This window comes from Streptomyces sp. Sge12 (assembly GCF_002080455.1).
In the GTDB taxonomy this organism is placed as follows: domain Bacteria; phylum Actinomycetota; class Actinomycetes; order Streptomycetales; family Streptomycetaceae; genus Streptomyces.
In genome coordinates this window covers 5,780,970-5,835,606 of the sequence record NZ_CP020555.1, presented here as the reverse complement: position 1 = coordinate 5,835,606, position 54,637 = coordinate 5,780,970, and the positions used below count along the sequence as shown (strand labels likewise).

At 73.0% G+C, this 54,637-nt stretch carries 56 protein-coding genes (2 of these 56 only partly in view); 24 read left to right on the top strand and 32 right to left on the bottom strand.

Annotation, left to right across the window (positions count from 1 at the left end):
• Window positions 1-75 carry the 3' portion of a winged helix-turn-helix domain-containing protein gene (locus B6R96_RS26185; protein ID WP_237291528.1) on the top strand. The gene continues 276 nt to the left of window position 1, outside the view, so the window shows 75 of its 351 coding nt (coding positions 277-351); its start codon lies off the left edge, out of view; the stop codon is at window positions 73-75.
• A 4-nt stretch (window positions 76-79) separates the two neighbouring features.
• Here B6R96_RS26185 and B6R96_RS26180 read toward each other — a convergent pair whose 3' ends face one another.
• The 3 genes from B6R96_RS26180 to B6R96_RS26170 all read right to left on the bottom strand — a co-directional run bounded on the left by B6R96_RS26180 (window position 80) and on the right by B6R96_RS26170 (window position 3,057).
• Entirely contained in the window at window positions 80-1,240 is a 1,161-nt protein-coding gene (locus B6R96_RS26180; protein ID WP_081523805.1) for a sensor histidine kinase, read from the bottom strand.
• 256 nt (window positions 1,241-1,496) lie between these two features.
• Window positions 1,497-2,153 carry a response regulator gene (locus B6R96_RS26175; RefSeq protein ID WP_081523804.1) on the bottom strand — a complete coding sequence of 219 codons (657 nt, stop codon included), beginning with the start codon at window positions 2,151-2,153 and terminating at the stop codon, window positions 1,497-1,499.
• Window positions 2,154-2,304: 151 nt separating this feature from the next.
• Window positions 2,305-3,057 (bottom strand): serine protease, encoded by a 753-nt coding sequence (locus B6R96_RS26170; RefSeq protein ID WP_030385485.1) that lies wholly within the window; start codon window positions 3,055-3,057, stop codon window positions 2,305-2,307.
• Between the two features lie 176 nt (window positions 3,058-3,233).
• Here B6R96_RS26170 and B6R96_RS26165 point away from each other — a divergent pair, with 176 nt between their 5' ends.
• Both B6R96_RS26165 and B6R96_RS26160 read left to right on the top strand, forming a co-directional pair.
• Window positions 3,234-4,178 carry a hypothetical protein gene (locus B6R96_RS26165; protein ID WP_081523803.1) on the top strand — a complete coding sequence of 315 codons (945 nt, stop codon included), beginning with the start codon at window positions 3,234-3,236 and terminating at the stop codon, window positions 4,176-4,178.
• Window positions 4,179-4,291: 113 nt separating this feature from the next.
• Window positions 4,292-4,972, top strand: a complete 681-nt coding sequence (locus B6R96_RS26160) for an HAD family acid phosphatase (RefSeq protein ID WP_081523802.1) — start codon at window positions 4,292-4,294, stop codon at window positions 4,970-4,972.
• A gap of 220 nt (window positions 4,973-5,192) precedes the next feature.
• Here B6R96_RS26160 and B6R96_RS26155 read toward each other — a convergent pair whose 3' ends face one another.
• From B6R96_RS26155 to B6R96_RS26145, 3 genes are read right to left on the bottom strand one after another with little or no spacing between them, the layout of a single operon-like run.
• Entirely contained in the window at window positions 5,193-5,636 is a 444-nt protein-coding gene (locus B6R96_RS26155; RefSeq protein ID WP_030385488.1) for a VOC family protein, read from the bottom strand.
• Window positions 5,637-5,694: 58 nt separating this feature from the next.
• Window positions 5,695-6,606 (bottom strand): SDR family oxidoreductase, encoded by a 912-nt coding sequence (locus tag B6R96_RS26150; protein ID WP_081523801.1) that lies wholly within the window; start codon window positions 6,604-6,606, stop codon window positions 5,695-5,697.
• Between the two features lies 1 nt (window position 6,607).
• Window positions 6,608-7,372 (bottom strand): SDR family oxidoreductase, encoded by a 765-nt coding sequence (locus tag B6R96_RS26145; RefSeq protein WP_081523800.1) that lies wholly within the window; start codon window positions 7,370-7,372, stop codon window positions 6,608-6,610.
• Between the two features lie 56 nt (window positions 7,373-7,428).
• On the opposite strand from B6R96_RS26145, the gene B6R96_RS26140 reads away from it, so the two are divergent.
• The 5 genes from B6R96_RS26140 to B6R96_RS26120 are packed head-to-tail and all read left to right on the top strand — an operon-like array spanning window position 7,429 to window position 11,825.
• Window positions 7,429-8,178 carry an enoyl-CoA hydratase family protein gene (locus B6R96_RS26140; RefSeq protein WP_053705204.1) on the top strand — a complete coding sequence of 250 codons (750 nt, stop codon included), beginning with the start codon at window positions 7,429-7,431 and terminating at the stop codon, window positions 8,176-8,178.
• Window positions 8,175-9,026, top strand: coding sequence for a CoA transferase subunit A (locus B6R96_RS26135; RefSeq protein WP_081523799.1), 852 nt, complete (start codon window positions 8,175-8,177; stop codon window positions 9,024-9,026). Before B6R96_RS26140 ends, B6R96_RS26135 begins: the two co-directional genes overlap by 4 nt.
• On the top strand, window positions 9,023-9,766 hold the full coding sequence (locus B6R96_RS26130) for a CoA-transferase subunit beta (RefSeq protein ID WP_107475586.1): 744 nt from the start codon (window positions 9,023-9,025) through the stop codon (window positions 9,764-9,766). Before B6R96_RS26135 ends, B6R96_RS26130 begins: the two co-directional genes overlap by 4 nt.
• Window positions 9,767-9,782: 16 nt before the next feature.
• Complete coding sequence (locus B6R96_RS26125; RefSeq protein WP_081525263.1) at window positions 9,783-10,865, top strand: NAD(P)H-dependent flavin oxidoreductase; 1,083 nt, start codon at window positions 9,783-9,785, stop codon at window positions 10,863-10,865.
• Window positions 10,866-10,895: 30 nt separating this feature from the next.
• Window positions 10,896-11,825: a tyrosine-protein phosphatase gene (locus B6R96_RS26120; RefSeq protein WP_053705201.1), complete on the top strand. Its 930-nt coding sequence runs from the start codon at window positions 10,896-10,898 to the stop codon at window positions 11,823-11,825.
• Between the two features lie 78 nt (window positions 11,826-11,903).
• Here B6R96_RS26120 and B6R96_RS26115 read toward each other — a convergent pair whose 3' ends face one another.
• A complete protein-coding gene (locus B6R96_RS26115; RefSeq protein WP_081523798.1) occupies window positions 11,904-13,580 on the bottom strand; it encodes a DEAD/DEAH box helicase in 1,677 nt (558 codons plus the stop codon).
• 101 nt (window positions 13,581-13,681) lie between these two features.
• Complete coding sequence (locus tag B6R96_RS26110; protein ID WP_007502648.1) at window positions 13,682-13,885, bottom strand: cold-shock protein; 204 nt, start codon at window positions 13,883-13,885, stop codon at window positions 13,682-13,684.
• 427 nt (window positions 13,886-14,312) lie between these two features.
• Here B6R96_RS26110 and B6R96_RS26105 point away from each other — a divergent pair, with 427 nt between their 5' ends.
• Window positions 14,313-14,954 carry an SIMPL domain-containing protein gene (locus B6R96_RS26105; protein WP_030385497.1) on the top strand — a complete coding sequence of 214 codons (642 nt, stop codon included), beginning with the start codon at window positions 14,313-14,315 and terminating at the stop codon, window positions 14,952-14,954.
• A gap of 37 nt (window positions 14,955-14,991) precedes the next feature.
• Here the strand turns inward: B6R96_RS26105 and B6R96_RS26100 are convergent, their stop codons facing one another.
• The 3 genes from B6R96_RS26100 to B6R96_RS26090 are packed head-to-tail and all read right to left on the bottom strand — an operon-like array spanning window position 14,992 to window position 17,627.
• Window positions 14,992-16,149, bottom strand: a complete 1,158-nt coding sequence (locus B6R96_RS26100) for an acetyl-CoA C-acetyltransferase (protein WP_081523797.1) — start codon at window positions 16,147-16,149, stop codon at window positions 14,992-14,994.
• 39 nt (window positions 16,150-16,188) lie between these two features.
• Window positions 16,189-16,818, bottom strand: a complete 630-nt coding sequence (locus tag B6R96_RS26095; RefSeq protein WP_081523796.1) for a TetR/AcrR family transcriptional regulator — start codon at window positions 16,816-16,818, stop codon at window positions 16,189-16,191.
• A gap of 26 nt (window positions 16,819-16,844) precedes the next feature.
• The gene (locus B6R96_RS26090) at window positions 16,845-17,627 is read right to left on the bottom strand and encodes an SDR family oxidoreductase (RefSeq protein ID WP_053171098.1); all 783 of its coding nucleotides are present in this window, start codon (window positions 17,625-17,627) and stop codon (window positions 16,845-16,847) included.
• Window positions 17,628-17,760: 133 nt separating this feature from the next.
• On the opposite strand from B6R96_RS26090, the gene B6R96_RS26085 reads away from it, so the two are divergent.
• Window positions 17,761-18,906 (top strand): acyl-CoA dehydrogenase family protein, encoded by a 1,146-nt coding sequence (locus tag B6R96_RS26085; protein ID WP_081525262.1) that lies wholly within the window; start codon window positions 17,761-17,763, stop codon window positions 18,904-18,906.
• Window positions 18,906-19,949: an acyl-CoA dehydrogenase family protein gene (locus B6R96_RS26080; protein WP_081523795.1), complete on the top strand. Its 1,044-nt coding sequence runs from the start codon at window positions 18,906-18,908 to the stop codon at window positions 19,947-19,949. Before B6R96_RS26085 ends, B6R96_RS26080 begins: the two co-directional genes overlap by 1 nt.
• Here B6R96_RS26080 and B6R96_RS26075 read toward each other — a convergent pair.
• Window positions 19,930-20,655 carry a class I SAM-dependent methyltransferase gene (locus B6R96_RS26075; RefSeq protein WP_030385503.1) on the bottom strand — a complete coding sequence of 242 codons (726 nt, stop codon included), beginning with the start codon at window positions 20,653-20,655 and terminating at the stop codon, window positions 19,930-19,932. The genes B6R96_RS26080 and B6R96_RS26075 overlap by 20 nt on opposite strands.
• 65 nt (window positions 20,656-20,720) lie before the next feature.
• On the opposite strand from B6R96_RS26075, the gene B6R96_RS26070 reads away from it, so the two are divergent.
• Window positions 20,721-21,161 carry a hypothetical protein gene (locus B6R96_RS26070; RefSeq protein WP_053171087.1) on the top strand — a complete coding sequence of 147 codons (441 nt, stop codon included), beginning with the start codon at window positions 20,721-20,723 and terminating at the stop codon, window positions 21,159-21,161.
• Window positions 21,162-21,193: 32 nt separating this feature from the next.
• On the opposite strand, the gene B6R96_RS26065 is transcribed toward B6R96_RS26070, so the two are convergent.
• Window positions 21,194-21,742 carry a hypothetical protein gene (locus B6R96_RS26065; RefSeq protein ID WP_159396367.1) on the bottom strand — a complete coding sequence of 183 codons (549 nt, stop codon included), beginning with the start codon at window positions 21,740-21,742 and terminating at the stop codon, window positions 21,194-21,196.
• 92 nt (window positions 21,743-21,834) lie between these two features.
• On the opposite strand from B6R96_RS26065, the gene B6R96_RS26060 reads away from it, so the two are divergent.
• Entirely contained in the window at window positions 21,835-22,335 is a 501-nt protein-coding gene (locus B6R96_RS26060; protein ID WP_081523793.1) for a GNAT family N-acetyltransferase, read from the top strand.
• 164 nt (window positions 22,336-22,499) lie between these two features.
• Here the strand turns inward: B6R96_RS26060 and B6R96_RS26055 are convergent, their stop codons facing one another.
• From B6R96_RS26055 to B6R96_RS26045, 3 genes are read right to left on the bottom strand one after another with little or no spacing between them, the layout of a single operon-like run.
• Complete coding sequence (locus B6R96_RS26055; RefSeq protein WP_081523792.1) at window positions 22,500-23,531, bottom strand: alpha/beta hydrolase; 1,032 nt, start codon at window positions 23,529-23,531, stop codon at window positions 22,500-22,502.
• Window positions 23,528-24,259 carry an SDR family NAD(P)-dependent oxidoreductase gene (locus tag B6R96_RS26050; RefSeq protein WP_053171078.1) on the bottom strand — a complete coding sequence of 244 codons (732 nt, stop codon included), beginning with the start codon at window positions 24,257-24,259 and terminating at the stop codon, window positions 23,528-23,530. The genes B6R96_RS26055 and B6R96_RS26050 overlap by 4 nt, the downstream gene beginning before the upstream one ends.
• A 3-nt stretch (window positions 24,260-24,262) precedes the next feature.
• Window positions 24,263-25,384, bottom strand: coding sequence for an LLM class flavin-dependent oxidoreductase (locus B6R96_RS26045; RefSeq protein ID WP_081523791.1), 1,122 nt, complete (start codon window positions 25,382-25,384; stop codon window positions 24,263-24,265).
• A gap of 119 nt (window positions 25,385-25,503) precedes the next feature.
• Here B6R96_RS26045 and B6R96_RS26040 point away from each other — a divergent pair, with 119 nt between their 5' ends.
• The 3 genes from B6R96_RS26040 to B6R96_RS26030 all read left to right on the top strand — a co-directional run bounded on the left by B6R96_RS26040 (window position 25,504) and on the right by B6R96_RS26030 (window position 27,463).
• Window positions 25,504-26,109, top strand: a complete 606-nt coding sequence (locus B6R96_RS26040) for a PadR family transcriptional regulator (RefSeq protein WP_081523790.1) — start codon at window positions 25,504-25,506, stop codon at window positions 26,107-26,109.
• A 63-nt stretch (window positions 26,110-26,172) separates the two neighbouring features.
• A complete protein-coding gene (locus B6R96_RS26035; protein WP_079404676.1) occupies window positions 26,173-26,901 on the top strand; it encodes a VWA domain-containing protein in 729 nt (242 codons plus the stop codon).
• 37 nt (window positions 26,902-26,938) lie between these two features.
• Window positions 26,939-27,463, top strand: coding sequence for a pyridoxamine 5'-phosphate oxidase family protein (locus tag B6R96_RS26030; protein ID WP_081523789.1), 525 nt, complete (start codon window positions 26,939-26,941; stop codon window positions 27,461-27,463).
• A gap of 14 nt (window positions 27,464-27,477) precedes the next feature.
• Here B6R96_RS26030 and B6R96_RS26025 read toward each other — a convergent pair whose 3' ends face one another.
• The 5 genes from B6R96_RS26025 to B6R96_RS26005 all read right to left on the bottom strand — a co-directional run bounded on the left by B6R96_RS26025 (window position 27,478) and on the right by B6R96_RS26005 (window position 31,999).
• Window positions 27,478-28,041 (bottom strand): dihydrofolate reductase family protein, encoded by a 564-nt coding sequence (locus B6R96_RS26025; protein ID WP_053171062.1) that lies wholly within the window; start codon window positions 28,039-28,041, stop codon window positions 27,478-27,480.
• A gap of 81 nt (window positions 28,042-28,122) precedes the next feature.
• Window positions 28,123-29,424 (bottom strand): DUF1906 domain-containing protein, encoded by a 1,302-nt coding sequence (locus tag B6R96_RS26020; RefSeq protein WP_081523788.1) that lies wholly within the window; start codon window positions 29,422-29,424, stop codon window positions 28,123-28,125.
• Window positions 29,425-29,646: 222 nt separating this feature from the next.
• Entirely contained in the window at window positions 29,647-30,681 is a 1,035-nt protein-coding gene (locus B6R96_RS26015) for an ABC transporter permease (RefSeq protein WP_030385515.1), read from the bottom strand.
• Window positions 30,678-31,574 carry an ABC transporter ATP-binding protein gene (locus B6R96_RS26010; RefSeq protein ID WP_053704649.1) on the bottom strand — a complete coding sequence of 299 codons (897 nt, stop codon included), beginning with the start codon at window positions 31,572-31,574 and terminating at the stop codon, window positions 30,678-30,680. Before B6R96_RS26010 ends, B6R96_RS26015 begins: the two co-directional genes overlap by 4 nt.
• Complete coding sequence (locus B6R96_RS26005) at window positions 31,571-31,999, bottom strand: GntR family transcriptional regulator (RefSeq protein WP_107475585.1); 429 nt, start codon at window positions 31,997-31,999, stop codon at window positions 31,571-31,573. The genes B6R96_RS26010 and B6R96_RS26005 overlap by 4 nt, the downstream gene beginning before the upstream one ends.
• A gap of 205 nt (window positions 32,000-32,204) precedes the next feature.
• Here B6R96_RS26005 and B6R96_RS26000 point away from each other — a divergent pair, with 205 nt between their 5' ends.
• Window positions 32,205-32,621, top strand: a complete 417-nt coding sequence (locus B6R96_RS26000) for a hypothetical protein (RefSeq protein WP_159396366.1) — start codon at window positions 32,205-32,207, stop codon at window positions 32,619-32,621.
• Window positions 32,622-32,693: 72 nt separating this feature from the next.
• On the opposite strand, the gene B6R96_RS25995 is transcribed toward B6R96_RS26000, so the two are convergent.
• From B6R96_RS25995 to B6R96_RS25975, 5 genes are all read right to left on the bottom strand, one after another.
• Window positions 32,694-32,894 (bottom strand): DUF397 domain-containing protein, encoded by a 201-nt coding sequence (locus B6R96_RS25995; RefSeq protein ID WP_030724586.1) that lies wholly within the window; start codon window positions 32,892-32,894, stop codon window positions 32,694-32,696.
• The gene (locus B6R96_RS25990) at window positions 32,879-33,721 is read right to left on the bottom strand and encodes a helix-turn-helix domain-containing protein (RefSeq protein WP_237291527.1); all 843 of its coding nucleotides are present in this window, start codon (window positions 33,719-33,721) and stop codon (window positions 32,879-32,881) included. The genes B6R96_RS25995 and B6R96_RS25990 overlap by 16 nt, the downstream gene beginning before the upstream one ends.
• A gap of 209 nt (window positions 33,722-33,930) precedes the next feature.
• The gene (locus tag B6R96_RS25985) at window positions 33,931-35,391 is read right to left on the bottom strand and encodes a glutamate synthase subunit beta (protein WP_030385521.1); all 1,461 of its coding nucleotides are present in this window, start codon (window positions 35,389-35,391) and stop codon (window positions 33,931-33,933) included.
• Window positions 35,384-39,925 (bottom strand): glutamate synthase large subunit, encoded by a 4,542-nt coding sequence (gene gltB, locus B6R96_RS25980; protein WP_203351750.1) that lies wholly within the window; start codon window positions 39,923-39,925, stop codon window positions 35,384-35,386. Before gltB ends, B6R96_RS25985 begins: the two co-directional genes overlap by 8 nt.
• 374 nt (window positions 39,926-40,299) lie before the next feature.
• The gene (locus B6R96_RS25975) at window positions 40,300-41,031 is read right to left on the bottom strand and encodes a VIT1/CCC1 transporter family protein (RefSeq protein ID WP_081523785.1); all 732 of its coding nucleotides are present in this window, start codon (window positions 41,029-41,031) and stop codon (window positions 40,300-40,302) included.
• A gap of 259 nt (window positions 41,032-41,290) precedes the next feature.
• Between B6R96_RS25975 and B6R96_RS25970 the strand changes: the two genes are divergently transcribed.
• The 7 genes from B6R96_RS25970 (at window position 41,291) to B6R96_RS25940 (ending at window position 49,758) form a co-directional block, all read left to right on the top strand.
• Window positions 41,291-42,277 (top strand): ADP-ribosylglycohydrolase family protein, encoded by a 987-nt coding sequence (locus B6R96_RS25970; RefSeq protein ID WP_189963424.1) that lies wholly within the window; start codon window positions 41,291-41,293, stop codon window positions 42,275-42,277.
• A 467-nt stretch (window positions 42,278-42,744) separates the two neighbouring features.
• Window positions 42,745-44,004 (top strand): ADP-ribosylglycohydrolase family protein, encoded by a 1,260-nt coding sequence (locus tag B6R96_RS25965; RefSeq protein WP_081523784.1) that lies wholly within the window; start codon window positions 42,745-42,747, stop codon window positions 44,002-44,004.
• 7 nt (window positions 44,005-44,011) lie between these two features.
• The gene (locus tag B6R96_RS25960; RefSeq protein ID WP_081523783.1) at window positions 44,012-45,157 is read left to right on the top strand and encodes an ADP-ribosylglycohydrolase family protein; all 1,146 of its coding nucleotides are present in this window, start codon (window positions 44,012-44,014) and stop codon (window positions 45,155-45,157) included.
• Window positions 45,154-46,848, top strand: coding sequence for an ADP-ribosylglycohydrolase family protein (locus tag B6R96_RS25955; protein WP_443069964.1), 1,695 nt, complete (start codon window positions 45,154-45,156; stop codon window positions 46,846-46,848). The genes B6R96_RS25960 and B6R96_RS25955 overlap by 4 nt, the downstream gene beginning before the upstream one ends.
• The gene (gene rbsK, locus B6R96_RS25950; protein WP_081523782.1) at window positions 46,845-47,756 is read left to right on the top strand and encodes a ribokinase; all 912 of its coding nucleotides are present in this window, start codon (window positions 46,845-46,847) and stop codon (window positions 47,754-47,756) included. Before B6R96_RS25955 ends, rbsK begins: the two co-directional genes overlap by 4 nt.
• Window positions 47,753-48,946 carry a CaiB/BaiF CoA transferase family protein gene (locus B6R96_RS25945; RefSeq protein ID WP_081523781.1) on the top strand — a complete coding sequence of 398 codons (1,194 nt, stop codon included), beginning with the start codon at window positions 47,753-47,755 and terminating at the stop codon, window positions 48,944-48,946. The genes rbsK and B6R96_RS25945 overlap by 4 nt, the downstream gene beginning before the upstream one ends.
• Window positions 48,943-49,758: an HpcH/HpaI aldolase/citrate lyase family protein gene (locus tag B6R96_RS25940; protein WP_030385530.1), complete on the top strand. Its 816-nt coding sequence runs from the start codon at window positions 48,943-48,945 to the stop codon at window positions 49,756-49,758. Before B6R96_RS25945 ends, B6R96_RS25940 begins: the two co-directional genes overlap by 4 nt.
• A 72-nt stretch (window positions 49,759-49,830) precedes the next feature.
• On the opposite strand, the gene lgt is transcribed toward B6R96_RS25940, so the two are convergent.
• The 6 genes from lgt to trpC all read right to left on the bottom strand — a co-directional run.
• The gene (gene lgt, locus B6R96_RS25935) at window positions 49,831-50,853 is read right to left on the bottom strand and encodes a prolipoprotein diacylglyceryl transferase (RefSeq protein ID WP_081523780.1); all 1,023 of its coding nucleotides are present in this window, start codon (window positions 50,851-50,853) and stop codon (window positions 49,831-49,833) included.
• Window positions 50,854-50,941: 88 nt separating this feature from the next.
• On the bottom strand, window positions 50,942-51,892 hold the full coding sequence (locus B6R96_RS25930; RefSeq protein WP_081523779.1) for a DsbA family protein: 951 nt from the start codon (window positions 51,890-51,892) through the stop codon (window positions 50,942-50,944).
• A gap of 95 nt (window positions 51,893-51,987) precedes the next feature.
• The gene (trpA, locus tag B6R96_RS25925) at window positions 51,988-52,815 is read right to left on the bottom strand and encodes a tryptophan synthase subunit alpha (protein ID WP_030385533.1); all 828 of its coding nucleotides are present in this window, start codon (window positions 52,813-52,815) and stop codon (window positions 51,988-51,990) included.
• The gene (gene trpB, locus B6R96_RS25920) at window positions 52,812-54,083 is read right to left on the bottom strand and encodes a tryptophan synthase subunit beta (RefSeq protein WP_030385534.1); all 1,272 of its coding nucleotides are present in this window, start codon (window positions 54,081-54,083) and stop codon (window positions 52,812-52,814) included. Before trpB ends, trpA begins: the two co-directional genes overlap by 4 nt.
• A 203-nt stretch (window positions 54,084-54,286) precedes the next feature.
• The gene (trpM, locus tag B6R96_RS39020; RefSeq protein WP_384510193.1) at window positions 54,287-54,442 is read right to left on the bottom strand and encodes a tryptophan biosynthesis modulator TrpM; all 156 of its coding nucleotides are present in this window, start codon (window positions 54,440-54,442) and stop codon (window positions 54,287-54,289) included.
• A 78-nt stretch (window positions 54,443-54,520) separates the two neighbouring features.
• On the bottom strand, window positions 54,521-54,637 hold the 3' portion of the coding sequence (trpC, locus tag B6R96_RS25910) for an indole-3-glycerol phosphate synthase TrpC (protein ID WP_030385535.1). It continues 693 nt past the right edge of the window; 117 of the gene's 810 nt are visible here — the last part of the coding sequence; the start codon falls outside the window, past its right edge; the stop codon is at window positions 54,521-54,523.

Sequence of the window (54,637 nt, the reverse complement as noted above, 5' to 3'; positions counted from 1 at the left end):
CTGACCGCCGAGGGGCGCACGGTCTACCAGCGGCACCTGGCCGCCCTGCGGGCCATCGCGCTGGGCGGCCCGTAGGGGTTCAGAGCGGGAGGGTGGCGGTGACGAGCCAGCCGCCCCCGGGGGTGGGCCCGGCGGTGAGGAAACCGCCGAGGGCCTCGGCACGCTCGGCCATGCCGGCGAGGCCGTAGCCGCCGCCGCGGGCGTTCTCGGAGAGTGTGGCGGGGTCGCCGCCGTCGTCGGCGATACGGACCTCCAGGCCCGCGGGGACGGTGTGCAGGGTGACCCGGACGGCGGTGGCGGTGGCGGCGTGCTTGCCGATGTTGGTGAGGGCTTCGAGGACGATGCGGTGCGCGGTGGCTGCGACATGGGCGGGGAGCCGGTCCTCCAGCCCCGTCTCGATGCTGAGGGCGACGGGCGGCCCGGTCGCGGAGAAGCGTTCGGTGAGCCCGCGGATGTCGGCGAGGCCGGCGACGGGGTGGGTGGCGGCCGCGCTGCCCTGGTCCCCGCCCTCGCCCTCGCGGAGGATCTTGACGAGGCGGCGCATGGAGCCGAGGGCCTCGTCCCCGGCGTTCTCGATCCGCCCGAAGATCTCGGCGGCGTGTTCGGCGGAGACCTTGGTGAAGCGGGCGGCCCGGGCCTCGACGACGATCCCGGTGACGTGGTGGGCGACGAGGTCGTGGAGCTCGCGGGCCAGGTCCAGGCGTTCGGCGGTGCGTACGGCGCGCAGGTCCCGTACGCGCTCGGCGGCCTGTTGCCTCAGTACGAGCGAGTACGCGGCGACGACGACGGCGAGCACGGAGAAGAGCAGGGTGAACCGGCCCGGCGCGGCGTCCCGGGCGGGTACGGCCATGCAGCCGACGGCGAGGATCGGGCCGAGGACGGCGGCGGTGCGGGCGGGGGCGCGGAGCAGGACCTGCGAGAGCAGGACGAGGAGGGCGAGGGCCTCGCCGCCGCCCCAGACGACGCGGGGGTGATGGCTGAAGATCAGGAGGAGGGTGGTGGTCCAGGTGACGACGGCGGCGAACCGGGCGCGGGTGAGCAGGGGGATGCTGTGCCAGGGCGCGGCGCTGAGGCAGACGAGGATGCCGGACACCCAGACGGCGGCGTGGGGGACGCTGGGCTGGCGGGCCAGGACCACGCCCTCGAAGGTGACGAGGGCGAGCAGGACGAGGGAGAGGGAGAGGCGCAGCCGGGTGGCGAGGCGGGGGTGGCTGCGGGACCAGCCGGACAGGGGGCTCATCGGGTGGCCCCGGTGACCTCTTGCCGGGTGCCGGTGCCGGTGGGGGTGGGGGTGCGGGCCGGGGTGCGCGGGCGCGGGGCGGCTGCGCCGGGGCCTCCCGGGGCTCCGCCCCGGACCCCGCGCCTCAAACGCCGGCGAGGCTGGATCTGGCCGGGGCGAGGCTGGATCTGCCGGTGCCCAGCGTCGCCGTAGGGCTGAATCGGCCCGGGCTCCGCGTCGGGGCGGGGCTGGATTGGCATGGAGGGGGCGGGTGGGGTCACGTCGATGTGGCGGCCAGGCCGCTTTCCCAGGCCCAGGCGGCGATTTCGACGCGGTTGCGGGCGTCGAGTTTGGCCTGGACGTTGGCCAGGTGGGTCTTGACGGTGGACAGGGAGACGAAGAGTTCCCCGGCGATCTCCGCATTGGTCAGGCCGCGCGCGAGGCAGCGTACGACGTCGCGTTCCCGCTCGGTCAGGGGCTCCGTCGGGCTGCGGGCCCCGGCGGCCGGGGTGCGGGGGGCCATTTCGCGCAGCAGCCGCACCGTGATCGCCGGCGAGACGAGGGAGTCGCCGACGGCTGCCGCCCGTACCGCTTCAACCAGCATGGCCGGGCTGGCGTCTTTCAGGAGGAAGCCGGACGCTCCGCCGTGGAGCGCCGCGTGGACGTACTCGTCGAGGTCGAAGGTGGTGACGATGACGATGTGCGGTGCGTCGGGGGTGCCGGACAGCCGGCGGGTGACTTCGAGGCCGTCGAGCCTCGGCATGCGGATGTCGAGGAGCAGGACGTCGGGACGGTGTGCGGCGACGGCGGCGAGGGCTTCTTCGCCGTCGACGACGTCGGCGACGACCTCGATGTCCGGCTGGCTCTCGAGGATCATGCGGAAGCCGGTCCTGACCATGTCCTGGTCGTCCGCGATGACCACTCGGATCGCCATGAGCCACCTGTCCCACTGTTGCCCGACCCGCACACCGGTTCCCTCCCATGGGACCGGGGTGCGGGTCGGGCCGCAACCGCACGCTCGCCCTTGCGGCCGGTCACGGACCGGCCGCAAGGGCGAGCGGGACGAGCGGGTCGGGCCGGTGGGGCTACAGGGTTGCCGCGGCGCTCTTGATCGCGGCGGCGAAGGTCGAGACCTCGGTGTAGACGCCGGGGTAGTTGGGCCGGGCGCAGCCCTCGCCCCAGCTGACTATGCCGACCTGGATCCAGGCGTTGTTGTTGTCGCGGCGGAACATGGGGCCGCCGGAGTCGCCCTGGCAGGTGTCGACGCCGCCCTGGGGCAGGCCGGCGCAGATTTCCTCGCTGGGGACGAGGGAGCTGCCGTAGGCGGCCTTGCAGGTGGCGTCGGAGACGAACGGGACGGTGGCCTTCATCAGGTAGCGCTGCTGGCCGCCGCCCTCGCGGGTGGCGCCCCAGCCGGCGACGGTGAAGGTGCCGTTGTCGTAGGCCTTGGTGTCGGCGATCTTGAGGGTGGGCAGGTTGATGGGCTTGGCCAGCTTGATCAGGGCCCAGTCCTTGCCGGTGCCGTTGTAGCCGGGGGCCTGGAGGACCTTGGTGGACTTGACCTTGATGGCGCTGGAGCTGTTGAGGTCGACGACTCCGGCGGTGGCGGTGATGGAGGTGTTGTTGCCGGAGCCGTTCACACAGTGGGCGGCGGTGAGGACGATCTGCTGGGTGTAGAGGGCGCCGCCGCAGCCCATGGAGAGGCGCACCATGAAGGGGAACTCGCCCTGCGCGGCGCGGGTGCCGCCTACGACGGGTGCGGGGCCGGCGCTGGCGGTGCCGGGCTGGAGGCTGACGGCGGCGAGGGCGACGGCGCCGACGGCGAGGGTGCGCTTCATGAACTGCACAAGGGTGGTCACAGTCAACACACTGCCTTTCGTGGGGGGTTGGGCTGTGCGTGCGCGTCATCGGGTGAATGACGGGTCCATGACACAACAGGCGCGTGGTGGACATCAAGAAGGCAATTTCGGCCAACTCCCGCCCGAACGCCAGGGATTGCTGTAAGGAGGGCCCGATGACGGAGAACGGCGGGCCGGGAGGCCCCATCGAGCACGGATTTCCGCACCTGGCGACCGTGCGCGCCTCGATCACCGCGCTCTTCCGCCGCCTCTCGGCCGACGGGATCCGCGCCCACGCCACGAGCATCACCCCCGCCGACGCCGCCTTCGACGCCACCGACGACCTGTACCTGGGCGCGCAGCGGGTGGCCGCGGCGACGGTGGGCGCGCTGCGGTTGCCCGACGCGCGGATGGTGGTCTCCTTCCGGGCGATGGAGGAGGCGGCGACCGTGGAACTGGCCGCGGGCCCGGAGTACTTCGTCGAGGTCAACGACCGCTTCCGCACCCACCGCCGGGACCTGGCGGCCGCGCTGTCGCACGAGGTGGCCCACGTCCTGCTGCACCGCCTGGACCTGCGCTTTCCGGGCGCCGCCGAGAACGAGCTGCTCACCGACACCGCTGCCGCGTACCTGGGGGCCGGCTGGCTGCTCCTGGACGCCTACCGCGAGGACGCGCTCACCCACCAGCGGTTCGGCTACCTCACACCGGAGGAGTTCGGCTACGTCCTGGCCAAGCGCGCCGCCCTGTTCGGCGAGGACCCCTCCCCCTGGTTCACCAGCCCCCGGGCGTACGAGGCCTACGTGCGCGGGCGGGCGCTCGCCGAGCGCGATCACCTCCGGGCCCCGCTGGCGGCCGCCGGGCCGCTGGCCCGGCGCCGGTACGCGAAGGCGCGCCGCGCCGCGGCCTCAGGGTCCGGCGCAGCCTCAGGGTCCGTCGCCGGCGCCGGCGCCGCCGCCGGCGACGGATCGGCGGCGTACCGCTTCGAACAGGACGGCTCCGGGGGCGGGTTGCGGGTGAGCTTTCCGTGCCCGGTGTGCGCGCAGCGGTTGCGGGTGCCGGTGTGCGGGAGGCTGCGGGCCCGGTGCGGGCTCTGTCACTCCGTCCTCGACTGCCTCACGTAGGACCATTCATCACGCGGTCACGAAAAGTTTCCTACCGGCCAGTAGACAGGGGTGCGGTTCTCGCCAACTCTGGTCACGTACATGCCAATCCCGTGACCGAGGGAGCGCCCCCCATGCGCAGCATCCGCCGCACCCGTGTGCCCCGAACCACCGCCGCAGCAGTGGCCGCGGCCGCCGCCGTCCTGACGCTGGTTCCGGCCACCGCCGCCCAGGCCGCGCCCGCCCCGGCGCCCGCGCCGGTATCCTCCGCCGCCCCGGCCGCCTCCGCGCCCGGGGGCAACGCGGCGATCCTCGGCATCGACTACGCGACCTGGCAGCGGGACGTCGCCGCCGTCATCGACGCGGCCCGGCCCGCGATCGAGGCGCGCATCGCCGCCTCGCCCGCCGGCGAGAAGCCCGCCCTCGTCCTCGACATCGACAACACCTCGCTGGAGACGGACTTCCACTGGTTCTGGACCTTCCCGACCCCCGCGATCTCCAAGGTCCGCGCGCTGACCCAGTACGCGCACGCGCGCGGCGTGGCGGTCTTCTTCGTGACCGCCCGCCCCGGGATCATCCAGTCCCTGACCGAGCACAACCTCAAGGCGGTCGGCTATCCGGTCACCGGGCTCTACGTCCGTGACCTGCCCGACCTGTTCGACGAGGTCAGCGCCTACAAGACGGGCAAGCGCGCGGAGATCGAGGCCCGCGGCTACACGATCATCGCGAACATCGGGAACAGCGCGACCGACCTCGTCGGCGGTCACGCGGAGCGCACCGTCAAGCTGCCGGACTACGGCGGCAAGCTCTCCTGACCCGCACGAGGCGACGGCGGGGCGGCGGGGCCGCGGATCGTGCGAATCCGCGGCCCCGCCGCCGTACACGGAATTGGACAAGATGATGGGCCGCAGGCGGTTCAGCACGTGGATGGAGCGGGTAGTCATAGGACACCGCACCGATGAAGACTCGGGCCCGACCCCTCGCCAGGGGGCCGGGCCCGCTTCCGTGGAGGCACCGTGCGCTCCCCCGGCGCGGCTACTGCCCCGGCTCGGCCCCGCCCGGCAGGTTCAGCTGCCACGAGACGCCGAAGCGGTCGTTCACCCAGCCGAAGCGGGTACTGAACCCGTACGAGCCGAGCGGCATCAGCTCCGTGCCCTGCTCGGCGAGGGCCCCGTAGAGGCGCTCGATCTCGGCCTCGCTGTCGCACTGGACGTAGAGCGACACTGCGGGCGTGAAGCCGAACTCGTGCTTGGCCGGGCTGTCGATGCACATGAACGTCTGCCCGGCCAGGGAGAAGGCGGCGTGGCGCACGGTCCCCTCCTCCCCGGCCCCGGGTCCGCTCTCGTCGGCGCCGTAGCGGCTGATGCCCAGCACCTCGGCGTCGTCGAACAGCGAGAGGTAGAAGGTCATCGCCTCCTCGGCCCGCCCCTCGAACATCAGAAACGTGGTGATCTTCTGCGGGCTCGGCGTGATGGTCATCGCTGGGTCCTGTCCGTTCGCTCTCCGGTGCTCGTCTGCTCCGGAGCAGACCCCAGGTCTACCGCGCCCCGTACACCGGCAGGGGCGTCTGCGCCGCCGCGAGGAGTTTCAGCGTGGCCTCGCCCGCCTCCGCGGGGGTCCAGCGTGCGCCGCGGTCGGCCGTGGGTCCCGGCCGCCAGCCCTCCATCACCGTGATCCGGCCGCCCTCCGCCTCGAAGACCCGGCCCGTGACCCCCGCCGAGGCGTCCGCGCCCAGCCACACCACCAGCGGGGACACGTTCTCGGGGGCCATCGCGTCGAAGGCGCCCTCCTGCGGGGCGGCCATGGTCTCGGCGAAGGTCCGTTCCGTCATCCGGGTCCGGGCCGCCGGGGCGATGGCGTTGACCTGGACGCCGTAGTGGCCCATCTCCTGCGCCGCGACCATCGTCAGGCCGAGGATCCCGGCCTTGGCCGCGCTGTAGTTGCCCTGGCCGACCGAGCCCAGCAGTCCGGCTCCGGAGGAGGTGTTGACCACCCGGGCCGCCACCGGCCGGCCCGCCTTGGCCTCCGCACGCCACCATGCGGCCGCCGACCGCAGCGGCAGGAAGTGGCCCTTCAGGTGCACCCGCATGACCGCGTCCCAGTCGTCCTCGTCCAGGTTGACCAGCATCCGGTCCCGCAGGAATCCCGCGTTGTTGACCAGGGTGTCCAGCCGCCCGAAGGTCTCCACGGCCGCCGCGACCAGCGAGGCCGCGCCCTGCGACGTCGCGATGTCCCCGCCGTGCGCCAGCGCCTGCCCGCCCAGCTCCCGGATCTCCCGGGCCACCTGGGCGGCGGGGCTGTCCGGCCCGGGCAGCCCGTCCAGAGCGACCCCGAGGTCGTTCACGACGACCTTCGCCCCCTCCGCGGCGAAGGCCAGCGCATGGGCTCGGCCCAGCCCCCGCCCCGCGCCCGTCACGATCACGACCCGGCCCTCGCACAGTCCCGCCATCTCAGTTCTCCTTGTTGACAGTTGCCGCGTCCAGGAAGGCCGGGCGCTCCCCGCCCCCGTGCACGAGCAGGCTCGCCCCGCTGATGTAGGCCGCCCGGTCCGAGGCCAGGAACACGGCCGCCTCCCCCACGTCCGCGGGTTCCGCGAGCCGCCCCAGCGGGACGGTGGCGCCGACTGCTGCGATGCCGGTCTCGTCTCCGTAGTGCAGGTGGGCGAGTTCGGTGCGCACCATGCCCAGGACCAGTGAGTTGACCCGTACGTCGGGGGCCCATTCGACGGCCATGGACCGGGCCAGGTTCTCCAGTCCCGCCTTGGCGGCGCCGTACGCGGCCGTCCCCGGCGAGGGGCGGGTCCCGCTGACGCTGCCGATCATGACCACTGAGCCCCGGGCCTGCCGCAGCCAGGGGTACGCCGTCAGGGTGGCGGTCATCGGCGCGAGCAGGTTGAGCTCGACGACCCGTGCGTGGCGCTGTGCCTCGCCCTCGCCCAGCAGCCGGTACGGGGTTCCGCCGGCGTTGTTGACCAGGCAGTCGAGCCGGCCGTGGCGGTGGGCGACCGTGTCGAAGAACGCGTGCACGGCGGCGGGGTCGCGCAGGTCGACCGGGGTGAAGGCGGCCTTCCGGCCGTCCGCCGCCACCTCTCGGTCCGGTGGGCGGCGGGCGCAGACGATCACGTCCGCGCCGGCCGCGAGGAACGACCGGGCGATCCCGGCGCCGACGCCACGGGTTCCTCCGGTGACGACGACAACCCTCCCGTCGAGCTCCATAGGCTGCTACCTTCCTCACCTAACAAATGTTTGGTGGAAAGGTAGCTGATCCGCCCATGGGTGTCTCCACCTCAAGCCCCGACAAGGGCATCGCACTTGTCACAGTCGACTTCCCACCCGTCAACGCGCTCCCGGTACAGGGCTGGTACGACCTGGCCGACGCCCTGCGGACCGCGGGGCGCGACCCGGAGGTCCGGTGCGTCGTGCTCGCCGCCGAGGGCCGCGGCTTCAACGCCGGCGTCGACATCAAGGAGATGCAGCGCGACACCGGACACGCCGCCCTGATCGGCGCCAACCGGGGCTGCTACGAGGCCTTCGCCGCCGTGTACGAGTGCGAGGTGCCGGTCGTCGCGGCCGTGAACGGGTTCTGCCTGGGCGGCGGCATCGGACTCGTCGGCAACGCCGACGCGATCGTCGCCTCCGACGACGCCACCTTCGGTCTGCCCGAGCTGGACCGGGGCGCGCTCGGCGCCGCCACCCACCTCGCCCGGCTGGTCCCCCAGCACCTGATGCGCACGCTGTACTACACCTCGCGCACCGCGACCGCCGCCGAACTGCACGCGCACGGCTCGGTCTGGCGGGTGGTGCCGCGCGCGGAACTGCGCTCCGCCGCCCTGGAGCTGGCCGCCGAGATCGCGCGGAAGGACGGCTACCTGCTCCGGCTCGCGAAGGCGGCCATCAACGGGATCGACCCCGTGGACGTGCGCCGCAGCTACCGCTTCGAACAGGGCTTCACCTTCGAGGCCAACCTCAGCGGGGTGGCCGACCGGGTCCGCGACACCTTCGGGAAGGGAGAGCAGGCATGACCGACAAGTCCATGACCCCCGAAGAGGTGGTCGGACGGCTGCACAGCGGGATGACCGTCGGCATCGGCGGCTGGGGCTCCCGGCGCAAGCCCATGGCCCTGGTACGGGCGCTGCTGCGCTCCGAGGTCACCGACCTCACCGTGATCTCCTACGGCGGCCCCGACGTCGGCCTGCTGGCCGCCGCCGGCCGGATCCGCAGACTGGTCGCCCCCTTCGCCACCCTGGACTCCATTCCGCTGGAGCCCCACTTCCGGGCGGCCCGCGAGCGCGCCGCCTTCACCCTCACCGAGCTCGATGAGGCCATGTTCATGTGGGGCCTGCACGCCGCCGCCAACCGGCTGCCCTTCCTCCCCGTCCGGGCCGGCCTCGGCTCCGACGTGATGCGGGTCAACCCGGAGCTGCGTACGGTCACCTCCCCCTACGACGACGGCGAGGAGCTCGTCGCCGTCCCGGCCCTGCGCATGGACGCCGCCCTGGTCCACCTCAACCGCGCCGACCGGCTGGGCAACGCCCAGTACCTGGGCCCGGACCCGTACTTCGACGACCTGTTCTGCGAGGCCGCCGACGCCGCCTACGTCTCCTGCGAGCAGCTCGTCGAGACCGCCGAGCTCGCCAAGGCGGGCCCTGCGCAGTCCCTCCTCGTCAGCCGCCATTCCGTCACCGGGGTCGTGGAGACCCCGAACGGCGCGCACTTCACCTCCTGCGTGCCCGACTACGACCGCGACGAGGCCTTCCAGAAGCTGTACGCGGCCACCCCCTGGACCGAGTTCGCCGACCGCTTCCTGTCCGGGGCGGGCGAGCACGACTACCAGGCGGCCGTCCGGACCTGGCACGAGGAGCAGCAGTGACGACCACCGCCCCCCGCACCGTCACCCGCGCCGAGTACTGCGTGATCGCGTGCGCCGAGGCCTGGCGCGACAACGGCGAGGTCCTCGCCAGTCCGATGGGCCTGATCCCCTCCTTCGGTGCCCGGCTCGCGAAGCGCACCTTCTCCCCCGATCTGCTGCTGACCGACGGCGAGGCCATGCTCGTCGGGCTCGACGGCACGGCCGAGGGCTGGCTCCCGTACCGGCGCCACCTGGCGATGGTCACCGGTGGCCGGCGGCACGTGATGATGGGCGCCAGCCAGATCGACCGGTTCGGCAACCAGAACATCTCCTGCATCGGCGACTGGGAGCGACCGGCCCGCCAACTCCTCGGGGTACGGGGCGCCCCTGTCAACACCCTCAACAATCCGGTGAGTTACTGGATCCCCCGGCACTCCGCGCGGGTGTTCGTCGAGCGCGTCGACATGGTCAGCGGGGTCGGCTACGACCGGGCGGAGGCGGCCGGGGTGACCCGCTTCCACCGGCTGCCCCGGGTGGTCAGCGACCTCGGCGTCCTCGACTTCGCCGGGCCCGGCCACTCGATGCGCCTGGCCTCGGTCCACCCCGGCGTCACCGTGGCGGACGTGCTGGCCGCCACCGGCTTCGAGCCGGCCGTCACGGGCGAGGTCCCCTGCACGCGGGAGCCGACCGCCGAGGAGCTGCGGCTGATCCGCGAGGTGATCGACCCCGAGGGGCTGCGCGACCGGGAAGTACGGGCCTGAGGCGATGGTGACGAGGATACGGACGGCCTTCACCGAGCTGGTCGGGGTCGAGCACCCGGTCGTGCAGACGGGCATGGGCTGGGTCGCCGGCCCCCGCCTGGTCTCGGCCGCGGCCAATGCGGGGGCGCTGGGGATCCTGGCCTCGGCCACGATGACCCTGGAGCAGCTGCGTTCGGCGGTCCGCGAGGTGAAGTCCCGTACGCCGGAAGGGACGCCCTTCGGGGTCAATCTGCGGGCGGACGCCGGGGACGCGGCCGAGCGCGCCCGGTTGATCATCGACGAGGGGGTGCGGGTCGCCTCGTTCGCGCTCGCGCCGTCCAAGGAGCTGATCGCGCGCCTGCGGGACGCGGGCGTGGTGGTCATCCCGTCGATCGGGGCCCGGCGGCACGCCGAGAAGGTGGCCGCGTGGGGTGCCGACGCGGTGATCGTGCAGGGCGGTGAGGGCGGCGGGCACACGGGGGACGTGGCCACGACGGTGCTGCTGCCGCAGGTGGTGGACGCCGTGGACATCCCGGTGATCGCGGCGGGCGGCTTCGGCGACGGGCGCGGTCTGGTCGCCGCACTCGCCTACGGGGCCGCCGGCATCGCCATGGGCACCCGCTTCCTGCTGACCTCGGACTCCACCGTCCCGGACGCCGTGAAGGACGAGTACCTGCGGGCCACGGTCAAGGACGTCACCGTCACCACGGCCGTGGACGGGCTGCCGCACCGCATGCTCCGTACGGAGCTGGTCGACTCGCTGGAGCGGGCGGGCCGCACCCGGGCCCTGGTGCGGGCGGTGCGGCACGCCGCGGGCTTCCGCAAGCTGTCCGGTCTGAGCTGGCCGCAGATGGTCCGCGACGGCCTCACGATGAAACACGGCAAGGACCTGTCCTGGAGCCAGGTGCTGCTCGCCGCGAACACCCCGATGCTCCTCAAGGCGTCCATGGTCGAGGGCCGTACGGACCTCGGCGTCATGGCATCGGGCCAGATCGCGGGGGTGATCGACGACCTCCCGTCCTGTGCGGAGCTCGTCTCCCGCGTCATGGCCGAGGCACACCAGGCACTCGAAGCACTCGAAGCCCTGCACTCGCTCCGCACCCTGCCACCACCAGGGTGATCCCCCTTCTCCGTCACAGGAGTTGCCCATATGAGCCGTGCCAGAATCCGCCTGACGACCGCGGCGGCCGCCGCCGCCCTCGCCGTCGGGATCCTGCCCGCCTCCGCGTACGCGGCGACGGCACCCGGAGCCGGGGTCGGCGCCCGGCACCACCAGCAGCAGGCCGAAACGATCCGCCAGATCCCCCTCCAGGGCGCCGTCAACCTCCGGGACATCGGCGGCTACCGCACCTGGACGGGAGGCCAGGTCCGCCAGGGCCTGGTCTACCGTTCCGACGCACTGAGCAAGCTGACCGCAGCGGACGTCACCACCGTCGCCGGTCTGGGCCTCAAGAAGGTCGTCGATTTCCGCATTCCGATGGAGCTCCAGTACGACGGCGCCGACCGGCTGCCGTCCGGGCTCTCCCCCACCTCGCGCCCGGTCAGCGACCTCGGCCTCTACGGCACCCTCGTCGGCGCGATCGGCAGCGGCGATCCCGTCACCCAGGAGCAGATGCTCGGCGGCGGCCGCGCCGAGGCCTACATGCGCGACATCTACCGCACCTTCGTGACCAGCCCCGAGAACCGGGCGCAGTTCGCGGCGACGCTGCGGGAGATCGCCGACGGCCGGCAGGGCCCGGTCCTGTACCACTGCACGTCCGGCAAGGACCGGACGGGCTGGATGAGCTACGTCCTGCTGCGCGCCCTGGCCGTCCCCGAGGACACCGCGGAGCGCGACTACCTGGCGTCGAACACCTTCCGCGCCGCCTACGACGCGCAGGTGCGGGCGGGCCTGCGGCAGTCGGGCCGGATGCAGAACCCGGACCTGCTGATCCCGCTCCAGGAGGTCCGCCGGGACTACCTGGACTCGGCGACGGCGCAGATGGAGGCCGACTACGGCAGCTTCTACGGCTATCTGACGCAGGGCCTCGGCCTGGACCTGCGGACGCTGGCGAAGCTGCAGGACCGGATGGTCCGGTAGCGGACAGCACGACGCCGGGCGGCGCGTCCTGCGCTGCCCGGCGTCGTGGTGCCTACGTGTCCTGCGGCGGTACGGGGATCAGACCGCGCGGCGGCGGCCCTGGCCGCCGGTGCCGACCCGGCTGCGCGCGGAGGCCGCGGCGGCGCCACCGCCGCCCGTCCCGCGTCGGCCGCGCTCGCCGGAGCCGCCGGCAGAAGCGCTGCCGCCCTGGCCACCGCGACGGGCCTGGCCCGAGCCGGAGGCCGCCGGGGCCTGCCCGGAGGCACCCCCGCCGGAACGGCGGCCGCGGCCGCCGGCCGCCGGAGCGCCGCCGGTCGCGGAGCCGGTGCGCGGCCCGCCGCCGGAGCGGCGGCGCGAGCCGGAGCCCGCAGCGGAGCCGGAGCGCGGCTTGGGCGCGGTCGGCTGCGGCACGTCCAGCACCACCGGGATGCCCGAGGGCTCCTTGGCGCCGGTCAGGCGGGCCAGTTCCGCGTCGGAGGACTTGATCTGCGCGGTGCGCGGGGAGATCCCGGCGTCCGACATCAGACGGGTCATGTCGCGCTTCTGGTCGGGGAGCACCAGGGTGACCACGCTGCCGGACTCGCCGGCACGGGCGGTACGGCCGCCGCGGTGCAGGTAGTCCTTGTGGTCGGTGGGCGGGTCCACGTTGACGACGAGGTCGAGGTCGTCGATGTGGATGCCGCGCGCCGCGACGTTGGTGGCGACCAGCGCGGTGACCTCGCCCGTCTTGAACCAGTCGAGGGTGCGGTTGCGCTGCGGCTGGGAGCGGCCGCCGTGCAGGCCGGAGGCGCGTACGCCGTCGGCGAGGAGCTTCTTGACCATGCGGTCGACCCCGCGCTTGGTGTCGACGAACATGATCACCCGGCCGTCGCGAGCGGCTATACGCGTGGCCACGGCCTTCTTGTCGGTCTCGTCCATGACGTACAGGACGTGGTGCTCCATGGTGGTGACCGCACCGGCCGACGGGTCGACGGAGTGGCCGACCGGGTCGGTCAGGAACATCTTGACGAGCTTGTCGATGTTCTTGTCCAGCGTCGCCGAGAACAGCATCCGCTGGCCGCCCGCCTCGACCTGCTTGAGCAGCGCCGTGACCTGCGGCATGAAGCCCATGTCGGTCATCTGGTCGGCCTCGTCGAGGACGGTGATGGAGACCTGCGAGAGGTCGGCGTCACCGCGGTCGATGAGGTCCTTCAGACGGCCGGGGGTGGCGACGAGCACCTCGGCGCCGCGGCGCAGGGCGCCGGACTGCCGGTTGATCGACATGCCGCCGACGACGGTCGCGATGCGCAGGTTGACGGCCGTGGCGTACGGGGCCAGGGCGTCGGTGACCTGCTGCGCGAGCTCACGGGTCGGTACGAGGACCAGCGCGAGCGGCGCCTTCGGCTGCGCGCGGCGGCCGGCGGTACGGGCGAGCAGCGCCAGGCCGAAGGCCAGCGTCTTGCCGGAGCCGGTGCGGCCGCGGCCGAGCAGGTCACGGCCGGCGAGGGAGTTCGGCAGCGTCGCGGCCTGGATCGGGAACGGCTCGGTGACGCCCTGGGCGGCGAGGGTCTTCAGCAGCGCCTCGGGCATGTCCATGTCCGCGAACGCGTCGACCGGCGGCAGCGCCGGGGCGATCGGCTCGGGCATGGTGAATTCCTGGGGTCGGGCCACGGGGGCGGACTTCTGCCGTCCCGCGCCAGACTTCGGACGCCCCTGGGCCGCACCTCGACCCCGGGTGGGGCGGCGGCTGGGTCGTGCGGAGCTGGAGCTGGTCATGCGAGAAAGCCCTCCTGAAACCGACAGGTAAAACAAAGGTCGAAACAGCAGACAAGCCGGGGTCCGCACCTCGCGGTGCGGACCCCGGCATGCTGAAGTACTTAGGCGGGAACGATGTTCTCCGCCTGGGGGCCCTTCTGGCCCTGCGTCACGTCGAAGGACACGCGCTGGCCCTCCTGGAGCTCACGGAAGCCCTGGGTGGCGATGTTCGAGTAGTGGGCGAAGACGTCCGGGCCGCCACCGTCCTGCTCGATGAAGCCGAAGCCCTTTTCCGAGTTGAACCACTTCACGGTGCCTTGTGCCATTTTAAATCTCCTGAATAGGCGGCAAAGGGCCCCATCCGGAGATTCCGGCAAAACAATAAAAGCGCCTGCGGAGCATTCCCGTCAGGCGCACATAAAGTTCATGGGTACCACAACTGCAACGAGCTCTAAGCTAGCACACCCTCGGTCGGGGAGCGCCGGGGCGAGGGTGTGACCTGCGCCCTCCGGCCGGTGGGCGCGCCGTGCGGCGGCCGGCCCGGCGGGGGTGTCCACGGGGCCGGAACCCCCGTCCCCCTTGGGCCGAGGGCGCCTCCGGCCCCCTGCGGGCGGTCCGCGCGGGCGGGTGGCCGGATCCGCTCCCGACGAAAAAGATTCACTCCTGCGGGTCGTCCGGACGGGCGGCGGGCCGGGTCGGACGAGGTGGTGAAAGTCCGTGGCGGCCGCCCGCCCCGACTGGTTTGATCATGGGATGGCAGCGATCAAGGAGCCCTGGGGGCTCAGTGTGCTCGGCGCGGGCAGCGTGTCTGCCGAACCCCGTCTCGCGCACGTGGACCTGGCGGTCGATCTCCTCGCCCCGACGCCGAAGGCGGCCTACGCCGAGGCCGGCGCGGCGGTGACGCGGCTGCGGGAGGTGCTGCGCGAGCACGGCGTACCGGACTCGGACGTGTCCGGCTCGCGCCTGCAGCTCACCTCGCAGTACAAGGGGTACGGCGCGGAGCGGTCCTTCCTCGGCTACGCCTGCGTGGCCACCTACACGGTGCGGACGGAGGCCCTGGCCGGGCTGGAGCTGCTGATCGAGGACGCGGTCACGGCCGGCGCGAACCGTGTCGACGCCGTGCGGTTCGAGGTGGACGACAAGCCCGCGATGCGGGACGAGGCCCGGCGCCGGGCGGTGGCGGCCGCCCGGCGCAAGGCCGAGGTGTACGCCGAGGCGTGCGGGCTGCGGCTGGGGCCGGTCATCCACATCGAGGACGTGGACCCCGAGTCGGTGGGCGGCCACAGCCACGGCCGCCGCACGGGCGGGGATCCGGAGGACGACGGCGCCTTCACCCCGGGCTCGGTGCGCGTCGAAGCGGCCGTACTGCTCGGCTTCGGCCTGCTCCCGGAGTGACCGGCGGCCCGGAGTGACCGGCGGCCCGGAGGCCGGCCTAGAGCCGCTCGATGATGGTGACGTTGGCCTGGCCGCCGCCCTCGCACATGGTCTGGAGGCCGAAGCGGCCTCCGGTGCGCTCCAGTTCGTGCAGGAGGGTGGTCATCAGCTTCACCCCGGTGGCGCCCAGCGGGTGGCCGAGCGCGATCGCGCCGCCGTTGACGTTGACCCGCTCGGGGTCGGCTCCGGTCTCCTTCAGCCAGGCGAGCACCACCGGCGCGAACGCCTCGTTGATCTCCACGAGGTCGATGTCGGCCAGTGACATGCCGGTCTTCGTCAGCGCGTGGGCGGTGGCCGGGATCGGCGCGGACAGCATCCGGATCGGGTCCTCGCCACGTACCGAGAGGTGGTGGATGCGGGCGCGGGGCCGCAGGCCGTGTTCCCGTACCGCCCGCTCGGAGGCGATCAGCATGGCCGCCGCGCCGTCGGACACCTGGGAGGAGACGGCCGCGGTGATGGTGCCGCCCTCGACGACCGGCTTGAGGGCGGCCATCTTCTGCGCCGTCGTGTCCCGGCGCGGGCCCTCGTCCACGCCCACGTCCCCGTACGCCACCGTCTCGCGCGCGAAGCGGCCCTCGTCGATGGCCCGGATCGCCCGCCGGTGGGAGCGGAGCGCGAACTCCTCCATGTCCTGCCGGGTGATCCCCCACTTCTGCGCGATGAGCTGCGCGCCGTGGAACTGGTTGACCGGGGCGTCGCCGTACCGGGCGCGCCAGCCCGCCGAGCCCGCGTACGGTCCCTCGTCGAGCCCCAGCGGCTGCGCCGCCTGCCGCGAGGCGAAGGCGATCGGGATCATCGACATGTTCTGGGTGCCGCCCGCGACCACCAGGTCCTGGGTGCCGGACAGGACTCCCTGCGCCGCGAAGTGCACCGCCTGCTGCGAGGACCCGCACTGGCGGTCGACGGTGACCCCGGGCACCTCCTCGGGCAGGCCGGCCGCCAGCCAGGCCGTCCGGGCGATGTCCCCCGCCTGCGGCCCCACCGTGTCGAGGCAGCCGAACACCACGTCCTCCACGGCGGCCGGGTCCACCCCGGACCGCTCGATCAGTGCCTTCAGGACGTGTGCGCCCAGGTCGGCCGGGTGGACGGCGGACAGGCCGCCTCCGCGCCGCCCGACGGGCGTGCGTACCGCATCGACTATGTAGGCCTCGGGCATCGGGACTCCTCGGACGGTCGCGTCTGACGGACGGGTCGGTCAGGTGGGGCGCAGTGCGATCCCGTCCAGCACCATCGACAGGTACTGGCGGGCGATCTCCTCGGGGCTGTGCTGTCCGCCCGGCCGGTACCAGGAGGCCGCCACCCACACCGTGTCGCGCACGAAGCGGTAGGTGAGGCGGATGTCGAGGTCGGCGCGGAAGACCTTGGCCTCGACGCCCCGTTCCAGCGTCCCCAGCCAGGCCTTCTCGAACTTCTGCTGCGAGTCGGACAGGTAGTGGAAGCGGGGCTGGGCGGAGAGGGTGCGGGACTCCTTCTGGTAGATGGCGACGGCGGCGCGGTGCCGGTCGATCTCCCGGAAGGACTCGGTGACGAGGGCTTCGATGGTCTCCCTGGGGCCGAGGCCGGCGGCGAGGACGCTGTCGTATCCGTCCCACAGTTCGGTCAGGAAGGCCGAGAGGATCTCGTCGAGCATCGATTCCTTGGAATCGAAGTGGTAGTAGAGGCTGCCGGCGAGCATGCCGGCGGCGTCGGCGATCTTGCGGACGGTGGTGGCGTTGTAGCCCTGCGCGGCGAAGACCTCGGCGGCGGTGTCGAGGAGTTCACGACGCCGTTCGGGGGAGGCCGTCACCTGCGGCTTCTTCTTGACTGTCGGCTTGTTCGTTGGCACGCGTCCATTCTCGGCCAAGGCATCCGCTAGGCGTGCTGGCTGCTGACCGACACCGTCTCGCCGGTCATGTACGACGAGTAGGCGCTGGCCAGGAAGACGATGACGTTGGCGACCTCCCAGGGTTCGGCGTACCGGCCGAAGGCCTCGCGGGCGGTGAGTTCGGCCAGGAGCTCCTCGCTGGTGACCTTCACCAGGTGCGGGTGCATGGCCAGGCTCGGGGCGACCGCGTTGACGCGTACGCCGAACTCCGCGGCCTCCAGGGCCGCGCAGCGGGTCAGTGCCATCACCCCGGCCTTGGCGGCGGCGTAGTGGGCCTGGCCGGTCTGGGCGCGCCAGCCGATGACGGAGGCGTTGTTGACGACCACTCCGCCGCCGCCGGAGGCCTTGAGGGAGCGCAGGGCGGCGCGGGTGCAGCGGAAGGTTCCGTTCAGGGTGACGTCGAGGACGCGGGACCACTGGGCGTCGGTCATGTCGACGAGGGCGGCGGTGCCGCCGAGGCCGGCGTTGTTGACGACGATGTCGAGGCGGCCGTGGGTGTGTTCGGCGTGTGCGAAGAGGGCCTGGACCTGGTCCTCGTCGGTGACGTCGCAGGGGTGCGAGGTGACGCGGTCGGCCCCGAACTCGGCGGCGAGGGCCTCCTCGGTCTCCTTCAGGCGGCGGGCGTGGGCGTCGCCGATGACGATGCGGGCGCCCTCCTCCAGGAGGCGGCGGGCGGTGGCTCCGCCGATCCCGGCCCCGGCGGCGGCGGTGACGACGGCGGTGCGGTCCTTCAGCAGTCCGTGCCCGGGGACATAGCCGGGGGTTTTCACGCCCGTACCTCCTTGGGAAGGCCGAGAGGTGCGGAACTCCTCGACGCTGCTCATGGCCGTACGTTAACCTACCAAACACTTGTTAGGGAAGCTTCCTCTCGTGAAGGACGGCCACCGCATGCCCGACGACCGCATGGAACTCACGCACACGGCGGACGTGGAGGCCTTCCGGGCCGAGGCCCGGGACTGGCTCCGCGCCCACGTCCCGGCCCGGCCGCTGCCCTCCTTGGAGACCGCGGAGGGATTCGCGGCGCACCGGGAGTGGGAGGCGGTGCTGCACGCGGAGCGCTGGTCGGTGGTCTCGTGGCCCGAGGAGTACGGGGGCCGGGGCGTCGACATCGTGAAGTGGCTGGTGTTCGAGGAGGAGTACTGGGCTGCGGGCGCGCCCGGCCGGGTCTCGCAGAACGGCATCAACCTCCTCGCCCCCACCCTCTTCGACCACGCGAGCGTGCAGCAGCGGGCGCGCGTGCTGCCGTCGATGGCGAGCGGCGAGGTGATCTGGGCGCAGGCCTGGTCGGAGCCGGAGTCCGGGTCCGACCTGGCCTCGCTGCGGTCGCGGGCGGTCCGCACGGACGGCGGCTGGCTGCTGTCCGGGCAGAAGACCTGGTCCTCGCGGGCGGCCTTCGCGGACCGCGCCTTCGGGATCTTCCGCACCGACCCGGACGCCGCGCGGCCGCACCAGGGGCTGACGTACCTGATGTTCGACCTGCGGGCGCCGGGTGTGACGGTGCGGCCCATCGGCCGCCTCGACGGCAAGCCGGCCTTCGCGGAGCTCTTCCTGGACCGGGTCTTCGTACCGGACGAGGACGTCATCGGGGAGCCGGGACAGGGCTGGCGGATCGCCATGTCGACCACCGGCAACGAGCGCGGGCTGACCCTGCGCTCCCCCGGCCGGTTCCTGGCGGCGGCGGACCGGCTGGTCGGGCTGTGGCAGGAGCAGGGGGACCCCGCCGACACCGCGCTGCGGGACCGGGTGGCGGACGCGGTGGTCGGCGCGCGCGCGTACGAGCTGTTCACCTGGGCGAACGCCGCCCGTTTCGCGGCGGGCGAGACGATCGGCGCGGAGTCCAGCCTGAACAAGGTGTTCTGGTCGCAGTACGACATCGCCCTGCACGAGACGGCGCTGGACCTGCTGGGCGCGGACGCGGAGCTCGCGGACGGCGCGTGGGCCGAGCCGTGGGTGTTCTCCCTGGCCGGGCCGATCTACGCGGGGACGAACGAGATCCAGCGCGACATCATCGCCGAGCGGCTGCTCGGCCTCCCGAAGGGCCGCCGCTGATGCGTTTCCTGCCGACGGACGAGCAGTCGGACTTCGCCCGTACGCTGCGGTCCCTGCTGGGCTCCGCCCAGGTGCCGGCGACGGTACGGGCCTGGGCGGACGGCGACGCCGGGCCCGGGCGGGCGCTGTGGTCCCGGATCGCGGGGACCGGACTGTTCGCGCTGGCCGTGCCGGAGGCCCACGAGGGGGTGGGCCTGCTCCCGCTGGAGCTGTCCCTCGGCTTCGTGGAGCTGGGCCGGGCCGGGGTGGCGGGGCCGGTGGTGGAGAGCGCCGCCGCATCGGTGCTGCTGTCGGAGCTGGCGGACGAGGCGCTGGCCAAGCGGTTCCTGCCGGGGCTGGCGCAGGGCGAGACCTCGGCCACGCTGACGCTGCCGGGCGGGAGCCCGTACGCGCTGGACGCGGACGCGGCGACGTACTGCTTCACGGTGTCGCCGGCGGGCGAACTACGGCTGACGGGCGGCGGCGGCGCAAGCGGAACGAGCGGAGCGGGCGGCGCGGGCGCAACGGGCGCCGCTGGCGAGCCGGTCCGGTCGACGGACCCGGCGCGCCGGCTCTCCCTCCCGCCCGCCGGGGGCGAACTGCTGGCGGCGGGACCGGAGGTGGTGCGGGCGGCGGAGGTGGCCGGACGCTGGGCCCGGCTGCTGACGGCCGCCCAGTGCCTGGGCGTCGGCGAGGCGCTGCTGGAGCGGACGGTTCAGTACGCGAAGCAGCGCACCCAGTTCGGCGCGCCGATCGGGTCGTTCCAGGCGGTCAAGCACCGGCTGGCGGACACCCTGCTCGGGATCGAGTTCGCCCGCCCCCTGGTGTGGGCGGCGGCCCTGTCCCCGGCCCCGGGCGAGGTGGCTGCGGCGAAGCTGTCGGCGGGCGAGGCGTCCTACCGGGCGGCGATGACGGCGCTCCAGCTCCACGGCGCGGTCGGCTACACCGAGGAGCTGGACCTGTCCCTGTGGCTGCGCAAGGCCCGCCCGCTGCGGGACGCCTGGGGAACGCCGTCGGCCTGCCGGGCCGAGGTGCTGCGGTCCGTCACACCACCGCGACGCTGATGTTCACGACGTACTGCTCCTCGACCGTGCCGTCCGGGAAGAGCGGGTTCAGCAGTTCCCGCTCCCCGGCCAGGTACTCGCGGGTGCCGGCCTCGCCCAGCAGGAGGAAGGCGGAGTGGCTGGCGAGGTTGGCGAGGTGGTCGTCGAGGGTGATGTGCCGGGACCAGCGCACGGAGCGGGTGGCGAACTCGCCGAGTCCCTGGGGCAGGGTGCGGTTGCTCACCCCTTTCGCCTCGAAGAACACCCGCAGCCGCTCGTCCTGTTCGGCGATCCACGGGACGCCGCTGTCCGCGTCGTTCCACCAGATGGCGAGCGCGCCGCCGGGGCGCAGCACCCGGCGGGCCTCGGGAACCGAGCGGGCCGGGTCGGTCCAGTGCCAGGCCTGGGCGTAGGTGAGCAGGTCGAACGCACCGGTGGCCAGCGGCAGCCGGTCCCCGTCCCCGCGCACGATCGGGATCCCGGGGTGCGTCCGGGCGAACTCGGCGGCCATCCCGTCCCCCGGCTCCACGGCGAGGACCTCGGCCCCGCGCTCGCGGAGGAGCGCGGTGGCGATCCCGGTCCCGGCCCCCACATCGGCCACCCGGGCCCCGGCGAGGGGCCGCCCGGCGAGGGCCTCGACGGCGTCGAAGAGGGCCGGCGGGTAGCCGGGTCGGTGAGCGCCGTACAGAGCTGCTGCTGCGTCGAAGGAACGGGCACGTGTTGTCATGCGTCCATTGTTTTCGATCAGACAATCGGCAACAAGATCGAGGTACTTGCACCATGCGAAGGACGATGACCACGGTGACCGTGTGCGCCGCGGCGGCCGTACTGCTCACCGGCTGCGGGAGCGCGAAGCCGGAGCCGGAGCCGGCCGGCGGAAGCAAGGGGCCGGCGGTCTCCGCGAGCGCCTCGTCCGCCCCGGCCAAGGCCGGCGGGGGCGCCACCCACGAGGTGACCCTGGAGGTCGGCGGGACCGGAAAGACGGCGATCATGTACAGCGGCATCGGCAGCGGCTTCGAGCCGCAGACCCTGCCGTGGTCGAAGAGCGGTACCGCGGAACTCACCGCCGCGGAGCAGAAGGTCGGCTACCTGGTGAACGTGGTTCCGGGCACGATCACGGGCCCCGACGGCAAGCTGCAGCAGGCCCCGTGCGTGATCAAGGTCGACGGGAAGAAGGTCGCGGAGAGCGACGGCGTGACGACCGTGAAGGGCTGCTCCTACACGATCAAGTAGGGCACGGTCGGCCCGACCGGTCCGGACGTCTTCTAGGTGCCGCGGCGCAGGGAGATCCGGGCGACGACGACGGTCTGGAGCAGGATCAGGGCCCCGGTGCCGAGGGCCGGCCAGCGCGGCCGGTCCGGGCGCCCGCCGACGGACCAGGTCGGGCCGTCGGGGTCCACGGTCACCTTCAGCCGGGCGCCGACCGGGAGGTCCTTCGCCACCGGGCCGGGCAGGTCCCGGCCCGCCTCGGTGCGCAGCCGCAGCGACGGGGCCGGGCCCGAGCCGTCCTCCACCATGGTCCGCTCGACCACGACCGCCTGCTCCTCGCGGCCGCGGTCGTGGAGGGTGTGCCGGTCCCAGGTGATCCCGCCGGCCACGGCGACCGCGACCGCGAGCAGCGCGACGAAGGTGCGGGCGAGGAACTCCGCGTCGGTGCCGTGCGGGACGGTCGCGCCGAGGACGAAGACGGCCAGCAGGACGGGGATCCAGGCGCCCTCGGGGCCCTGGAGCAGCCAGATCGCGGTGAACTCCCCCGCCAGGAGGATGCAGTTGCGCAAGGCGGCGCCCGGCAGCCTCCGTATCACTTCAGCCATGGACACATCATGCCCGGGAGCCGGGTGCGAAGGGGTCCTCGGGTCCTCGGGTCCTCGTGCAGCGCCTTCCCGCATCGTGTGATGCTGGCGCCATGACTGATCAACGCGGGGTCTCCGTCGTCCGCTGGCCCGACCGGAGCCCTTCCGCCGGACCCGGGCCGGCAGACCTGCTGACGGCCTACCACCTGCGGACGGAGGCGGAGAAGGGCGCGGCCGTCACCGACGTGGCCGGGCTGCCCGACCGCTACCGGGCAGAAATCCTGGACCCGCGGACCGCGTTCGCCGACGATGTCGTGCTGTTGGCCCTGAGCGGGGACACGGTCGCGGGATGCCTGGTGGTGACGACCCCCTGCGGCGGGCGGTCGGAGATCAAGCGGCTCTGGACGGATCCGGCGTTCCGGGGCCGGGGCATCGCGTCCCGCCTGGTCGGCGCCGCGCTCGCGCATGCCGCGGAAAGCGGAGTGAGCAGTGTGCGGCTGTCGGTGTGGAAATGGCGGACCGGTGCCATCGCCCTGTACGAACGGCTCGGCTTCGCCGTCACCGAGTCGTGGGACGAGCGGGACCAGCTGGTCTGCATGCAGCGCACGGTGTGAAGCCCCGGCCCGACCCGGGGCCCCCGGGGGGCCGTGCGCCTGGGCCGTCTCTTCCGGATCTTGCCGGCCGAGCCCGCGGAGTCCGGTGCCATGGGGTCTCCCCGGGCCCCGGCCCCAGCCCCGGCCCCGGCCCCCGCTCCCTGATCCGGCCCGATCGGCACGGCCTAGCCCTGTGCAGGAGGACGCCGGTGGGGATCCGGCCGACCCGGCCGTCCCGCATCCGGCGGGTCCGCCGCGCGGACTTCCGCGACCCAGGCCCCGGCCGCCCGCAGTGCGGCGGCGCCCGCCGGGAGCGGCAGGCCCAGGAAGCCGTGGAAGACCCCCGGGTACAGCTGGACCGCGCAGTCGACGCCGGCCCGCGCCAGGCGGCGGGCGTAGGCGAGACCCTCGTCGCGCAGGATGTCGCAGTCGGCGAGGACGATCAGCGCGGGCGGCAGGCCCGACAGGTCGGGGGCGCGCAGCGGCGAGACGTGCGGGTGCTCCGGGTCGCCGCCGTACTGGTCCCAGTACCAGGCCATGTGGGCGGCGGTGTGGAAGTAGCCCTCCGCGTAGGTCTCCACGGAGGCGGAGTCCATAGAGGCGTCCAGCGGCGGATAGAACAGCAGCTGCCCCGCGACGAGTTCGGGTGCGCGCAGGGCGGTCACGGCCGCGAGGTTGCCGCCGCTGGAGTCCCCGGCCAGCACCACCCTGCCGGGGTCGCAGCGATACGCGCGGGCCCGGTCGCGGGCCCAGAGCAGGACGGTGAGCGCATCGTCGGGCGCCGCCGGCCAGGGGTGTTCCGGGGCGAGCCGGTAGTCCACGGAGACGACCACGGCGCCCGCGGCCACCGCCAGGGAGCGGCAGGTCGCGTCGTGGCTGTCCGGCCCGCACATCATCCACCCGCCGCCGTGCAGGAAGACCACCAGCGGGCGGTCGGCCGGGCCGGGCGCGGGATCGTAGATCCGGACCGGTACCCCGTCCGCGACCGTGTCGGACACCGAGGCCACGGCCGGGCCCGCGCGGCCGGATCCGGAGGTGGCCGCCGCCCGCAGGGCGCCGGTGTCGCCGGGGCCCGGGAAGCCCGCCGTCATCGCGTCGCACAGCCGCCTGGCCTGCGGGGACAGCGGGTCCGCCGTCGGGGGGTGCGACGAGGAGCCGGGGCCGAAGTCGGGGCCGGGGCCGGAGCCGGGGCCGAAGTCGGCACGGGCGTCGGTCATGCGGCCGTCATCCCCCCGTCCACGGTGAACTCGGTGCCGGTGATGTACGAGGACGCGTCCGAGCAGAGGAAGAGGACGAGCTCCCCGACCTCCTCCGGGCGCCCGATGCGCCCCAGCGGTACGTGCGACCAGTCCCGGCCGGCGACCGCCTCGGCCACCATCGGGGTGTCGATGGCCCCCGGGTGCACCGAGTTGACCCGGATCCGGTCCGCGCCGAGGTCGAGCGCCGCCGACCGGGTCAGGCCGCGCAGCCCGAACTTGGTCGATCCGTAGGCCGCGTGGCCGGGTATCCCGACCAGGCCGGCGGTGGAGGAGATGTTGACGATCGAGCCGCCCCCGCCCGCCCGCAGCACCGGCGCCACCGCCTGGATGCCGAGGAACGGGCCGAGCAGATTGACCCGAAGCAGCGCCTCGAACTCGTCGAGCCGCTGCCGTTCCACATGGGCCGTGCGCCACAGGGCCGCGTTGTTGACCAGGGCCGAGACCGTCCCGAAGGCGCGGACCGCCTCCTTCACCACCGTCGCCCAGCTCTCCGGGTCGGCCACGTCGTGGCGTACGTACAGTCCCCGGTCGCCGAGTTCCGCGGCCACCGCCCGGCCCTCGTCCTCCCGTACGTCGGTGACCACGACCCGGGCGCCGGCCCGCGCGCACAGCCGGGCCTCGGCGGCGCCCTGGCCGCGCCCGGCGCCGGTGATCACGACGACCTTCCCTTCGAGGCGCTGTGCCACGGCTCAGCCCTCCAGCGCCCGGAAGTGCGGGATGACCTTCTCGCCCCACTGGCGGATGGTCTCCATGCAGACCTCCTGGGGGACGGTGCCCATCTGGATCAGGCACATCACCTCGTCGACGCCGATCTCGCGCAGTTGCTCGACGTAGGCGATGGCGGTCCCGGCGCTGCCGTACGCGTGATCCGCGTTGTAGGTGCCGGTGTCGACGGGGCGGGCGGGGATGTTCGCCTCGTGCAGCCGGGCGACGAGTTCCTCCCGTCCCCTGGCCAGCGCCCCCACGTGATCGTCCTCCTCGGCGTACGCGGTCGGCTCGGGGCCGTTCCCGTACCAGTGGGCGATGGCCTCGGCGAAGAACCGCTGGCCGCGCGTGCCGAGCCGCAGGGCCCGCTCGGCGTCGTCGAGGACGACGGTCGGGCACAGGGCGGAGAGGTGGTCGTTGACCTGGGTGGAGACCAGGCGCTCACCGGTGCGCGCCGCGATGGCCTCGTCGTAGACCTTGCGCATGGTGCGTACGTCGTCGGCGCCCGCGAAGCCCATCACCAGGGCCCCGATGCCGAGTTCGGCGGCCAGCTTGAGGCTGTCGTGCCGGGAGCAGGCCATGAACAGCGGCGGGTGCGGGTCCTGGACCGGGCGGGGCAGGATCGCGCCGGGGCCGATGTCGATGGAGCCGTGCCATTCGAAGGTCTCCTCCTTCCAGGCCGAGGCGAAGATCCGCAGCGCCTCCTCCGTCTGCGGTTGGGTGTCCTCGGGCCTGACCCCGTACATGGACATCTCCTGGCGGGTGGCTCCGCGGCCGGCGCCGATGTCGACGCGGCCGCCGCAGAGCACGTCGAGCATGGCCGCGCGCTCGGCGACGCGTACGGGGTGCTGGTAGCCGAAGGGCATGGTGACGACGCCGTGGCCGATCCGGATCCGGTGGGTGCGGGCGGCCACCCAGGTCAGGAAGATTTCGGAGGCGCTCATGTGCGCGTACCGGGTCAGGGAGTGGTGTTCGACGGCCCAGATCCGGTCGAAGCCCATCTCCTCGGCGTACACGGCCTGTTCGACGCAGTCGTGGATGACCTGGCGCTCGCTTTCGGGGGTGGGATCGACGAGCTGCGCCTCGAAGATCATCGAGAACTTCACGGTGAGGTCCCTCCGCGCGACGGTCGGGGTGTGCGGGGTTACTTCTAATAGAAATACTTCTAGCAGGCATACGTTGCAGGGGGAAGGGCGCCGGGAGGGCCGGTCGTAGACTGCGCTGCGTGGCAGACGAGACGAACAGGCGCGCGCTCCCCGCGACCAGCTGGGCGGTGCTCGGGCTGCTCTCCTTCGGAGAGGAGCTCTCCGGCTACGACCTGAAGAAGTGGTCGGACCGGTCGCTGCGGTTCTTCTACTGGAGCCCGTCCTTCAGCCAGATCTACAGTGAGCTCAAGCGGCTGGAGAAGGCCGGCTACGCCTCCTCGCGGATGGTCGCCCAGGACACCGGGACGCGCGACAAGCGGGTCTACCGGATCACGGACGAGGGCATGACGGCCGTACGGCAGTGGGCCCGCGAGGCCCCCGTCGACCCGCCCGTCCTCAAGCACGGGCCGATGCTGAGGCTATGGCTGGGGCACCTGCTGGAGCCGGAGCAGATGCGCGAGGTCCTCGCCCAGCACCAGGAGTTCGCGGAGAGGATGCGCCGTCGCGCGGTGGCCGACGCCGAGGCCGCGCAGGAGGAGAGCGCCTGGGCGTACCCGACGCTCACCCTCAGGTGGGCCGAGCGGTACTACGCCTCCGAGCGGGACCTCGCGGCCGCGATGCTCGACGACATCGACGCACTGGCCGCCGGGCGGGACGGGCGCGAGCCGCACGGCAAGCGCCCGTAGGCGGCCGATCCGGGTTTCGCGGAGGCAGTCCGACGGGCCCACGCGCTGCCGTACCCTCGCCCCATGACGGGCAGTGCGATCGATCTCCGCAAGGTGGAGGAAACGGCTCCGGCGCTGGTGAGCCTCTACAAGAGCGCCGGGGTCTCCCTGCGCAAGTACGGCCTGGAGGGCGGGCGGGCGGCGGTCTACCTGGTCCTGGACTACTCCGGGTCGATGCGCCCGTACTACGCGGACGGCAGCGTGCAGGCCCTCGCTGACCGGGTGCTGGGGCTGTCCGCCCACCTGGACGACGACGCCCGGGTGCCGGTGGTCTTCTTCTCCACCGAGGTCGACGCCGTGGAGGAGATCTCCCTGGCGGGGCACGCGGGCCGGGTCACCGAGATCGCCTCCCGGCTGGGCCACATGGGCAAGACGGCCTACCACGCGGCGATGGACGCGGTCATCGACCACTACCTGGACTCGGGAGCAACGGCGCCCGCCCTGGTGGTCTTCCAGACCGACGGCGGGCCGATCAACAAGCTCGCGGCGGAGCGGTACCTGTGCAAGGCGGCCCGGCTGCCGCTGTTCTGGCAGTTCGTCGGCTTCGGCAACACGCGCAGCACGCAGTTCGACTTCCTGCGCCGGCTCGACGAGCTGCCGGTGCCGGCGATGCGGGCCGTCGACAACGCGGGCTACTTCCACGCGGGCCAGGACCCGCGCGGCGTGCCGGACGGCGAGCTCTACGACCGCCTCGTCGGGGAGTTCCCGGGCTGGCTGGCGGCGGCGCGCGGTGCGGGCATCGTGCGCGCCTGACGGGTGAGCGCCGGGGCCACGCGCTTTGATGGGACGTATGACGACGACCAACTGGGCAGCGTTCGAGGAGGCGGAGCCGGAGTTCGCGGCGGCCGTCCGGGCCCGCTTCGCGCAGTACCCCCACCATGTCCTGGCCACCCTCCGCAAGGACGGATCCCCCCGGGTGACGGGGCTGAACGTCTCCATCAGGGGCGGGGAACTGTGGCTCGGCATGATGGCCGGCTCGATGAAGGCCCGGGACCTCCAGCGCGACCCGCGCTTCGCCCTGCACACCAATCCGGGCGGCGGCGAGAACATGCCGGACGGGGACGTACGGATCTCCGGTCGCGCGGTGGAGCTCCTGGACCCGCCGGAACTGCACCGGTACGCGGAGGAGACCGAGACCCCGCACCCGTTCCACCTCTTCCACGCCGACCTGACGGAGGTCGTCCACGTCGGCGTGGACGGCGATGACCTGGTGATCCGCACATGGACCCCGGAGCACGGCCTGCACACCCTGCGCCGGGGCGACGACGACGAGCCGCCGCGCGAGGACCCGGCGGAAGGCGGTGCGGCCGGCTGAGGGGACGGGGGCGCTCAGCGCCTCGTCTCGTACCTGGTCAGGATCACTCCGCAGGGAAGCGTCCGCGTCTCCAGCAGGTTCAGGTTCACCCAGCTGTCCAGCGCGGTGAAGAACGGCGTGCCGCCGCCCACCAGGACCGGTGCGGTGGCCAGCACGTACTCGTCGATCAGCCCGGCCCGCATGGCCGCCGCGGCGAGCGTGGCGCCGCCGATGTCCATCGGGCCGCCGTCCTCGGCCTTGAGCCGGGTGATCTCGGCGACCGCGTCACCGGTGACCAGGCGGGTGTTCCAGTCGACCTTGTCGACCGTCGAGGAGAACACCACCTTCGACATGTTCCGCCAGCGGCGCGCGTATTCGATCTCCGCCGGGGTGGCGTCGGGCCGCTGGTCGCCGGTCGGCCAGTAGGAGCTCATCGTCCGCCACAGCTTGCCCCCGTACAGCGACAGGTCGGTCGCCGCCAACCGGTCGGACCAGTACTGGAACAGCTCGTCGCTCGGCACGCTCCAGCCGATGTCGTCGCCGGGCGCGGCGATGTAGCCGTCCAGGGACAGGTTCATGCCGTAGATCAGTTTCCGCATGGCGCCGGCCTTCTGTGAGTCGGTCTCGCATGGTCCTCGTGCTCGGCGGATCAGCCGCACACACATCGTTCCGCAGACGGACTAGATCCGCGGCTTCTTGTCCTTCGCGGCGAGGGCGGCGGGGTTCACGTCCACCCAGCTGCGGTCGATGTTGAGGGTGATCCCGCCGTAGGTGGCGTCGTGGTCGCCGCGGAACTGGTGGGCCCGGCGCGGGCCCGCCCACTTGGCGGTGCCCTTGGCCAGGCCCATGTCGGCGTCGCCCACGGACGCCGAAAGGTTCCAGCGGGCGGCCCAGAGCACATCGGGCATCGCCTGCGGGGCCTGGTGGTAGTGGGCGCTGAGCGCCTTGACCCCGGAGCTCACCGAGACGTAGGCGGCGGAGCGGAAGCCCAGCTCGTGCAGCCGCTGCGTCCAGGCGGTCAGGTAGGCGACGACCGGGGCGTCCCAGGTGGCGCGGTCGGTGTAGTTCTCCAGGTCGTTGTAGAGCACCGTGCCCGCGGGCAGCCGCAGCGACCGGGCCGCGTCCACCGCGCCCTCGGCGGCCTCCCGGCCCTGCCCGTTGGCCTCGGAGGGGTCGGTGGACAGGCCGGTGCCGGCGTTGTGCCAGGGCTGCGGGCCCACCCAGATGGGCATCAGGTGCCAGCCCGCGGCGGCCTGCCGTTCGACCCAGCGGGCGGTGAGCCGCGGCTGGGCGCAGGCCCGGGCCCGGCCGCCGATGTAGACGCCGATCGCACCGAAGGGGGAAGCGGCCCGCCAGGTGTCCATGGCCTTCTGGGTGGGGGCGGTGCAGGCGTCGAAGCCCTCGCCCTTGAAGGGCTCCTGGGCGCTACGGGGACCCGGGCCGCCGGCGGTGGCCGCGGCGACGACCGGGGCCACGGCGACGACGGGGGCCGGGCCCGGCGGGGTCGCCGCGGCTCGCGCCCGCGCCAGCACCCGGCGTACGGCGTCGGGCGTGGTCCCGTAGGAGACGGTGGCCATGACCGCGGAGCGGCGCAGGGCGTACCGCAGCTCGTTGCTGTCGGAGCGGGGCGGGGCCTCGCGCAGGGTGGTCCGGGAGTCCACCGCGACGGTCGGGATGTCGGCGCGCTCCGGGGCCCCGGCGAGGGGTTCGAGGTGCAGGGTGTCGGCGCGGACGGCGACGGCCCGGCCGGTGCATTCGGCCTGGGTACCGGCGTGGCCGAGGTACAGGGTGGGCAGGTCGAGGCGCACGCACGCGTCGGGGTTGCGGTCGAGGTCGACGACCCGCCAGTCGGCGGGGAGGGTGACGCGCAGACCGCGGTAGTCGACGGTCCGGCCGTCGTCGTCGGCGGCGGCGGACGGCTGGACGGGAATCAGCAGGGCGGCGCCGAGCAGGCCGCTCAGCAGGGTTCGTACGGGAGCCATGATCCAGAGGGGTACCAGACCGGGGCCGCCGTGAACTGTGCGCGCGTCGAGCGCAGTTGACCCGTCCGGCCCAGCCGCGCCCAGCCCGGCCCGTCGGTGTGGGTCACCTGCACGAGTGAAGGGGGCCCGGGCCCGTCACGGCGGGCGAGTAGGGTCGAGGGGGCGGCCGAAGCCAGTTGCGTTGGCTTCGGCCGCCCCTTTTCCCCGTCCCGGTCGGGCGCCTCAGGCCGTCCGGCGGCGCAGCCACCAGGTGCAGAAGCCGGCCAACAGTCCGGAGAGCGCGAGGAAGATCCCGGTTTCGATCCACTGGAAGGTCCAGTAGCGGTCGGCGGGCTGGTAGTCGACCGCTATGTGGTGCTTCGACGTGGTGAAGCACTCGAAGGGGTCCCGCTCGCGTTCCGCGCAGCCCTCGGCGCCGCGGACCTCCCGGCCGGAGGAGTCGAGCACCGCACCCGGTTCGGACACGACCCAGACGCCGGGCCTGAGCACCCCGACCCTCAGGTGGGCGTCGTCCCCGGAGCCCTTCAGCTGGATGTGGTTCCCGTTCCAGGCGTCCTGCGGTGCACCGGACTCCTCGCCGCCGCCCACCGGCGCCATGACGAGGGAGCTGAGCGCGACATCGGTGTGCTCCGACGCCACGAAGTGCGGGCGGATCGCGAAGGGCACGAGGATCTGGACGGCGAGGAAGGCGACCAGGGTCGCGGCCATCGCCGGCACGGTGCGCCGGATCAGCAGTCCGGCGCAGGCGCCGAGGGTGAAGGCGAACGCCGCGTAGCCGAGGGGGACGATCGCCCGGCCGCTGAACATGAGCGGGGTGAACCGGTCGAGGTTGACCCGGTCGATGGGGCTCGCCCACCAGGTCACCAGGAGGCTGAGCAGCCCGGTGACGGCGACGGCGATCAGGCCGACGGCCCCGAGCTTGACGAGGAGCCAGCGGCCCCGGGTGATGCTCTGGTTCCAGACGAGCCGGTGGGTGCCGGTCTCCAGTTCGCGGGCGATCAGCGGGGCGCCCCAGAAGATCCCGATGATGCCGGGTGCGGCGAGCAGCAGGCTCGTGACGTAGTAGGTCAGCGTCTGGTACTCGACGACCAGCGCGTTCTTGGCCGATTCGCAGTCGCTGCGGCAGCCGGCGACGGTGCTGTCGTAGACGTCGCGCATCTGGAGGCCGGTGACCACGAGGAATATCGCGATCGCGGCCAGGGCGGCCAGGGCTGCCAGGGTCTGGACGCGGTATTGGCGCCAGGTCAGCCAGATCATCGCTGGTCCTCCCGGGTGGTTCGGGGGCCGGCCCCGGCCGTGGCGCCCTGACTCATGTAGGTGAGGACGAGGTCCTCGAGGTTGAGCGGCTCCAGTACCCAGGAGGGATCCTGGAGCGCCTTGTCGGAGCGCACGATGAAGGTGCTCTGCCGCTCGGTGTGGGTCTCCTGGATGACCTGCATGTCCGGGGGCAGGGTGGACGCTTCGCGGCGGGCGGTGGTGAGCCGGAAGTGGGTGGCGAGCAGGTCGTCGACGTCGCCGGCCACCTGGACCCGGGAGGCGACCAGCGAGATCAGGTGGTCGCAGACCCGTTCCAGGTCGGACACCAGGTGGGACGAGAGCACGACGGTGGTCCCGTGTTCGGCGACGACCTCCATCAGGCTCTGCAGGAACTCCCGCCGGGCGAGGGGGTCCAGAGCGGCGACGGGCTCGTCGAGGATCAGCAGCTCGGGCCGTTTGGCGACGGCGAGGGTCAGGGCCACCTGGGCGCGCTGGCCGCCGGAGAGCTTCCCGGCCTTCTGGGCGGGGTCCAGGCCGAGCCGCCCGATCCGCTCCTGTGCCAGCCGGGCGTCCCAGCCCGGGTTGAGGCGGGCGCCGAGCCGCAGGTGGTCGGCGATCGACAGGCCGGCGTAGGTGGGGGTGTCCTGGGCGACGAATCCGACCTTGGCCAGCTGCCCGGGGCCGGCGGCGGGGCGTCCGCCGAGCACCTCGATGGTGCCCGAGGTCGGGCCGATCAGTCCGCAGGCCAGCTGCAACAGGGTCGACTTTCCTGCCCCGTTGGGGCCGACCAGGCCGACGACGCGTCCGGGCGGGACGCTCAGGGTGCAGTCGCGCAGCGCCTCTTTGCGGCCGTACCGCTTGCCCAGCGCGCGGGCTTCCAATATGGCGGTCATTTCTCCTCTTCGGTGTGCGGGTCCGTGCCGGTGCGGGCGGTGGGGGCGGTGCGGGCGGCACGGAAGGTGCTCAGGAACAGGGCCTCGATGCTCTCCTCGCCCAGCCCGGCGGCCCGCGCCCTGTCGAGCCACAGCTGCAACTCGCGGCGCAGCGGCTCGTGTTCGGACAGCGAGTCGTCGCTGAGGGTGCCGGAGATGAAGGTGCCGACCCCGGGCTTCTTCGAGACCAGGCCCTCGTACTCGAGCTCCCGGTACGCCTTGAGCACGGTGTTCGGGTTGATCGCCACACCGGCCGCGACGTCCTTGACGGTCGGCAGCCGGTCCCCCTCGGACAGCAGCCCCAGTCGCAGGGCCTGACGGACCTGCTGGATGAGCTGCATGTACGGAGCGACGCCGGAGCGGGCATCGAGGTGAAACTCGATCACTGTCCTCCTCTATTCATCTAGCTTACTAGCACTATAGGACTACGCGTGTCCGATCACTGTCAAGCGATGGGGCGTCAACACGACTGTGAGCAGCCCGGATTGGGGACGGAGTCGCCTGAGTACGCGTACTCAGGCAGATGTCGGTACCGCTGGGTAGCGTCGCGCCTGTCCGACGAACGGACGACACGACCACATGGGGGACGACATGAAGAAGCGCACCACCGCCCTGGCGGCCCTGGCCCCGGCTCTCGCACTGACCCTGGCGGCGAGCCCGGCCCGGGCCGCGCCGACGAGCGAGGTCATCGGCTACCCGGGCCCCGACGGCCTGATCTGGATCGCCGACCAGGCCGGTTCCAGCGGCTTCGTCTCGGGCGGCCTCTCCGAGCGGCTGGACACGTTCATCACGTTCGGCTGCGCCGACGGCGGGAGCATCGAGGTGTCGTTCCGGCTCCAGGAGCACCCCGACCGCGACCCGGCCCCCTTCACCGTCGACTGCCCCGGCACGGACCCGACGGTCGTCACGCTCCCCCTCGGCACCGGCATCCACGGCGGATTCACCGCGTGGGTGACGGCCTCGACCCCGACCACCCGCTGGGGCGCCACGGTCACCCAGCCCGAGTAGCCCCGAACACGCCGCAGCGCCCGCCGTACCCGGCGGGCGCTGCGGCGGAAGGTCAACCGGTGCCGTGGGCGATCAGGGGCAATGCTGCACGGCCCGGATGAACGACACCCATGTGGCAGCCCCGAAAACGAGGACCGGCCCGGCGCCGGCCAGCTTGCTGTCGCGGACGGGGACCAGGCCAGGGAGGTCGTCGGACACCTCGACGCAGTTGCCGCCCTCGCCGTTGGTATACGAGGACGTCCGCCAGGACAGACCGTCTACGTCTGCGCGCATCTCGCGTGCTCCTCCGCCACCGACTCGATCAAGGCCAGGGACGCCTCCGGCGACAGCGCGGCAGCCCTTGCAAGATCGTATGACCTCCAGTGGCGCCGAACCAGTGCCGGATCGTCCAGCAGTTGCCCTGCATGAGGGCCCTCGGTGTATGCCACATCGGGTGCATCGGCAAACTGCATGATCCTCAGGGACGCATCCAGGACACCATGGGCACCGGCCGAGAACGGCACCACCTGCACAGTGATCCGATAGCCCCGGACGAACGACGAGATATGCCGCAGCTGAGCGGCCATCACGGCAGGCCCCCCGACCACCGTCCTCAGCACGGCCTCGTGCAGCACGACCCACACCTCAGGGGTTTCCGGAACACTGAGAAGCCGGGCGCGCTCAGCACGCGCCGAGACCACGGTGTCAACATGCTCCGCCAAGGCCGTGGGACCGGTCGCCCGAACCACGGCCCGTGCGTAGTCCGCCGTCTGGAGCAGCCCGGGAACCAGAGTGGAGCCATAGTCGAAGATGGCCGTCGCCAGGCGTTCCAGCTCGGCCGCCTCGGCGAAGTACTCGACGTGCTTCGATTTGAACGCCCTGGCCAGCCGCGTGAAGTAGTCCCCGGTGCCGAACACCTTGTCGATCAGCTCCGCGATCTCCGGCCGCAGCCGCCGCGTGCCGCACTCCATCTGCCCGACGTACGCCCCGCTCGTGAAGATCCGCTCGCCCAGACCGTCCTGGGTGAGCCCGGCCGCTTCCCGGTGGCGCCGCAGTTCCTCGCGGGCGAACTCCTCCGGTGTCTGCGCCCCGCTCAGATCCTTCTGCTTGCCACGAGCCAACTCCCCCGCTTCCGCAGCACCTTGCTCCGCGAAAAGCGTAGTCCCTGCCGAGCCCGCGAAACAGCGGTACGGATTGATACGACTACAGAACGCCACAGCGCCCGTCATCCCTGGTCGGGGACATGACGGGCGCTGTGTCGGGAGTTCCGTACGCCGTTGTACGGACCGTATGAGGGGTCCCTCCCCCGATGGGGAGGGGGGTTGCTGCATCAGACGGTCAGAGAACGATCCGTCGGCTTGACCGGGTACGGGAGGGCGCTGGAGCCGGTCAGGAAGCGGTCCACGCCGCGGGCGGCCGAGCGGCCTTCCGCGATGGCCCACACGATGAGCGACTGGCCGCGGCCCGCGTCGCCGGCGACGAAGACGCCGTCGACGTTGGTCGCGTAGGAGGCGTCGCGGTCGATGTTGCCGCGGGCGTCCAGCTCCAGGCCGAACTGCTGGACCAGGCCGTTCGCCTGGTCGGTGCCCGTGAAGCCCATCGCCAGGGTGACCAACTGCGCGGGGAGGACGCGCTCGGTGCCGGCCTTCTGGACGAGCTTGCCGTCCTCGAAGGCGACCTCGACCAGGTGGAGGGCCTGGACGTTGCCGTCCTCGTCGCCCTCGAAGTGGGTGGTGGAGACGGAGTAGACCCGCTCGCCGCCCTCCTCGTGGGCCGAGGTGACCTTGTAGAGCATCGGGAAGGTCGGCCAGGGCTGGTTGGCGTTCCGCTCCTCGCCCGGCCTGGGCATGATCTCCAGCTGCGTGACCGAGGCCGCGCCCTGGCGGTGGGCGGTGCCCACGCAGTCCGCGCCGGTGTCGCCGCCGCCGATGACGACGACGTGCTTGCCCTCGGCCGTGATGGGGGGCGCCATGAAGTCGCCCTCCTGGACCTTGTTGGCGAGCGGCAGGTACTCCATCGCGAAGTGGATGCCGTTCAGCTCGCGGCCCGGGACCGGCAGGTCGCGGGAGACGGTCGCGCCCGCCGCGATGACCACCGCGTCGAACCGCTTGCGCAGGTCGGTGGCGGTGATGTCGCGGCCGACCTCGATGCCGGTGCGGAACTTGGTGCCCTCCGCGCGCATCTGCTCGATGCGGCGGTTGATGTGCACCTTCTCCATCTTGAACTCGGGGATGCCGTAGCGCAGCAGGCCGCCGATGCGGTCGGCGCGCTCGTACACGACCACGGTGTGGCCGGCCCGGGTCAGCTGCTGGGCGGCGGCCAGACCGGCCGGGCCGGAGCCGATGACGGCCGCGGTCTTGCCGGACAGCCGCTCCGGCGCCTGCGGGGTGACGTCGCCGTTGTCCCACGCCTTGTCGATGATCGAGACTTCGACGTTCTTGATGGTCACGGCGGGCTGGTTGATGCCGAGCACGCACGCCGACTCGCACGGGGCCGGGCACAGCCGCCCGGTGAACTCCGGGAAGTTGTTCGTGGCGTGCAGTCGCTCGGAGGCGGCGGTCCAGTCCTCGCGGTACGAGAAGTCGTTCCACTCCGGGATCAGGTTCCCGAGCGGGCACCCGTTGTGGCAGAACGGGATGCCGCAGTCCATGCAGCGGCCGGCCTGCTTGCTGATGATCGGGAGCAGCGAGCCCGGGACGTAGACCTCGTTCCAGTCCCCGAGCCGTTCGGCGACGGGACGGGTGCAGGCGGTCTCGCGATCGGTGGTGAGGAAGCCCTTCGGGTCAGCCATGGGTCGCCGCCTCCATCATCTTCTCCGTGGTCTCGGATTCCGAGAGTCCGGCGAGCTCAGCGGCGTCCTTGGCGGCGAGCACTGCCTTGTACGTGGTCGGGATGATCTTGCTGAACCGGTCCACCGCGACGGACCAGTCGGCGAGGAGCTTCGCGGCCACGGTCGAGCCGGTCTCCTCCTCGTGGCGGCGCACCACATCGTGCAGCCACTGCTTGTCGGTGTCGGACAGGACGGTCTCGACCGCGCCCGCGTTGCCGACGTTGACGTTGTGCGGGTCGAGGTCGATGACGTACGCGACGCCGCCCGACATGCCGGCCGCGAAGTTGCGGCCCGTCTCGCCCAGGACGACCGCCCGGCCACCGGTCATGTACTCGCAGCCGTGGTCGCCCACGCCCTCCGAGACGACCAGGGCACCCGAGTTGCGGACGCAGAAGCGCTCGCCGGTGCGGCCGCGCAGGAACATCTCGCCGCCGGTGGCTCCGTAGCCGATGGTGTTGCCGGCGATGGTGGAGTACTCGGCGAGGTGGTCGGCGCCGCGGTCCGGGCGGACCACGATGCGGCCGCCGGAGAGGCCCTTGCCGACGTAGTCGTTGGCGTCGCCCTCCAGGCGGAGGGTGATGCCCTTGGGCACGAAGGCGCCGAAGGACTGGCCGGCGCTGCCGGTGAAGGTCAGGTCGATGGTGTTGTCGGGCAGGCCCGCACCGCCGAACTTCTTGGTGACCTGGTGGCCGAGCATGGTGCCGACGGTCCGGTTGATGTTGCGGATCGCGACCTGGGCGCGGACCGGCTGGGCCGCTTCGGCGGTGGCGGCGTTCAGGGCCTCGGAGGCGAGCTCGATCAGCTCGTTGTCGAGGGCCTTCTCCAGGCCGTGGTCCTGCTCGATCAGGGCGTGGCGGACCGCGCCCTCGGGCAGCTCCGGCACGTAGAAGAGCGGCTCCAGGTCGAGGCCCTGCGCCTTCCAGTGCGTGACGGCCTTGGTGGTGTCGAGGAGTTCGGCGTGGCCGACGGCCTCCTCGATCGTGCGGAAGCCCAGCTCGGCGAGGATCTCGCGCACCTCCTCCGCGATGTACTCGAAGAAGTTGACGACGAACTCGGGCTTGCCGGAGAAGCGGTCGCGCAGGACCGGGTTCTGGGTGGCGATGCCGACCGGGCAGGTGTCCAGGTGGCAGACGCGCATCATGACGCAGCCGGAGACGACGAGCGGCGCGGTCGCGAAACCGAACTCCTCGGCGCCGAGGAGCGCGGCGATGACCACGTCGCGGCCGGTCTTGAGCTGGCCGTCCGTCTGGACGACGATCCGGTCGCGCAGCCCGTTGAGCAGCAGGGTCTGCTGGGTCTCGGCGAGGCCGAGCTCCCAGGGGCCGCCCGCGTGCTTGAGGGAGGTGAGCGGGGAGGCGCCCGTTCCGCCGTCGTGGCCGGAGATGAGGACGACGTCCGCGTGGGCCTTGGAGACACCGGCGGCGACCGTACCCACGCCGACCTCGGAGACCAGCTTCACGTGGATGCGGGCGGCCGGGTTGGCGTTCTTGAGGTCGTGGATCAGCTGAGCCAGGTCCTCGATGGAGTAGATGTCGTGGTGCGGCGGCGGGGAGATCAGGCCGACGCCCGGGGTGGAGTGCCGGGTCTTGGCGACCCACGGGTACACCTTGTGGCCGGGCAGCTGGCCGCCCTCGCCGGGCTTGGCGCCCTGCGCCATCTTGATCTGGATGTCGTCCGCGTTGACCAGGTACTCCGAGGTCACGCCGAAGCGGCCGGAGGCGACCTGCTTGATGGACGAGCGGCGCGCCGGGTCGTAGAGGCGGTCCGGGTCCTCGCCGCCCTCACCGGTGTTGGACTTGGCGCCCAGCTGGTTCATGGCGATGGCGAGGGTTTCGTGCGCCTCCTTGGAGATGGAGCCGTACGACATGGCGCCGGTGGAGAAGCGCTTGACGATGTCGGCGACCGACTCGACCTCGTCGATGGAGATGGCCTCGCGGTCGGCCTTGAAGCCGAACAGGCCGCGGAGCGTCATCAGGCGCTCGGACTGCTCGTTCACCCGGGCCGTGTACTGCTTGAAGATGTCGTACCGGCGGTTGCGGGTGGCGTGCTGGAGGCGGAAGACCGTCTCCGGGTCGAACAGGTGCGGCTCGCCCTCGCGGCGCCACTGGTACTCGCCGCCGATCTCCAGCGCGCGGTGCGTGGCCGCGATGCCGGAGACGGGGTACGCCTTGGCGTGGCGCGCGGCCACCTCCTTGGCGATGACGTCCAGGCCGGCGCCGCCGATCTTGGTGGCGGTGCCGTTGAAGTAGGTCTCGACGAACTCGTCGTTCAGGCCGACGGCCTCGAAGACCTGGGCGCCGCGGTAGGAGGCGACGGTGGAGATGCCCATCTTGGACATGACCTTCAGGACGCCCTTGCCGAGCGCGTAGATCAGGTTCTTGATGGCCTGCTCCGGCTCCAGGCCGGACAGGAAGGTACCGGCGCGCAGCAGGTCCTCGACGGACTCCATGGCGAGGTACGGGTTGACCGCGGCCGCGCCGTAGCCGATGAGCAGGGCGACGTGGTGGACCTCGCGGACGTCACCGGCCTCGACGAGCAGGCCCACCTGGGTGCGCTGCTTGGTGGCGATGAGGTGGTGGTGCACGGCGGAGGTGAGCAGCAGCGACGGGATCGGGGCGTGCTCGGCGTCCGAGTGGCGGTCCGAGAGGACGATGAGGCGGGCGCCGTTGGCGATCGCCGCGTCGGCCTCGGCGCGGATCTGCTCGATACGGGCGGCCAGGGCCTCGCCGCCGCCGGAGACCCGGTAGAGGCCGGAGAGCGTGGCGGCCTTCATGCCGGGCATGTCGCCGTCGGCGTTGATGTGGATGAGCTTGGCCAGCTCGTCGTTGTCGATCACCGGGAAGGGCAGGGTGACGCTGCGGCAGGACGCGGCGGTCGACTCCAGCAGGTTGCCCTGCGGGCCGAGCGAGGACAGCAGCGAGGTGACGAGCTCCTCGCGGATGGCGTCCAGCGGCGGGTTGGTGACCTGCGCGAAGAGCTGGGTGAAGTAGTCGAAGAGCAGCCGGGGGCGCTCGGACAGGGCCGCGATCGGGGAGTCCGTACCCATGGAGCCGAGCGGCTCGCCGGCGGTACGGGCCATCGGCGCGAGGATGACGCGCAGCTCTTCCTCGGTGTAGCCGAAGGTCTGCTGGCGGCGGGTGACCGAGGCGTGGGTGTGCACGATGTGCTCGCGCTCGGGCAGGTCCGACAGCTCGATCTCGCCGGTCTCCAGCCACTCCGCGTAGGGGGCGGCGGCGGCCAGCTCGTTCTTGATCTCGTCGTCCTCGATGATCCGCTTCTGGGCGGTGTCGACGAGGAACATCTTGCCGGGCTGCAGGCGGCCCTTGCGGACGACCTTGGCCGGGTCGATGTCGAGCACGCCGACCTCGGAGCCGAGCACGACGAGGCCGTCGTCGGTGACCCAGTAGCGGCCGGGGCGCAGACCGTTGCGGTCGAGGACCGCGCCGACCTGGGTGCCGTCGGTGAAGGTGACGCAGGCCGGGCCGTCCCAGGGCTCCATCTGGGTGGAGTGGTACTTGTAGAACGCGCGGCGGGCCGGGTCCATCGAGGTGTGGTTCTCCCACGCCTCCGGGATCATCATCAGCACGCTGTGCGGGAGCGACCGGCCGCCGAGGTGGAGCAGCTCCAGGACCTCGTCGAAGGAGGCCGAGTCGGAGGCGTCCGGGGTGCAGATCGGGAAGATCCGGTCCAGCACGCCCTCGCCGAATGCCTCGGAGGCCAGCTGGGACTCGCGGGCCTTCATCCAGTTGCGGTTGCCCTTGACCGTGTTGATCTCGCCGTTGTGCGCGACGAAGCGGTACGGGTGGGCGAGCGGCCACGACGGGAAGGTGTTCGTGGAGAACCGCGAGTGGACCAGGGCGACGGCCGAGGCGAAGCGGCGGTCGGAGAGGTCGGGGAAGAAGGGCTCCAGCTGGCCGGTGGTCAGCATGCCCTTGTAGACGATGGTGCGGGCGGAGAGCGACGGGAAGTAGACACCGGCCTCGCGCTCGGCGCGCTTGCGCAGCACGAAGGCCTTGCGGTCCAGCTCGATGCCGGTGTTGCCGTTGCTGACGAACAGCTGGGAGAAGGCCGGCATGGTGGCGCGGGCGCCGTTGCCGAGCAGGTCCGGGGTGACCGGGACCTCGCGCCAGCCGAGGACCGTGAGGTTCTCCTCGGCGGCGAGGGCCTCGATCTGCTCCACGGCGACGGCCTGTGCGGTGCCGTCGGCGGGGAGGAAGGCGATACCGACGGCGTAGCCGCCGGCCTCGGGGAGCTCGAAGCCGGCCACCTCGCGCAGGAACGCGTCCGGGACCTGGCTGAGGATTCCGGCGCCGTCGCCCGAGTCCGGCTCGGAGCCGGTCGCGCCGCGGTGCTCGAGGTTCCGCAATACGGTCAGGGCCTGCTCAACGAGTGTGTGGGTGGCCTCGCCGGTGAGGTTCGCCACGAATCCGACGCCACAGGCGTCCTTCTCGTTGCGCGGGTCGTACATGCCCTGCTGGGCGGGGCGACCGTCCATGGGCGACCAGGCGGTGGTGCTGGAGCCGGTCGCGGAGTGCGTGGATGCGGAACGCATCGGCTCTCCCGTCGTCGTCGTGGCATATGTGCATAGCCGAGGGACGACGTTGGCCCTCTGCGAAATTTCGTGCAGATTACATGATGACGACAATCCCGAGAAGCGGATACGTCATTCCAGCATGCGGACACTGCACGAGGCAGAAAGAGGGGAACTTCCGCGGCACGCTACGGCGGTATCGCAGGGCGGAGGTTCCGGTGCAGGGCGGGCATCGTTGCCCGGAGTCCTGGTCTGATGCCCGGCGGACACGGGATCGAAACCGCCGAGTAATGAACTATTTATGTGGCGCTCTGCATAGTGTCTCACTCCAGCCGCGGTCAGCCTATGGCTCCACCGATCCAGGTTCCCAGGATGTACGTCACACCCGCGGCCGCGCCACCCAGCGCCAGCTGGCGTACTCCGCTGTACCACCAGGACCGGGCCGTGACCCGGGAGACGACCGCCCCGCAGGCGAAGAGACCGGCCAGCGCGAGCAGCACCGCGGGCCACAGGGCTGTGGCGCCGAGCAGGTACGGCAGTACCGGCAGCAGCGCGCCCAGCGCGAAGGAGCCGAAGGACGACACCGCCGCGACCAGCGGCGAGGGCAGGTCGTCGGGGTCGATGCCGAGCTCCTCGCGGGCGTGGATCTCCAGCGCCTGCTCGGGATCGCGGGACAGCTGCATGGCCACCTCGCGGGCGAGCGACGGCTCGACGCCGCGGGAGACGTAGAGCTCGGCGAGCTCCTCCATCTCGTCCACCGGATGCCCCAGCAACTGCTGGCGCTCCACGTCCAGTTCGGCGAGGACCAGTTCGCGCTGCGAGGCGACGGAGGTGTATTCGCCGGCCGCCATGGAGAAGGCGCCGGCCGCGAGACCCGCCAGCCCGGTGATGACGACGGTCTGCGGGGCGACGGCGCCGCCGGCCACACCGGTCATCAGGGCGAGGTTGGAGACGAGCCCGTCCATGGCACCGAAGACGGCCGGCCGCAGCCATCCACCGTTGACGTCGCGGTGGGTGTGGTTGTCGCGGTGCGCGGTGTGCAGTGGTGCTTCGATATCGATGATGGACATGCGTGGAATCTCCCCAAATGTGCGAACGGACGCCAGGACGCGCCCCGCTCCCCCGGAACACCTCGAAACTACGCACGATTTCTGCCGCCCGCCAGCAAGGAAGGCCGTACTTACCTGGGCTTTTGCGGGTCGGCGACCGGGTGACGGGGGTGTTCGCGGGGTGTTTCGCGACGAGCGACAAACCACATGCCATGGCACAAATCCCCCAAGGGCTCATGATGAGCCCCATCGAATGTGGGAGAGGCGCGCCATGGAGCCGGTGAAGCTGATTGCATGCAATCCGCAGGTCCTCCTCGAACGGGCCAGGGGCGCTCTTCTCGGACTCGCGGTGGGCGATGCGCTGGGCGCACCCGCGGAGAACATGAAGCCGTCGGAGATCCGCGCGAAGTGGGGCCGCATCGAGGGCTTCGTGTCGGAGGACCCGGCGGGCACGGACGACACCGAGTACGCGATCTTCTCCGGGCTGCTGCTGGCCCGCCACGGCTCGGCGCTCACCGTCTCCCACGTGGAGCGGGCCTGGCACCACTGGATCGCCGACCTCGACGAAGGCCCGTTCCGGGGCGCCGGCTTCTCCGAGCGCGGCACCCTGGAGAACCTCCGCCGGGGCCTGGCCGCACCCATCTCGGCCCAGCACCGGCACGCCTGGTCGGACGGTCTGGCCATGCGGGCGGCGCCGTTCGGCGTCTTCGCCGCGGGCCGGCCGGCGGAGGCGGCCCGGCTGGTCGCCATCGACGGCTCGGTCAGCCACGACGGCGAGGGCATCTACGGCGGCCAGGCGGTCGCGGCGGGCGTCGCCGCCGCGATGGCCGGCGGCTCCCCGGCCTCGGTGGTCTCGGCGGCCCTGTCCGTCATCCCGTCCGACTCGTGGACGGCCCGCTCCCTGCGCCGGGCGGTCACCGCCGCCCCGCGCGGCGAACGGGCGGTGCGCTCGGCGGTGGTCATCGGCGGCTACCCGTGGACCGACCTGGCCCCCGAGGCGGTGAGCCTGGCCTTCGGGGCCTTCGCCGCGTGCCGGGGCGACTTCCCGTCCTCCGTCCTCACCGCGGTGAACATGGGCCGCGACGCCGACACCACGGCCGCCGTGGCGGGCGCCCTGGCCGGCGCCATGTCGGGCGCCGCCGCGATCCCCGCCGACTGGTCCTCGGCCATCGGCCCGGTCCGCGGCAGCTGCCTCCCCTCGATGCGGGGCTACCACGTCCTGGACATCGCGGACCTCCTCACCCCCGAATGCGAGGTCCCCCGGTGACCCTCTCCCCGGACGACACCACCCTCACGCCCGGCCCGACCGAGCCCCCACCGCACACCCCGCAGCTGCCACCACCCCCGGCGGAGCCGAGGCCCGTGGGCGCACCCCCGCCCGAGCAGGGGCCCGTAGGCCCGGCCCCGGTCAGGCCCACCCCGGCCGAGGCGCAGCCGCGCACACGGGCGGCGACGCCGACGGCCCCGGCGCAGCAGGGGCCCGGGCAGGGGCCCGAAAGTCTGGCCCCGGGCGGACCCGCCCCGGCCGAGGCGGCGCCCCGCATGCTGCCGGCACGGCCCACGGCCCCGCCGGAGCACGGACCCGGCCAGGGGCCCGTAGGCCCGGCCCTGGGCGGCCAGACGCGGGCCGAGGCGCCGCCGCGCACGCTGCCGGCACGGCCGACGACCCCGGCGGGGCAAGGCCCCGTAGGCCTGGCGCCGGGCGGGCCGGCCCCGGCCGTGGCGGAGCCGCGCATGCTGCCGGCACGGCCCACGGCTCCGGGCCCGGCCGGGGGCGTTCTCGGTCCCGGACCGGGGGCGGGGTCCCGGGTCGTGGTCCGGGAGCGTTTCGCCGAGCTCCCCGCGAGGGGCCCGGCGAGGGGCCCGGTCCGGCCCATCGAGGGCCTCCTCCTCGGGCTCGCCGCAGGCGACGCGGCCGGGTGGCCCGCCGCCCGCCACCGCGCCAGCCGGATGCCCGAATGGACCCGCCGCCTCACCCGCGAGCTCGACACCTTCGCCGAGCAGAACGCCACCACCACCCTCCCCGTCCCCATCGCCCTCAACCAGCCGCCCGAACCCCTGCGCCTCGGCCCCTCCGACGACGCCGAATGGGCCGCCTTCGTCGCCGAGTCCGTGCTCACCGCCGCCGGTGTGCTGCTCAGCGACCTCTCCCGGTCCCGCCGCATGCGCGCCGCCATCGACCTCGCGTGGAACGCCCTGGCCTCCGAGGTCGCCGCGGCAGCGGAACGCGCGCCCGAGGTCGAGTCCGCCGTCCTGCCCCTGCGCGCCCGCATCTCCGTCCGCGCCGGCCTCGGCAACCTCGCCACCGGCCTGCGCCCGCCCGCCACCGGTCACGACAATCCGCACTACTTCGACGACGCCGCCTGCGTCCGCGCCTGCGTCCTCGCCGTCGTGCACCCCGGGGACGCCCGCGCCGCGGCCGACCTCGCCGAGTTCGACGCCCGCTACACCCAGGACGGCGACGGGGTGCACGGCGCCCGCGCCATGGCCGCCGCCGTCGCCACCGCCTTGAGCGCCACCGGCGCCGACGACGCCGTCGACGCCGCCGTGGAGGCCGCCCTCGCCCAGCTCCCCGAGACCACCGAGATCGGCCGCAACGCCCGGCACGCCGTCCGGCTCGCCCGTACCCGCAAGGACGGCGGCGCCTTCGCCATCGTCCCCACCCTCGAACACGAGATCGTGGACCACGTCTACAGCTACGGGATCGCCGCCGCCGAGACCGTCCCCGTGGCCCTCGCCCTCGCCACCGCCGCCCGCGGCAGGATGGCCGAGGCCGTCCCGGCCGCCGCCTGCCTGTCCCGCGTCGCGGACTCCGCCCCCGCCCTGGCCGGCGCGCTGACCGGCGTACTCGGCGGCGGCGACTCGATCCCCGCCGCCTGGCGCGAGGCCTGCCGCACGCTCTCCGGTTGCGCCCTCCCCCGCCTCGCGGGTACCGACCTCGTGGAACTCGCCGCGCTCCTCGCGGCCACGGAACTCACCTCACCCAAGGGATGATTCGGACATGACGCTCACGTTGGAGGACCGGGCCGTCGGCGCTCTCGTCGGAGCCGCCGTCGGCGACGCGCTGGGCGGCCCGGTGGAGGGCTGGACCCCGGACCAGATCGTGGAACGGCACGGCGGCCGGGTGCACGGCATCGTCGGCCCCTGGCACGAGAACTGGCGCACGGCCCGCCCCATCGCGCCGTACCACAAGGGCGACGGGCACGTCACGGACGACACCCTGATGACGCACGCGCTGATCCGCGTCTACGAGACCGTACGGGACCACCTCGACGCCCACGCGATCGCCGAGCACCTGGTCCCCGACCTGATGTCCACACCCCGCTGGATCCCGGAACTGGAGGCCGAGGCACTGCCGTTGCAGCGGATCTTCCTCGCCGAGAAGTGGATGGTGACCCGGCTGCACTACGCGCACGTCGACCCCCGCGAGGCCGGCAGCGGCAACATCGTCAACTGCGGCGCGGCGATGTACATGGCGCCGGTGGGCATCGCCAACGCGGGCAATCCGGCGGGCGCGTACGCGGAGGCGCTCGACATCACCGGGGCGCACCAGTCCTCGTACGGGCGGGAGGCGGCCGGCGTGTTCGCGGCGGCGGTGGCGGCCGCGTGCGTGCCGGGGGCGACGGCCGCCTCGGTGGTGGACACGGCCCTGTCGCTGGCCAAGGACGGTACGCGTGCGGCGATCGCAGCCGTCCGCGAAGTCGCCGCCGGATACCGGGACTTCGAGTCGGCGCTGACGCCGCTGCGGGCTGCGGTGGCCCCGTACGACTCGGTCGGCCAGGACTACCGCAACCCGTCGCTCGACGCCCGCCGCCCCTCCCGGCTGCACTCCATCGAGGAGCTCCCGGTCGCGCTGGGGATGCTGCTGGTCGCCGACGGACGGTACGAGGGCGCGGTCCTCGGGGCGGTCAACTACGGGCGGGACTGCGACTCCATCGCCACCATGGCGGGGGCGGTCGCGGGGGCCCTGGGCGGCGAGGCCGTGATCCCGGCCGCCTGGGCCAAGCAGGTCGCCGAGGCCAGCCGCCTCGACCTGCACGCCCCGGCCGTGGCGCTGGCCGCGGTGGCCCGGGAGATCTTCGCCCTGGACCGCTCCCGCCGCCGCTCCCACGAGGCGGCCTTCACCGCGATCGCGGACCTCCGGTGACGGGCACGACCGGGCCGGCCCCGGCCGCTCCTGCACGCCCGCCGGGGGCGGCCCAGGGGTCCGGCCGGGCGTGCGAACCGCTCCGGCTCACCTGGGCGCAGCCCGAGGACCTGGTCGGGCACGAGCTGCGCCAGGCGGCGGAGGACGGCCGGGACGCGGCCCCGGTCCTGCGCGCCTGGCTGGCGGCGGGCGGCCGTCCGGCCCCGGACCGCGCGGGCGCCTCCCCCACCCCCGCCCCGCCGGAGCTGCGCGCCCTGGCCGCCCGCCTCCTGGACGACCTGGCGCACCTCCCGCCCGCCTCCGCAGCCGACGAACCCCGGTCCTGGCCCGCCATCCGGGCCGCCTGGCCGGCCCCGGACCACGTGCCGACCCGGGCGGCCCTCCCGCCCGCAGGGCCGGGCCGCCCCGCACCGCCCCGCGCAGCAGAGGCCCTGCCCGGGGCGACGCCCGGCGGACCAGCGGTGCGCCCCACCGGCCCCCCGGACCCGGCGGCGCCCCCGCGCGAACACCCGACCGCAGGTCCGGGGACACGGGCCGGCGACCCGCCCCGCGCACCCGAACCGGCACCACCGGCCGGCACCCGCACACCGCAGCCGCCGAACAACGCCGCGCCGCTACCCCAACTGCGGACCGGGCCGGAGGCCGCCCGGCTGGAAGCCGCCTGGCTCGGGCGGGCCGTCGGGTGTCTGCTCGGCAAGCCCGTCGAGAAGCTGCCCCTGGAGGGGATCCGGGCGCTGGCCCGCGCCACCGGCAACTGGCCGCTCGGCGACTGGTTCACCGCCCGCGGCGTCCCCCCGGACGTACTCGCCGCGTATCCGTGGAACCGCCGCTCCGCCCCCACCTCCCTCGCCGAGAACATCGACGGCATGCCCGAGGACGACGACCTCAACTACCCCCTCCTCGGGCTGCTCCTGCTCCAGCGGCACGGCAAGGCCTTCACCACCGCCGACGTCGCCCGCCTCTGGCTCGACGAGCTGCCGGCCGGGCGGACCTTCACCGCCGAGCGCATCGCCTACCGCAATCTCCTCCTCGGCCTGGAGCCCCCCGCCACCGCCACCCACCACAACCCCTTCCGCGAGTGGATCGGCGCCCTCATCCGCGCCGACGTCCATGGCTGGACCAATCCCGGCGATCCGGCCGCCGCCGCGGCCCAGGCCTACCGGGACGCCGCCCTGACCCACACCGGCAACGGCGTCTACGCCGCGCTCTTCGTCGCCGCCGCCACCGCCACCGCCGCCACCGGCCGGGCGGACGTCCACACCGCGCTGCGGGCCGGGCTGGCCGTCGTACCGCCCCGCTCCCGTCTCGCCGAGGCCGTCCGCTGCGGGATCCGTACGGCCGGCCAGGAGGCGGACTTCGACCGCGTCGTCGACCGGCTGCACGCCCGCTACGGGCACTACCACTGGGTGCACGCCGTCCCCAACACGGCGCTGATCGCGGCCGCCCTCACCCACGCCGACGGGGACTTCACCCGCTCCGTCTGCCACGCCGTGTCCGGCGGCTGGGACACCGACTCCAACGGGGCGACCGCGGGCGCCCTCGCCGGGCTGCTCGCCGGCTCCGCGGACGCGCTCCCGCACCGCTGGACCGCACCGCTCAAGAACCGGCTGGCCACCACCGTCGCCGGCTTCGACGGCATCGGCTTCGACACCCTCGCCCACCTCACCGCACAGGAGGCAGCACGCTCATGACGGCCATCGCCGTGCTCGGCAGTACGAACATGGACCTCGTCGCCTACGTCCCCAAGGCCCCCCGCCTCGGGGAGACCGTCACCGGCCGCGCCTTCCGCACGGTCTCCGGCGGCAAGGGTGCCAACCAGGCCGTCGCCGCCGCCCGCTGCGGCGGACAGGTGGTGATGATCGGCGCGGTCGGGGCCGACGAGTTCGGCGTACGACTGCGCTCCGCGCTCACCGCGGCCGGGGTCGACACCGCCGCGCTGCGCACCGTCGAGGGCGCCAGCGGCACCGCCCACATCACGGTGGACGACGAGGGCGGCAACAGCATCATCGTCATCCCCGGCGCGAACGCCGCCGTCACCGGTCTGGAGTCCGGGGACGAGGCGCGTATCGCCGCCGCCGGATCGCTGCTCCTCCAACTCGAACTCCCCCTCTCCGCCGTCCTCGCCGGAGCTCGCGCCGCCCGCGCGCACGGCGTCCGCACGGTGCTGACCCCGGCTCCCGCCCAGCCGCTGCCCGCCGAACTGCTCGCCGCCACCGACCTCCTCGTCCCGAACGAGCACGAGGCCGCGGCCCTCACCGGCCTCACCGATCCCCTCCAGTGCGCCGAGGCCCTGCTGGCCGACGTGCCCGAGGTGGTGATCACCCTGGGTGCGGCCGGGGTCCTGTACGCCGCCCGCGGCCGGGATCCGCTGACGGCGCCCGCGCCGCGGGTCCGGGCCGTGGACACCACCGCCGCCGGGGACACCTTCGTCGGCGCCCTCGCCGTGGCCCTCGGCGAGGGCCGGCCGATGCCCGGGGCGCTGCACTGGGCCTCGTCGGCGGCCGCGCTCTCCGTGCAGCGCCACGGCGCACAGGACTCGATGCCGACCCGTGCCGAGACCGATGCCTTCGCCGCGGCGCGGCCCGGGTCCGGCTCGTGAGGACCGCCGGGCCGCTGGAGGGGCTCCGCGTGCTCGACCTCGCCACCCTCTTCGCCGGGCCGCTGGCCGCCACCCTGCTCGGGGACTTCGGAGCCGAGGTCGTCAAGGTGGAGCACCCCGGCCGGCCCGACCCCTCGCGCGGCCACGGCCCCGCCAAGGACGGCATCGGCCTGTGGTGGAAGCTGCTCGGCCGGAACAAGCGGACGATGACCCTCGACCTGTCCGCGCCGGGCGGCCGGGACACCCTGCTGCGGCTCGCGGCCACCGCCGACGTGGTCATCGAGAACTTCCGCCCCGGCACCCTGGAGAAGTGGGGGCTGGGCTGGCCCGAGCTGTCGGCCGCCAACCCGCGCCTGGTCCTGGCCCGCGTCACGGCCTTCGGCCAGCACGGCCCGTACGCGCACCGCCCGGGTTTCGGCACCCTCGCCGAGGCGATGAGCGGGTTCGCGGCGATCACCGGGGAGCCGGAAGGGCCGCCGACCCTGCCGCCGTTCGGGCTCGCCGATTCGATCGCCGCGCTGACCTGCGCGTACGCGGTGATGACCGCCCTCGCCGGCCGGGACCGCACCGGGCACGGACAGGTCGTGGACCTGGCGATCGTCGAGCCGATCCTCACCGTGCTCGGCCCGCACCCGCTCTGGTACGACCAGCTCGGCTACGTCCAGCCGCGCACCGGCAACCGCTCCACGAACAACGCCCCCCGCAACACCTACCGCAGTGCCGACGGGCGCTGGCTGGCGGTCTCCACCTCCGCGCAGTCCATCGCCGAACGGGTCATGCGGCTGGTGGGCCGGCCCGAGCTGATCGCCGAGCCCTGGTTCGAGACGGGGGCCGGGCGGGCCCGGCACGCGGACGTGCTCGACGATGCGGTCGGCGGCTGGATCGCCCGGCACAAGGCCGAGGAGGTGGTGGCCGCGTTCGAGGAGGCCGAGGCGGCCGTCGCGCAGGTCTACGACGTCCGCGACGTGATGGCCGACCCGCAGTTCGCGGCCCTCGACACGGTCACCGAGGTCGAGGACCCGGAGCTCGGCCCGCTCCGCATGCAGAACATCCTCTTCCGGCTCTCCAACACTCCCGGCGGGATCCGCTGGGCGGGTCGCCCGCACGGCGCGGACACCGAGGAGATCCTGACCGAGCTCGGCCTGACCGGGGCCGAGATCACCGCACTGCGGACCGAGGGAGCCCTGTGATCCTGACCTGGCTGTACGCGCCCGGCGACCGCCCGGAGGTCGTGGCCAAGGCCCTCGGCTGCGGGGCGGACGCCGTCATCGTCGACCTGGAGGACGCGGTACCGGCCTCGCGCAAGGAGTACGCCCGCGCCGCGACCGCCGATTTGCTGGCCGAGCGGCCCCCGGTCCCGGTCCACGTCCGTGTGAACGCACTGGACTCCCCCTGGGGCGGCGCCGACATCGGCGCGCTGGGCGGGCTGCACGGCCTCGCGGGGCTGCGGCTGCCGAAGATCAACGCCCCGGGCCAGATCACCGCCGTCGCCGACCGCACCGGCGGGGTCAGCCTGCACGCCCTGCTCGAATCGGCGGTGGCCGTGGAGCGCGCGTACGAGATCGCCCGCGCGCATCCCGCCCTGCGCGGGCTCTCCCTCGGCGAGGCGGACCTGCGGGCCGACCTGGCCGTCAGCGCGGAGACGGGCCTGGACTGGTGCCGCTCGCGGGTGGTGGTCGCGGCCCGGGCCGCGGGGCTGACGCCCCCGGCGCAGTCGGTGTTCCCGGACATCCGGGACCTCGAGGCGCTGGCCGTGTCCTGCGCCCGAGGCCGCTCGCTGGGCTTCCTCGGCCGGGCGGCGATCCACCCGCGCCAGCTCCCGGTGATCGAGCGGGCCTACCTCCCGGCGCCCGAGGAGGTCAGCGCGGCGTCGGAGGTACTGAGCGCGGCCCGGGCCACCCCGGGGGCGCTGGCCCTGCCCGACGGCCGCTTCGTGGACCCGGCGGTCGTGGCCGCGGCGCACCGCACCCTGGCCCTCGCCGCCCGCATGGCCGCCCGCTGATCCCGGCACGCCGGGGAATGCCGAAGGGGGGTGCCGCGGTGTACGCGGTACCCCCCTTGTGGAGCCTTGCGGTCAGCGCTTGCCGGCCTCCGGGGCGTCGGCCTCGGCCTTGGCCGGGTCGTCCTTCGTCAGAACGGGTGCCTTGGCGTCGGCCGGGTCGCTCTTCGTCAGAACGGGTGCCTTGGACTCGGCGGGCCCGGGCTTCTGCGCGTCAGCGGCTGCGGCGCCGGCGTCCGCCTCGGCCGGGGCCGCCTTGTCGCCGTCCTTGCCGCCGGGGGCGTCCCGGTCCGGTTCGACGACCGCTTCGCGGCCCGGCCGCAGCTTCGCCGACAGCACCAGGTAGACGACCGCCAGGACGAAGACGACGATCGAGGTCCAGACGTTCAGGCGCAGGCCCAGGATGTGGTGCGCCTCGTCGACGCGCATGTACTCGATCCAGCCGCGGCCGACGCAGTACGCGGCGACGTACAGGGCGAAGGTCCGTCCGTGGCCGAGCGTGAAGCGGCGGTCGGCCCAGATGACCAGCAGCGCGACACCGATGCACCACAGCGACTCGTAGAGGAAGGTCGGGTGGTAGGTGCCGGCGTCCCGGTTCGGACCCGCGGTGATCTCCACCGCCCACGGCAGGTCGGTGGCGCGGCCGTAGAGCTCCTGGTTGAACCAGTTGCCCCAGCGTCCGCAGGCCTGGGCCAGCGCGATCCCGGGGGCCAGGGCGTCCGCCCAGGCCGGCAGCGGGATCCCGCGCAGGCGGCAGCCGATCCAGGCACCGACCGCGCCGAGCGCGATGGCGCCCCAGATGCCGAGTCCGCCCTCCCAGATCTTGAAGGCGTCGACCCAGTTGCGGCCCTCGCCGAAGTAGAGCTGGTAGTCGGTGATCACGTGGTAGAGGCGACCACCGACCAGGCCGAAGGGCACGGCCCACACGGCGATGTCCGCGACCGTGCCCGGCTTTCCGCCGCGCGCGATCCATCGCCGGTTGCCGAGCCAGACGGCGACGAAGACGCCGATGATGATGCAGAACGCGTAGCCGCGGAGCGGGATCGGTCCGAGATGGATCACGCCGGTCGACGGGCTGGGGATGTAAGCAAGGTCCATGGCAGACATGACGCTACCCTGCCGGGCGGTACGGACCGCAACCCGCCCGGCAAGACGAAACCAAATCCAGACATGGAACAGGCGTCCGTCAGTCCTGCCGGGTCCCGTTCGACGAGCCGGCGGAGGACCGGTTCGAGGTGGTGCCGGACGACCCGCCGGAGCCCGTCCGTGACGCGGACGGCGAGGCCTTGGTCCCGTTCTTCCCGCCGGACCCGGGCGTCGCGCTGGCCGACGGTGACGGCTTCGCGACCCCGCCGGCGGCTTCCACCTGCTCCTTGAGCTTCTGCGGGGTCAGCTGGTTGGCCTGGTCGGAGAAGATGTCCTTGCCGTTGAGCAGCACGGTGGGCGTGCCCCGGAACTTTCCGGCCCGGAAGGCCTCGTGCGACTTGCCCACCCAGCTGTTGTGGGTGCCGTCCTCGACGCAGGCGCGGAACTCGGGGGTGTCCAGCCCCTCGACCTTGCCGGCCAGCTCCAGCAGCTTGGCGTTCTTGCCGTAGGCGTCGTCGACCTCCTGCGGCTGGTTCTGGAAGAGGACGTCGTGGTACTCGGAGAACTTGCCGGCGTCCTGCGCGCAGGCCGCCGCATTCGCCCCCTTCAGGGAGCCGCTGCCGCCCATGTTGCCGTCGATGAGGGTGACCAGGTGGTAGTCCACCTTGAGCAGGCCCTTGGCCTCCAGCTCGTGGACGGTCTCCCGGTAGTTGTCCTCGAACGCCTTGCAGGCGGGGCAGCGGACGTCCTCCCAGACGGTGAGGGTGGACTTGGCCTCCGGCTTGCCCGTCTGGATGGCGAGCGCGTCCTTGCCGGTGGCCCCGGAGGGGGCGACGACCGGGCCGCCCTTCGCGCTGCTGTCCTTGCCGGTGTTGGCCGCGATCACACCGACGACGGTCGCCAGGGCAAGGACACCGACCACCGCCGACGCCACGATGAGGGTCCGCCGGCGCTTGTCCCGGGTCTTCTGCCGCTCGCGCTCCGCTTGGAGTCGCTCCCGGGCCGATCGTTTCGTCGCATCGCGGTTCGCACCGTCGTTCTTCTCGCTCACGCTCCGCCAAACGAAGCAGGGAGGCACTCGCGTGCCTCCCTGCCCGTCATTCCACCCGATCGGACTACAGAACCCGATCAGACGTCCGTTTTGTCTCAGCTCCTGCGTACGCCTTCCGCAAGCTCGCCCGCCAGCGACCGTACGGCGTCCAGCCCGCTCGGCAGGTCCGGCGCGTCCAGCAGCAGCTTCACGAAGGCCGAACCGACGATCACGCCGTCGGCGAAGCCCGCGACCTCCTTGGCCTGGGCGGCGTTGGAGACGCCGAGGCCCACGCAGACGGGGAGATCGCTAGTGGCGCGGGTCCGGCGGACCAGGTCCGCGGCCTGGTTGCCGACGGACTCGCGGGTTCCGGTGACCCCCATGAGGGAGGCGGCGTAGACGAAGCCGGAGCCGGCCGCCGTGATGGTGGCCAGGCGGGCGTCCTTGCTGCTGGGAGCCACGACGAAGACGGTCGCCAGACCGTGCTTCTGCGCGTGCTCGCGCCACAGCGCGGACTCCTGCACCGGCAGGTCCGGCAGGATGCAGCCGGCGCCGCCCGCCGCCGCCAGCTCGGACGTGAACCGCTCGACGCCGTAACGGTCGATGGGGTTCCAGTAGGTCATCACCAGGACCGGGGCCCCGGTCGCCTCGTGCGCCTCGCGCACCGTGCGGATCACGTCGGCGATCTTGACGCCGCCGCGCAGGGCGATGTCGTCTGCGGTCTGGATGACCGGCCCGTCGAGGACCGGGTCGCTGTGGGGCAGGCCGATCTCGACGACGTCCGCGCCGCCGGCGATGACGGCCTTGACGGCCTCGATGCCGCCGTCGACGGTCGGGAAGCCCGCGGGGAGGTAGGCGACGAGGGCGGCCCGGTCCTCGGACTTCGCCTTGGCGAGGGTGGCGCTCAGCAGCTCGATGTTGCCGCGTCCGTGCGTGGGGCTCACTTGTCGTCCCCCTCGGAGAACTCGTTGTCGGCGACTTCACCGTCGGTGTCGTACAGGTTGAAGTAGCGGGCGGCCGTGTCCATGTCCTTGTCGCCGCGACCGGACAGGTTGACGACGATCAGGCCGTCCTTGCCCAGCTCCCGGCCCAGGTCCAGGGCGCCCGCGAGGGCGTGCGCCGACTCGATCGCCGGGATGATCCCCTCGGTGCGCGAGAGCAGCCGCAGCGCCTGCATCGCCGCGTCGTCGGTGACCGCGCGGTATTCGCCGCGGCCGGAGTCCTTGAGGTAGGAGTGCTCCGGGCCGATGCCCGGGTAGTCCAGGCCGGCCGAGATGGAGTACGGCTCGGTGATCTGGCCCTCCTCGTCCTGGAGGACGTAGGAGCGGGAGCCGTGCAGGATCCCCGGCTCGCCGGCGGTCAGCGTGGCCGCGTGCTCGCCGGTCTCGACGCCGTGCCCGGCGGGCTCGAAGCCGACCAGGCGGACTCCGGTGTCCGGGATGAAGGCGTGGAAGAGGCCGATGGCGTTGGAGCCGCCGCCGACGCAGGCCGCAACGGCGTCGGGCAGCCGGCCGGCTCGCTCCAGGATCTGGCGGCGGGCCTCGACACCGATGACGCGGTGGAAGTCGCGGACCATGGCCGGGAAGGGGTGGGGGCCGGCGACCGTACCGAAGAGGTAGTGGGTGCGGTCCACATTGGCGACCCAGTCGCGGAACGCCTCGTTGATGGCGTCCTTCAGCGTGCGGGAGCCGGACTTCACGGCGATGACCTCGGCGCCCAGCATGCGCATCCTGGCCACGTTCAGGGCCTGGCGCTGAGTGTCGACCTCGCCCATGTAGATGGTGCACTCGAGGCCGAAGAGGGCGCAGGCGGTGGCGGTGGCCACGCCGTGCTGGCCGGCGCCGGTCTCGGCGATGACACGGGTCTTGCCCATGCGCTTGGTGAGCAGCGCCTGGCCCAGCACGTTGTTGATCTTGTGCGAGCCGGTGTGGTTGAGGTCCTCGCGCTTGAGGAAGATCCGGGCGCCGCCGGCGTGCTCGGCGAAGCGCGGCACCTCGGTGAGGGCGCTCGGGCGGCCGGTGTAGTTGACCATGAGGTCATTGAGCTCGGCCGCGAAGGCCGGGTCGCCCTTGGCCTTCTCGTACTCGACGGCGACCTCGTCCACGGCGGCGACGAGCGCCTCCGGGATGAACTTGCCGCCGAAGTCACCGAAGTAACCCTCGGCGTTGGGGACGTGACCCTCCGGGTCCGGAATGAAGAACTCGCTGGACATGTCCAGTGCTCCTACGGGTGCGAGATGCGGCGGGTGGCTTCACCGTATTGCGCCGCCCGCAAGTGCCGCGCACACCCCGCTGGGGGATGTGTGCGCGTACGTGAGGGACGGCCCGCGTCCGGAGCCGGCGGCCCGGGGCAGCAGGCCGTACGGGAGATGCGCGCGGCTCGGTACGTCTCGCGTACCGGACCGCGACGGCCCTCCTACGGCGCGTCTCCGCGGCGCCATCGCATGCCGTTGACCTGGCCGGGCTCGGAGCCGATCACATACCGGACCCGCCGCCCGTGCACGCGCCGGGCCGGGGCGCGGCAGCCGCGGGGGCGGCAGCCGCGCGCCAGGGGCGCGTGCGCCGTCGGCACGCCCGCCGCGCCGCGGCGAGCTGCCGGGGGCGCGGACTGCGTGCGGACGGAGGGGAGGTCGCGGGTCACGGGTACGGGTCAGCTCCGCCCGTGGCGCAGGGCGGGGTGGGCGCCGGCGGCGACGAGGTCGGCCACGGCCGCCTTCGGGTCGCGTCCGGTCACCAGGGACTCCCCGACGAGGACGGCGTCGGCGCC

Excerpts from the sequence above, each read along its gene's own strand:
- B6R96_RS26180 (WP_081523805.1), bottom strand. The coding sequence starts at position 1,240 with ATGAGCCCCCTGTCCGGCTGGTCCCGCAGCCACCCCCGCCTCGCCACC.
- B6R96_RS26175 (WP_081523804.1), bottom strand. The coding sequence starts at position 2,153 with ATGGCGATCCGAGTGGTCATCGCGGACGACCAGGACATGGTCAGGACC.
- B6R96_RS26170 (WP_030385485.1), bottom strand. The coding sequence starts at position 3,057 with ATGAAGCGCACCCTCGCCGTCGGCGCCGTCGCCCTCGCCGCCGTCAGC.
- B6R96_RS26165 (WP_081523803.1), top strand. The coding sequence starts at position 3,234 with ATGACGGAGAACGGCGGGCCGGGAGGCCCCATCGAGCACGGATTTCCG.
- B6R96_RS26160 (WP_081523802.1), top strand. The coding sequence starts at position 4,292 with ATGCGCAGCATCCGCCGCACCCGTGTGCCCCGAACCACCGCCGCAGCA.
- B6R96_RS26155 (WP_030385488.1), bottom strand. The coding sequence starts at position 5,636 with ATGACCATCACGCCGAGCCCGCAGAAGATCACCACGTTTCTGATGTTC.
- B6R96_RS26150 (WP_081523801.1), bottom strand. The coding sequence starts at position 6,606 with ATGGCGGGACTGTGCGAGGGCCGGGTCGTGATCGTGACGGGCGCGGGG.
- B6R96_RS26145 (WP_081523800.1), bottom strand. The coding sequence starts at position 7,372 with ATGGAGCTCGACGGGAGGGTTGTCGTCGTCACCGGAGGAACCCGTGGC.
- B6R96_RS26140 (WP_053705204.1), top strand. The coding sequence starts at position 7,429 with ATGGGTGTCTCCACCTCAAGCCCCGACAAGGGCATCGCACTTGTCACA.
- B6R96_RS26135 (WP_081523799.1), top strand. The coding sequence starts at position 8,175 with ATGACCGACAAGTCCATGACCCCCGAAGAGGTGGTCGGACGGCTGCAC.
- B6R96_RS26120 (WP_053705201.1), top strand. The coding sequence starts at position 10,896 with ATGAGCCGTGCCAGAATCCGCCTGACGACCGCGGCGGCCGCCGCCGCC.
- B6R96_RS26115 (WP_081523798.1), bottom strand. The coding sequence starts at position 13,580 with ATGACCAGCTCCAGCTCCGCACGACCCAGCCGCCGCCCCACCCGGGGT.
- B6R96_RS26110 (WP_007502648.1), bottom strand. The coding sequence starts at position 13,885 with ATGGCACAAGGCACCGTGAAGTGGTTCAACTCGGAAAAGGGCTTCGGC.
- B6R96_RS26105 (WP_030385497.1), top strand. The coding sequence starts at position 14,313 with ATGGCAGCGATCAAGGAGCCCTGGGGGCTCAGTGTGCTCGGCGCGGGC.
- B6R96_RS26100 (WP_081523797.1), bottom strand. The coding sequence starts at position 16,149 with ATGCCCGAGGCCTACATAGTCGATGCGGTACGCACGCCCGTCGGGCGG.
- B6R96_RS26085 (WP_081525262.1), top strand. The coding sequence starts at position 17,761 with ATGGAACTCACGCACACGGCGGACGTGGAGGCCTTCCGGGCCGAGGCC.
- B6R96_RS26080 (WP_081523795.1), top strand. The coding sequence starts at position 18,906 with ATGCGTTTCCTGCCGACGGACGAGCAGTCGGACTTCGCCCGTACGCTG.
- B6R96_RS26075 (WP_030385503.1), bottom strand. The coding sequence starts at position 20,655 with ATGACAACACGTGCCCGTTCCTTCGACGCAGCAGCAGCTCTGTACGGC.
- B6R96_RS26070 (WP_053171087.1), top strand. The coding sequence starts at position 20,721 with ATGACCACGGTGACCGTGTGCGCCGCGGCGGCCGTACTGCTCACCGGC.
- B6R96_RS26065 (WP_159396367.1), bottom strand. The coding sequence starts at position 21,742 with ATGGCTGAAGTGATACGGAGGCTGCCGGGCGCCGCCTTGCGCAACTGC.
- B6R96_RS26060 (WP_081523793.1), top strand. The coding sequence starts at position 21,835 with ATGACTGATCAACGCGGGGTCTCCGTCGTCCGCTGGCCCGACCGGAGC.
- B6R96_RS26055 (WP_081523792.1), bottom strand. The coding sequence starts at position 23,531 with ATGACCGACGCCCGTGCCGACTTCGGCCCCGGCTCCGGCCCCGGCCCC.
- B6R96_RS26035 (WP_079404676.1), top strand. The coding sequence starts at position 26,173 with ATGACGGGCAGTGCGATCGATCTCCGCAAGGTGGAGGAAACGGCTCCG.
- B6R96_RS26030 (WP_081523789.1), top strand. The coding sequence starts at position 26,939 with ATGACGACGACCAACTGGGCAGCGTTCGAGGAGGCGGAGCCGGAGTTC.
- B6R96_RS26025 (WP_053171062.1), bottom strand. The coding sequence starts at position 28,041 with ATGCGGAAACTGATCTACGGCATGAACCTGTCCCTGGACGGCTACATC.
- B6R96_RS26020 (WP_081523788.1), bottom strand. The coding sequence starts at position 29,424 with ATGGCTCCCGTACGAACCCTGCTGAGCGGCCTGCTCGGCGCCGCCCTG.
- B6R96_RS26015 (WP_030385515.1), bottom strand. The coding sequence starts at position 30,681 with ATGATCTGGCTGACCTGGCGCCAATACCGCGTCCAGACCCTGGCAGCC.
- B6R96_RS26010 (WP_053704649.1), bottom strand. The coding sequence starts at position 31,574 with ATGACCGCCATATTGGAAGCCCGCGCGCTGGGCAAGCGGTACGGCCGC.
- B6R96_RS26000 (WP_159396366.1), top strand. The coding sequence starts at position 32,205 with ATGAAGAAGCGCACCACCGCCCTGGCGGCCCTGGCCCCGGCTCTCGCA.
- B6R96_RS25995 (WP_030724586.1), bottom strand. The coding sequence starts at position 32,894 with ATGCGCGCAGACGTAGACGGTCTGTCCTGGCGGACGTCCTCGTATACC.
- B6R96_RS25985 (WP_030385521.1), bottom strand. The coding sequence starts at position 35,391 with ATGGCTGACCCGAAGGGCTTCCTCACCACCGATCGCGAGACCGCCTGC.
- gltB (WP_203351750.1), bottom strand. The coding sequence starts at position 39,925 with ATGGACGGTCGCCCCGCCCAGCAGGGCATGTACGACCCGCGCAACGAG.
- B6R96_RS25975 (WP_081523785.1), bottom strand. The coding sequence starts at position 41,031 with ATGTCCATCATCGATATCGAAGCACCACTGCACACCGCGCACCGCGAC.
- B6R96_RS25965 (WP_081523784.1), top strand. The coding sequence starts at position 42,745 with ATGCTGCCGGCACGGCCCACGGCTCCGGGCCCGGCCGGGGGCGTTCTC.
- B6R96_RS25960 (WP_081523783.1), top strand. The coding sequence starts at position 44,012 with ATGACGCTCACGTTGGAGGACCGGGCCGTCGGCGCTCTCGTCGGAGCC.
- rbsK (WP_081523782.1), top strand. The coding sequence starts at position 46,845 with ATGACGGCCATCGCCGTGCTCGGCAGTACGAACATGGACCTCGTCGCC.
- lgt (WP_081523780.1), bottom strand. The coding sequence starts at position 50,853 with ATGGACCTTGCTTACATCCCCAGCCCGTCGACCGGCGTGATCCATCTC.
- trpB (WP_030385534.1), bottom strand. The coding sequence starts at position 54,083 with ATGTCCAGCGAGTTCTTCATTCCGGACCCGGAGGGTCACGTCCCCAAC.